The following is a 57671-nucleotide window of genomic DNA, read 5'->3' as shown; positions in this document are numbered from 1 at the left end:
CCAATCATTATTTTTAGCATATTCTAATCACCCTCTCCATATTATCTGCCTATACGGTGATTTATGCTAAGGGATATGGAGAGCGAAGGAACAAACAATAGGAGGAGCCGAACGTTTCGGATCCTCCTTAAAGGAAATACAAAATAGTATACCAATTATAGAATTCATATTGGAATATGTTGTATAATAAAATCACGGTTCATTCAAGCTGAGCTATTAAATTTATAGGGAGTATTTCTATGATAATATATCTAACAGTTTTCTCTATGCTTGTGTTTTCAGCGGCTATGAGTGCTGCAATTGGAGCTTTATTTTACGAAGTAAGTTACAAATTTTTACCTTCTACAATCATTCAACATATATTAGGAGTGGGGTTGTCGGCACTCCTAAGCTATTTAATGATAAAACTGGTCAATTTAGGAGTTTGGTATTTTTACGTGGCTACCATAGGGGTGGCATTAATGTTATACATTTTGTTTATTGTATGGTGGAATAAATATTTCCGAGCACACTTTTAAAAACTAACGGAGGTTAGTTCAATAAGAAGTTACAAGAGCAAATCAAAAAGAAGAAGGAGTAAATCCCTCTTCTTTTTTCAAATTTTTTTTTCTCATTCCCTAGGCATAGGAATGTAGTCCTGCAATTACAAGATTAACGAAGATCTGGTTGAACATAATAAGACCGAAGCCGATGATTGCCATCCAAGCAGTTCTTTCTCCTTCCCAACCCTTTCCAATCCTTAAATGTAGCATTGCAGCATAAAATAAAAAGGTGATCAATGCCCAAACTTCTTTTGGATCCCAACCCCAGAATCGGCTCCAAGCATATTGTGCCCATATCATTGCAAAAATTAGCCCACCTAGTGCGAACAAAGGAAAACCAATGACGACAGCTCGGTAGGATATCTCATCCATTGTTTCAACATTTACTTTATTAGTGAGAGGTTTTAGTAGAGAGATGACTTTTCGTTTCGTAAGGAGACGTAACAATATATAAAGCACGGTCCCTACCAGAAAAGACCAAATTATTGTATTCAATTGGTGTGCATCAATTGAATTAGGAATCTCTATCACTCCATTTTTTTGATCGACGACCTTGTAAGAGTTAGCATCTTTTGCTTGAACAACTTTAGAGTCTTTAGGAACAGTAATAGTCGGTAACTTATAATTGGATACTTCTATCTTTGATTCATGATTTTCAAATTGTAGGTTTTTATTATAACCCATCGCACCGAATGTGCTTGTCGTTGCAATGAAGCCTACTACTACAACTAAAAAATACATGACAAGCTCTAGATAGAAAGTATTCTTGCTCGTTTCGGCAGGATTAACTGTTTTTAATAGATAGATAATACCTGACACGAAGGCAATAGATAACACTGCACTGGAAAAGGCTACTGTAAGTACATGTATTGTTAACCAATTACTTTGTAACGCCGGGATAAGGGGCGTAATTTCTTTCGAAAATGCATTAGCATAGCCCAGAATTATGAGTGCAACCGGAAGGGTGAACAGTCCAATTACAATTTGATGATATAAATAATACATAATCAGGGAACTTCCGACGAGCATAATGGCAAAGAAAGTCATGAATTCATACAGGTTGCTTACTGGGGCGTGTCCAGCAACGGACCATCTTGATATAAAGTAGACAATTTGCAAAACAAAACCAACCGATGTTAATGTTATTCCGAGTTTTGGAAAAAACTTTCTTTTCGTACCTACTGATAAGCCCAAAGGGATAATTGCTATTAAGTAGATAAAAAACGAAATATATAATGCCGTATTACTTAAACTAACTAATGAACTTGTAGACATGATGCCACTCCTTGTAGTACCTATTTTTTCGATGTCTTTAATAGAGTAAACTGCAAATTATTCAAAAACCCCAGTTTAATCCAGTGTAGCATAACATATAAAGTACGGAAAACGAATTCCGACAATTTAATGACTTCTTAAAGTATATAGATTGTTAAATGATAAGACGTCTTCAACGTTTATGTCTCGTAACAACCAAGAACTTGTTTTTCAACTAACGGGTAGCTTTACTTGAAGAGCGTTAAGCTGCTTAGACGGCTCTTTTTTCTTGTTCAACTAAAAGAGCGGGATAGTTCAATAAAGAGGAGTAGTGGTTCTTCTTGTTGAATTAAAGAGGTGGCGTTAGAAGGGAGTTTTTATATTGACAAAATTTTTTCATATACCTTATGGAGATCACCCGTCCCAATTCGGTGTATTGCGTTTGCCAGATCACTCTGGACTCAGTCCAGTAGTTGTTACAATTCACGGTGGTTTTTGGCAATCAAAATACGGTCTTGAAGAAAACACACCACTTGATGAAGATTTGACTCGTCGTGGTTATGCAACTTGGAATATTGAATATCGTCGAGTCGGAGAAGATGGTGGGGGTTGGTCAGGAACATTTATAGATGTTATAGATGCTGTGAATCACCTCACTCAACTTGAGGAACGATTTCAGCTCGACCTCTCACGGGTGGTTATTCTTGGGCATTCAGCAGGGGGACACTTGGCCCTTTGGCTGGCATCGAGGTATAACAAAGTTCTAACGGACGGGATCGGTAATACTCTTCTTATACCTATACGGAGTGTAATAAGTTTGGCAGGGGTTGTGGATTTGAGAAAGATGTGGGAAATCCATGAAGAAAAAGGGATGGCTAGTCCAGTAGCTTCATTTATTGGCGGATCACCCCTTGAAGTATCTGAACGTTATAGGCTAGCTTCACCGATAGAATTGTTGCCTTTGAATGTCGAACAAATATTAATTCATGGTGAATTAGATCGCCATGTTCCAGTTGATTTGAGTGTTGAGTATCATCGTAAGGCTATTGAACAGGGCGATAAAGTTTGTTTGGTGGTACTTCCAGAGGTGGAACATTTTATGGTTATTGATCCGTCATCATCGGCATGGAAGTCAGTGACCGATTCACTAGAAACTTTAAAAGTAAGTTCATGTTCTTGAACTAAGGGGGGCTTACTTGAAGATTGTTGGGCTTCATAGACGGCTCTTTTTTCTTGTTCAACTAACGGAGCAGCATTCCTGTTTGAAGGATTTGCGCCATCTTGAAAGAAAAAGAGCCCTCTTGTATGATGCTGAGTGTCAACGTGGAATTGACCCATCATCAAACAGGAGGACTACTCTATGTATTCTAAGTGGAATGAAAGGCTAAATCAAGTAACTGAAAACACATTAATTGTCGGGATGGATATCGCCAAGAGTACTCATTACGCATGCTTTGTAGATGAACGCGGACGTATACTTGAGAAAGCTTTTGCCGTACATCAATCCAAAGAAGGATTTGAAGCATTATATCAAAATGTACTTCGTGCTATGAAAGTACATGAGAAAACTGATGTTATCGTAGGGATTGAACCTACCGGCCACTATTGGATGAACCTTGCTTATTTCTTGGATTCCTATGGAATCCCGCTTGTAATGGTCAACCAATTACACGTCAAGCGTTCAAAGGAACTGGATGATAACTTACAGACAAAGGATAAGAAAGATGCAGTAGTCATTGCTCGGCTCATGAAGGACGGGCGTTTCAGCTATCCCCGCATTCTAAAGGATATTGAGGCGGAGTTGCGAATTGGCTCTACACTTCGTTCAAAGCTGACAGAGGACTTGGCGAGCCTCAAAAAAACACCGTTGCCACAGGACATCATAGGGAAGACGGCTGAAGAGTTAGTCTTTCTCTATCGTCGGGTAGAGGGGATGAGAGCGCCGCAATTACCAAAGGCAAGACTTCTGGTTGATGTAGCCAACCAATCTATCGGGTTGACGGAAGGATCGCAGATGGCACGATTCGAAATCGCCACTCTCATCCGTCAGTACCGATTGTTAGAGGAAGAATTAGAAGAGGTAAATAGCCAATTAGCCGAGTTGGCTAAGTCTACAGGAGAGTATGTATACCTCTCCACTGTACCCGGCTTAGGGGATGCTACAATCGTTGATCTACTGTCTGAAGTCGGTAGCTTTTCAGATTATGAAGATCCACGCCAACTCATCAAACTCGCGGGATTAACATTGCGTGAAAATTCTTCTGGACAACACAAGGGACGAAAACATATCTCTAAACGAGGGCGGAAGAGGTTAAGGAATGTTCTATTTAAAGTCATCGTTCCACTAATCAGGCACAAAACGGCTACATGAATACTACACGACTCGCCAACAAAATCCCCTACGGGGAAAACAATCGATGGTCGTGCTATGCGGTAAATTACTGAAAGTGCTACATGGAATTTGTAAGAAGAAAGTTCATTTCAATGAGCGGCATATGATGAACGATCTCCACTGTCTCGCAACGGCAACGTAAGACATTTCAAATCAATCTATCTATGACAAAAAGGATGACACGGAGAAGCCAGCACAGTACTAAAACTCAGACCAAGAGTCCCTGGGGCAGCTTAGCAGGCCTCTATCTTATGAATAGACCGAACGAAGGAATGTCAGCGCTCAGACGCCAAGAGACATGGGAGGGTACGTCGTCATAAGCATCGCAGAGATCCATTGTGCATCAAATAATGGTTTAGAAAAGCTAATGTTTTCCATTATTTTTAGCGAAGCGTACTCTCATCTTGGATATTGGAGTGAGTCTCCGAAAGGATTAACCTTAGAGAAAGTCAAATAAGCTAAAAAATAATAGATAACCTTTTTCAAGTAACGGGTGCTTTACTTCAAGAAGGATTAAAGCTTTTTTAACTAACGAAACAGATTAGTTCAACAGGGAGTGTGAATATGAAATCAAATAAACTAAAATTAGTAATGTCAAACCTAATTATAATTTTTTTGTTAATAGCTTGTAATCAAAAGGTGGAAACTGAATACTTAGATGCAAATATAGCCAAGGAGAAATTGGGTGAAGAGTTGGATAATCCGAATAGTGTGTTTAGACAAGATGATTTAATGGTGACGTCAATTGGAATAGATGAAGAAAATAATACACTCGAAGTAGGTCTTTTAGTGTTAAATAGAAAGACAGAAAAAAAATTTAAGGCTACTTTTTTTGAGGATATATTGCATCACAAAGAAGTTAAGTTGAAATTAGTTCAGCAAGAACCAGCTGTGGCACAATAAGTCCGTATTTTTTCGTTCGTTCTTAGTAATGAAGGTTAACGGTTAGACGATTTTTATTTGTCTTATAATATCCTTCCTAATTTCAGTTATGTTAATATACATTTCGATAATATATGAGTTATTTTCTTATTGCACTAAGGGGTGCTTTAGTTCAATAAGGGTAATTAATATCAACGCTCATTTCTGAGCGTTTTTTTCTTTTGTTGAGCGATAGCGAAGGATACCCGAGAAGGTTCGTTTCGTTTAATTTTAGAAGGAATTTGGATATTGTGTGGTAAAATAAATCTAAATATTGTGAAAAACATGTGGTGGATTATTCCGATAAGAGAGGAGGGGTAAAGTGAAGAAACTAGCAACCATAGTGATTTTAACTTTCTTGTTAGCGGGTTGCTCCAGCGAAGAAAAAATAATTGATGAATTAAAGTCCGAAGTTGAAGGTCAGTATAATATCGTTATTTTTGATGACGAGATGACTTCTGGTGAACTTTTTTGTATTTCAGCTTATTGTAGTATTATGAAAATAATGTTAAAATTACATCAACTCCATTGAAAGGCGTGATAAATTATGAAAAACCTTTTTACTTGTGACCGGAAAAATCATTTTGTTGGAGTTCATTACGAGTAATTCATAAAACATTTGAATGCTCGTAAATTTTAATCTCATTGGAGGGGCATTCATGTTAAGCAATCAAGGGTTTGATTTGTGGGCTGATAACTATGATAAAACAGTTCAGATCAGTGAGGAGAATAACCTGTATCCTTTTGCCGGGTATAAGAAAATACTAAACGTTATTTTTAACGAAGCCATGCAAAAGGAGAATTCCGATATCTTAGATATTGGTTTTGGAACAGGTGTATTAACAAGTAAACTATATAAAAATGGACACCAGATTGATGGCGTAGACTTTTCCTCGAAAATGATTTCTATTGCACAATCTATAATGCCAAATGCGAATTTGATTGAATGGGATTTTTCAATGAGCTTACCTCCTGAGTTTCTTGGGAAGAGGTATGATTCCATAATTAGCACCTATGCATTGCACCACTTAACAGATGAAAAGAAAATAACTTTTATAAACAACTTAATACCTTTGCTCAAAAAGGACGGCAAAATTTTCATTGGTGACATTTCTTTTGAAACACGAGAAAAACTTAATAAATGTCGCCTGGATAGTATTGAATATTGGGATGATGATGAGTTTTATTTCGTTTATGATGAAATTAATTCTTCATTAGAGAACGAGTGTGAATTTTATCCGATATCTCATTGTGGTGGCGTGTTCATTATTTCAAAGTAAAACATGCTTCAAGGGAGTGGCAAGCTAACCTTTGCCACTCCCTTTCTTTAATACTGTAATTCAACTAACGTAGCAGTTTAGTTAAAGAAAATGAATTGGTGGTTATGGGATGGACTTAATATTTATTCGACACGGACAGGGAGAGCATACATTGGATTTGCCCAGGAGCCTACAGCATAGAGATCCTTCATTAACTTCTTTAGGTATTGAACAAGCAAGAAAATTAAAAGCTCAATTCCAGTTAATTGAAGAGGATGTCATTTTCATTAGCCCAATTAGAAGAACATTGGAAACAGCGACCATTTTTAGTGAAGATGTAAATTGTCGTAAGATTGTTAGCCCATTAGTATCTCCTCGAATGTTTCCTATTCTCCCTTACAAAAAGACGTTACCTTGTGATAAAATCCTTAGCTTAGAAAGAATAAAAAATGAATTTCCAACCTTTGATTTGGATTTGGAGTCTTCGGCTGAATTGTGGAGCAATGGCATTAATACTATGGCTGAACAAACATTTGAAGATTTAGCACGTAGTTTTATTAGGAGATGTAAAAAACTAAATAATGAAAGAGTCTACATCATTTCCCACGATGGTACGATTACTTCATATCGTCAAATAATTACTGGGAACGTCTTATCCCGAGAGGATTTCCCGGGAGAAACTGGTTGGTTCCAATTTAGCTGTTAGAAGTCTAATTTATTAAACTAACAGTCGGTAATCCTTAAACTTCAGTCCAGTATTTATTAAGCTAACGGGTGCGTTAATCCAAGAAGGAGTACGCACCTTTTTCGTTGAATATATTGAACTAACGGTGCAGGTTAATTTAAATTTTATTTAGTGTCCACTAATTTATTGGGGGAGATATTTTGATTACTCGAAGTTTACTCTTAGCTTTTATAGGATTATTTTTAATAATGGTCTCTGGTTGTTCAAATGAACGAGTGAATAAGGAACAAAAAATAGAAGTTCAAATACGACTTGATGATGAAAAAAATTATAAAGACTTCAAAGAAATTACGGATAATGCTGAAGTCCAAAAAGTGAAAGAGATATTATTTGATATTGAATGGGAAAACACAAAAGTTCATATGGAACATCCTGCGGATTATAGGTTTATATTGGCGAAATTGTAAAGAACGAAAATGAATACGTTAAACTCAATGAGGAAAATTCAATTATTTTAATTGAAACTTTAACGTATGAATTTGTTTCAGAAAATCAGGTTTTTGTGGGTGTAAAAGGTAAGCTAGGTATCCTTAACAACAACTTTAAAGAAAATGAATTTCAAAAGACTGTATGGCATTTTTAGGGAGAATCGGATGAAATCAAAGGAGTATTTCGTGTAGAAGGAACTCATTTAGAAACGGGAGAAAAATTCCCTATATTATTTAGTGGACCAAACATAAAAAATGCAACGTGGGAGTTTAATAATGGATTTACTCAACCTAACTTAGGAGCGACTAAAACGTTGCCGTCATATGCTGGGTTTAGAAAATCGGGGCTGTGGGAACTTTCTGTGTATATTGATAACAATCATTTGGGAAAATTTATGTTAGAGGTAAAATAAGCAGTATACCTAGTATTTAAATTGCATGGTCTCTAAAAAGGGGTGGCAAGGCAATGAATAGAACACAAATTGGCATTGGTATAAGTTTTTTTGGTTTAGGTATATTGACAAGCTCCGTACTTTATCCACTGGGATATCTAGAATCTGTACTTATATTTCGCATAATGATTTCTATCGGAGTTTTCTTCACACTTCTTGGATCATTTATACGCCCCACAATAAAGATGAAAGATAACTAATGCATACAGACGGAATGAGGCATTTAGAGAGGATGTCTAATTGAACTAACGCAGCAGTTTAGTTGAACAAAAGGAGAAGGAATCTTTAGGGGGGGATATAAGTGAAAAATCGGAAGTTTGTAATACCATTGTTAATTGTAATCACATTAATATTTTTTTTAAGTGGGTATAGGTTTACGGCGTTAAGTGCTGCTAAAAGTAATTCTCACCTTCCAAAAGATGCAGAGTTGATGGAACAATATGAAACGGATTCATTCGGTATTTTTTTATTTAATATCGCTGAAGAAGAAAGATATCAAACTGTACTATCTGAAAAGTCAGGTGTGTTTTTTCGTAGTAGTGTATCAACCGATATTCCGTATAGTTCTGATAAAATTCAAACGGTTGGAGGTATGAGCGTTATCACTAGTAATGGTGAAGTCACCTTATTGAGTGTAATCTCATACGATGAAGAAGTCGCATATATAGAGGCGGGTGTCGAGCCTTATGTGGAAAGAAAGGAAGTAAACAAAGGAGAACGTATTTCTTTCTTGTTCCCTTTTAGTAAGCAAATAGATTTTCTTTACCCAGTAGCATTTAATAATGACGATAAAAAGCTTTATTATTACGGCTACCCAAAAGATACAAATGTGCTTTTAAGCGAAGATCTTAAGTGGCATAAAATCGATGAATAATAATAAATATTTTTCACTAACGGGTGCTTTAGTTGAACAAGCGTAAGGATCCATTATAATCTGATTGGCTTTTTAGATGTTAAATCAAATAATGCTTGTTAACCACAGAAAACACGTTCCTTTCTGCCATTGAATGAAACGTGTTATTTTTATTGTCTTTATTTTGGAAGGAGGAAATCGCCAAGTGTTTTTCAAAACTAAATGCTATAGAAATAAGCTGAATATCTACCCGGAAGTTGAAACTCATGTAGCAAAACAAACCCCAGCCGAATTAAACAAGCTGGGTTTTCTTGGTGTGCCCAGCATGGGCGTAGTCTATAGGGTGCAAGTCCCGAACCGCGAAGGCAGAAGTAGCGGTTAGCCTAACGCAAGGGTGTCCATGGCGACGTGGAATCTGAAGGAAGTGGGCGGCAAACCTCCGGTCTGAGGAACACGAACTTCATATAAGGCTATATACGATTGGGTGAGTTTGCCAAACAAGACAAAGCCCATTCTGCCGAAGGTCGTATGTAGTAGATGAAGCAGATAGGTGGAGGGAAAGACTACGTTCTTACCTGGGGAGGTCTGATTGATACGCCAAGTACACTTGGTAACCTATCCAGTGATGGATAGCTGAACAATCAGAAGTCAGCAGAAGCCATAGTACCATTCGAACTCGAGAAGAATGGGAAGGGCTGAACAATTAAGAGAGAACAACATCTTGGCATTCAGCAACCTGTGAAGAACACAGATAACCGATAAGGCATGCCCGAAGGAGGAAGTGGTGAATCCCACTGGGGACTTCGGGATGGTGGAGCAGGACTGGCATAAGAAGAACCGTTGTTCACGGAAAGAGGCGTAACACATGTTGATGTAGCGAATACTATCACGTGAAAACTTGCTTTCTGCCCTAAAACGGGTGGAGCGCAATAAAGGAAGCCACGGTGTGGATGAGATGCCTGTACAAAACCTACGGAAGCATTTCCTGAAACACTGGGATTCCATGAAAATGGAACTCCTTCAGGGAACCTATGAACCGCAACCTGTCCGCAGGGTCGAAATCCCGAAACCTGACGGAGGCATGCGTCTATTAGGCATCCCTACCGTGATAGACCGCTTCATTCAACAGGCGATAGCCCAAGTGGTAACTTCCCTATACGACCCTACGTTTTCAGACCATAGTTACGGATTTCGACCAAATCGAAGTGCCCATGACGGAGTGAGGAAAGCGAAAGGATATATACAGGAAGGAAATCGTTGGGTTGTCGATATAGACCTGGAGAAATTCTTTGACAAGGTAAACCATGACACAGGCTCATGGGGACACTTGCGAAAAGAATCAAAGACAAGCGTCTTCTTAAGTTGATCCGTAAATACTTGAAATCGGGCATCATGATAAATGGTCTCGTGACAAACAGTGAAGAAGGTACTCCGCAAGGAGGATCATTGAGTCCCCTTCTCTCCAACATAGTCCTTGACGAACTGGATAAAGAGTTAGAGAAGAGAGGTCACAAATTTGTCCGATACGCTGACGACTGCAATATCTATGTGAAAACAAAGAAAGCAGGGATTCGGGTCATGAGTTCCATCACCTCTTTTATCGAAGGAAAGCTTAAGTTGAAGGTGAATCTAAATAAATCCGCAGTTGACCGTCCGTGGAAGAGGAAATTCCTTGGATTCAGTTTCACGAGTGGTAAGGAACCGAAGGTTCGAATCGCCAAGGAAAGTGTGAAACGGATGAAGAATAAAATCCGGGAAATCACTTCAAGGAAGAAACCTTACTCCATGGAATATCGGATAAACAAACTTAACCAATACCTTATGGGTTGGTGTGGATATTTCGCTTTGGCAGACACGCCAAGCGTGTTCGTTAAGTTCGATTCCTGGATTAGAAGAAGACTCCGGATGTGTATATGGAAGGATTGGAAGAAACCTAGTACAAAGACGCGGAAACTCATTGGATTAGGCATCCCGATAAGGAAGGCATATGAATGGGGAAATTCACGCAAGAGCTACTGGAGAATTTCTAAAAGTCCTATACTACACAGAACCCTCGGGAACTCCTACTGGAGTTCCCGAGGGCTCAAAAGTCTAATATCTCGTTACGAAGCTTTGCGTCAACAATCTTAATTGAACCGCCGTATACCGAACGGTACGTACGGTGGTGTGAGAGGTCGGGAGTTAATCGCTCCCTCCTACTCGATTTGAAGTTATTGAAGTAACGAAGCAGTTTAGTTTAACAAGAATGCTAATATGAATTAAATGTTAAACGTCTAAATTTGGGAGTGAAACATGAAAATAATTCTTTGGTTGGTAAATGCCGTTATGTTATTTGGTGTTTGGTTGTTTGCTTCTGTCTTTCTGGCAGGGGATGAATGGTGGTCCTTATATACTTATAATATGGAGGAAATATCTCCTTTCAATCTAGAAATATCTTGGCTAAATGTCTTTATATTTGGGTTTATTTCCTTAGCAATTTCTTTTTTTCTTATAAAGATAACTTCAGTGAAAAAATAACAACTTAGCTCTTCTTCAGCTAACGGTTGCTTTAATTGAAGATCATTGAGCTGCTTGGGGCTCATATCTTCTTCAACTAACGTAGCAGTTTAGTATGAAACAAATCGACTAGGATTCCGTCTAATCGTAAAAGGGGGTGGGAACGATGAGAAGATTATTTATCATTGTTTCTATAATTTTAATTTTTGGGCTATTTGGCTGTGTAACAAATAACAACAATGAAGAAAGTGTAAGTGGTAAATCGAAAATTATGAATGAGTCTAAACAGGTGGATGATTTCAGAGTATCAATAAGTGTTGAAAAAGACCTAAATGTTTATGCCACCATTACTTATATAGGAGAAGCAGCTGAAAAAGATATATATCATGGTGGAAGTATTTTTTTCTTTAATGTTTATCAACTTGATGGTGATTTTGAATATTTTGGTGCTATGGATCAACCATTATTAACAACAACACTGATTCGAAATGAGCCTCACAGAGTAAAATTTAAAGGGATAGAAAAAATTAAATTAAAGACGGGTACTTATGAATTTGAAGCTATTGCTGATTTTTCCTTAGGTTCAAATGATGTATTAGGAACAAAAATTGAAATTCCTGTTTCTAAAATTAAGGAAGTTAAATAATTCCTTGTTCAACTAACGGGGCAGTGTTTAATTCAATAAGAATGATAAAATGAATTTAAAGTAAAGTAGCTAAATCTTTTAATGGTTTATGGAGGTGTGAAATTATGAAAAGGTTCTTAACAGCAGCACTATCTGCTATTTTATTTGCAACAATATTTTCCTGGTATTTCTTTGTACCTAATTCTCAACGGGAACCTAATGTTTATTATTCTGGTTTTTTAGAAACGTTTTCCTTAGCCATTATTTATGCTGGACCTGTTTTTTTTCTGGTAGGATTACCTCTTTCGATTTTTATTGATAAGTTAGTTGCGAAGTTTAACAAAAGTTTAAAATGGACACGTTACTTTTTCGGGTTAGGTTTATATTCGTTAGCTGGTATACTTTTTGGTATTGTTTTTCTAAGTATACTTAATCCAAAGATCTATCTAGAAGATATTATTCCATTTTCACTATGCTGTTTTATAGCGTCTAATATTTACTATCACTTGTTATTGTCGGTTTCGAGGATAGATTCAGTATTCAACTAACGGGTGCTTTACTTGAAGATCAGAGCTGCTTAGATGGCCCTTTATTCATGTTCAACAAAAGAAGTTTAGTTGAACAGTGTTGTTTAACTTGTGTTCAACAATCGGGCCAAATTGTTGTAGAAGAATTGGAGTGATAAATAATGACAAGTCAAGTTTTTGGAATGATTGTTATTTGGATTGCAGGGTTATTCATCCTATATCTTGTAATTTTTAAAGCTGTCAAAGACGGTATTAACAGTTCTGTTGTAGGTCAATCTCTCGATAAAACGTCTAATCAAGGGGAAAAGAAGAAATCCTGGCTTGACGATGATTTGGATAATTAACTGTTTGTTTTATAACTGCAAACTGGCGCTTAATCGGCACAAAGAAGCGTCCGTTTTTCATTATCGGACCAGTTTGTGGGGGGCTGGCAATAACTTAATGATAAATTGAAAGGAATTGATTCAAGATGAAGAAGAAGTTTATGTATTCAGCAGTCTTTGCGGTAGTCTTAATTTTGTTATCGTTTTATGTTTACAAAAGTATTATATATTATACGGTTCCTTACAATCCTATTAAAGAGTACGCATCTGAATCCTTGGTTGGTTTTCATTTTACAAAACACCCTGATGGTGGTGAATCAGTCGATGTAAAATGCCAAGACACGAATAGTTGTGACGAAGCTTTGAAATACCTTAGCGAGTTAAATTTAGTACCTTTAAAGCAGAAGGCAGCGCTAAAAAGGTTCTCTAAGCAAGAAGATACAACACATTTTACAGGTGAATTAGAGTTTGACCAACATAAAGTGATCCTTATTTCGGATATACTTGAAGGAAACCCTACTTTCCTCCATTTCAGTTCTAATATACCTGGTTTCAAGGGTGGATATTATAAAATTGAGGAATCCAAGTTTGACTATGATTATATTTATAATTTGATTAATGGTAATGGGAATTAATGGTATATACTTATGTCATTATCGGGCACGATTGTTTAATAAGCGTCGCTGTTCTAATTCAACTAACGGGTGCTTTACTTCAAGAAGGAGTAAAGCATTTATCCTTATTGAACTAACACAGCAGGTTAGTTCAATAAAGAGTTGAATAACTTATTCATGGAGGTGTCCGCTTGAAAAAGATATTGCTAGGCTTAGTTGTTGTAATGGCAATGATGTTTTTATACATATATCAGTCGCCTATTATGAGTACAGTTGAAGAGATAACCAATGCAGAAAGATATTTGCAAAACCCACCAAAAGAGTGGAGTAAGTCAATTTCTTATGTTGACTTAAAGGAAATCCCAATAGAAAACGTTAGTGCTGGCTAAATCAAAAGAGCGGGTTCTGGAATCAATTAACGAATAGAATGCAGTGGGAGGTAACAATAAAATACAATGACATTGAGCCAACGATTGTTATGGATGCCTATACTGGAAGTTTTATTGATATATACGGACCTTTAAATTAAAGTTTATACATTCTAAGTTGTTCAACTAACGGGCTTTATTTGAAGATCTGAGCTGCTTTGACGGTTCTTTTTTCTTGTTCAACTATTGACCGTTAATCAAATAATTGTGATGGTTTTAGCCTATCCCCATAGTTTAAACACTTCGGAAATGGAGACACTGGCTAAGAGGTGAGAAGATGACTCGAAGACGACGCAAAAATTCTACTTCGGAACAAATACTTTTCATTGCATTCGCTCTATTCTTTGCAGTCTCAATCCTTTGGCAACTCTACACGCAAAATCGATCCTTTTTCATTGGTGCATCCGTTGTAATTTTATTGATTGTATTGAGAATTTTCAAATGGCGTCAGAAGCGAATTGAAAAAAGAAGGCAGGAGCTGTTATCTTACAACAGTGAAACGCAAAAGAAATGGGTTCAGAAGATGATTTATTCCATCAATCGGGTCCTCGATTTTGAAAAGTTCGGGATTACTAGCAAGGAGAAAGCAGCGAAGAGGCAGGCAAAACTTACTTTCTATGAGTTGTACAACGAACGAGAGCTAGGTTATGTCTATGTAATTCAAGAAGAGGGGAACGGACTCATCAAGATTGGGAAAGCGAAAGACCCGATGAAACGAATTCCGAATGGTTTAGGCGCGAAGAATCCTTACAGGTTGAAGGTGGTGCACCTGATTCCCACAAATTTCGACCGTCAAGTGGAGGGGTGGCTGCACCGACATTTTGAAAAGAAGCGGATGAACGGTGAATGGTTTCGCTTGTCAGCGGAGGATCTCTCTTGGATTAAAGAAGGAGACTATCCACTCGAGCTCTTAGAACTTATCAATGGTAATTAGTACGAATAGACGATACATAGGAACCCGCTAGGGTTCTTTTTTTCTTCTGTGGATAAAACCGATGTATAATAGGGAGCAGCTAGGGTAGTATACATAAATTTGGATACCTGTTTCATTTACTATCCTCTATAGTGTAGCCCTCGTTGGATTTGCTATCGTTTTTTTAACTGGATATAATGTAGACATATATTATTAGTTTTTACGTCACCAATTTCCAGGTGAAAGTCGTTAAACCTTGCTTTGTTTAAGGAGATGCGGCATAATTTTTTTGTATTCGAGTTTTTATATCAATTGAAAACTCGGGCAGACGTCTTGCGTCAAAAATAGATATACACCATTTGATATTTACGCATTAATTGCGTGATATATATTTAAAAAGCCGATTGATTCCATTTTGGAAGAGATCGGTTTTTTGTTAAAAAAATCAGAAGGGGTGCTGCGTAAAAAACATGAAAACAAAATAGCTTCGTTTTCTATCGAAATGGTTTATTAAAAGTCGATTGATCCCTTACGGGTGATTTCGGCTTTTTTTATTTTCTAAAACTATAAAAGGAGATGGTTGAAATGGAAAAAGTGTTGTCGTTTACAAATGAGCAGAAATCATTGATTTGGAGCAGGTTTGTTCAGCCGACAAATGGGACGCAAGAAGAGGCGAACCACTATATTGAAGTGTGCGAGACCTTTGGATTAAATCCTTTGCTTGGTGATATTGTGTTCCAACGGTATGAAACTAAAAACGGTCCCGTGACTAGCTTCATCACTACGAGAGATGGCCTTCTACGTGTTGCAACCACCCAAGATGGATATGTCGGACCGCCCGTTGCCAATGTCGTTCGGGAAGGAGATAAGTTTGAGTTTATTCCATCTGAAGGCACCGTGCGCCACGAGTTCGGTCAGAAGCGGGGCCAGATCCTTGGCGCTTATGCAGTCATGCATCATAAGCGATTCAGACCGGTAGCCGTGTTTGTCGACTTCCAGGAATATTTTCAAGCCAACTCCGGGGAGTTGAATAACCGATATGGCAATAAAAATGTGTGGGATAGGATGCCTTCCGCGATGATCCAGAAGATTGCCGAGGTCTTCGTGCTACGTCGTCAATTCCCGTTGGGTGGTTTGTACACCCGTGAGGAAATGTCTCTTGAAGAGGGTGATAACGGAAATGGCGGAAACATGGATGTACCTATGAATTCTTCTTCAGCCCCTAAAAAGCAGAGCAATAGTCAAGATGATCAACAGGCTGCCGAGGCAACTGCTCAGCAATCGAAGGACCAAAATGTTGAGGGGATATTCATTCTCCAAAGTTTTGAAAAAGGAGTAAGTCCACAAAATGTTCAATTTGCAAAATTGAATGTCATGGATAAAGAGAGCAAAGAAGTGAGCCTAGTTCTGGTTAAAGGCAATCAGGAAATGATCGAATCACTCAGCCAAGTACCGATGGGCGAAGAGTTATCTATGGTCATCAAAAAAGAGAGTGGTTTCAATTTCCTTGTAGAGTTCACTTCTATCCAGAATAACGAGAACCCTGCACAATCTGAATCTGAAATGCAAACGGGTCAAAAAGATATTGCTCAAGAACCTGTTCATCAGGAAAAAGAAACAGCTTCCGAATCATTAGATACGTTCATCATGGAAAAGTACGAGCAAGGTACGACACCAGCCGGCATTTCCTTCGCGAAGATGTATGTGAAGAATGTCGCCAGTAATGCTCAAACGATGGTTTTCGCTCAAGGAAAAGAGGCTGTTCAACAAACGAAACATCTATCCGTCGGCGAGAAGTTCACCATGAAGACTCGTACAGAAAACGGATTTACGTTCTTCGAGAAGTTGGGGGATGCAGACAAGGGGGTGGCATAATCATGCTACCTGAAATCCTAAAAATTGCAGAGGGATATGGTGTTACCTTCAATCAGCGTACGTATGGAAAAAAGGAAACGCTATGCAAATGCGTATTTTGTGAAGAGGACTCCAAACCGGGCAAAGGACATAAATTCTATTTGTCCTTGAACACACAGGACCAACTATATAAATGTTGGTTCTGTGGTACTTCCGGTGGTGTATTGGACTTTGAAACGAAGCTATCCGGTCTTCCATTTGACGATATACGTAAGAAGTATTTCGGAACAAGGATGAAAAAACTCCATCCGGCTGAAAGGTTGAATGCTCGACAACTCCGTACAATTGGCTGGGCTGAATATAAACGGAAAAATCGGGCTGAGTTCAAAAAGAACAGGGAATCGGTTCTTCGAGATTGGAAGAGATATGAACACGAACAGCTGGTAAAGCACTACGCCATGTTCATTGTTGTCGCACATATCGAAAATCAGGAGGAACGGCAGGATGAATTGCTTCAATTTGTCATGAAGTCATGTAGAGAAACCCAGATTCATCTACTATTCAACAGAATATTGGCTGAATATGCGAAAGAAGATGCTGAAAGAACAAGCTGGGCGATTGAAGGTACTGAAATAGGTAGGGCGGCATGGAGAGTCTCATTGTCCACTTTTGACTTTGAAATGGAGAAAGTCGTAATTAACGTGACGTTTCTCTATTACATGTTGAAAATGAAAAACCTGCATTGTAAAAGAAATTCGGTGACAATCGATAAAGTGTCGCTAGCCAATTAAAAATATCCGTCACCCTTTACGGATGAGAAATAGGGTCATGGCTGAAACGCAGTCATGAGAAAAGGAGAACAATATGAATAACGTGAGTTTGGTAGGTCGTCTGACGAAAGACCCGGAAATCAAATATACGCACAGTGGTGTAGCTGTGTGTAATTTCACGCTTGCAGTGAACCGTCCGTTTAAAAATGCCAATGGAGAAAACGAAGCGGATTTCATCATGGTTCAGGTCTGGAGGAAGGCCGCTGAAAATGCAGCGAACTATCTTAAGAAGGGAAGTCAAGCTGCGGTGAACGGTCGCATTAATACTCGCCATTATGAAAACGACAAAGGAGACAGAGTGTATGTTACGGAGGTTGTCGCTGACTTTGTACAATTCCTTGACCCGAAATCTCAAGGACAGGGAAATCAGCAGGGACAGCAGAACTACCAGCAGCCACAAGGGCAGGGGGGCTTCCAACAGCAACCGAATCCCTATGCTGGTAACACAAACACTCATGGTCAACGTGCCAATCAATATGGATCAGTCGGAGGTTCATTTGAAGTGAAGGATGAGGATCTGCCGTTCTGATTAATAAAGATGAAAGGGGATTGGTCAGCCAGTCCTCTTTTTTTAATATAGAAAGGAGAAAGCAGTATGATATTCTCTTTTTCACGATTGAACTTGTATGAAATTTGTCAGTACCGGTTTTATAAAAAATATATTCAGGGATATGTGGAACCGATGACTTACCCGTTAGCGTTGGGTAAGGGGGTTCATAAAGCAATAGAGGATAAAATCAATGGGATTAGTCATACAGAAGCAGTTTTAAACGGAATGATTGAAGCTGATTTTCATCCGGAAGTTACATTGGAGGAGATGTCCGATTTAGTCAGCCGGTCTCCAATTCAAGAAAACATGGGTGCAACAGAGGTACATTTCAAACTTCCGTTATCTGAAGATGAGTCAGCCCCAATGATTCAGGGATATATTGATGTGGTATCTGAAGATGGCAGTAATATAGTGGATTGGAAAACGAACAGGAGTAGATACGATGTTCAAGATAATCACCAAGTCGGTCTTTATGCTTGGGCTATCAGTCAAATGAAGAATCAATCAATGGTTGAAGGAAACTTGTATTTCCTCCGGTTTAGAAAAGCAAGCACATACGTTTTCAAACAAGCTGATATGGAAAAGTCTCGACAATGGGCTTTGGCAGTGGCCAACGAAATCAATTCTAAATGTGAAATTCTAGATATGTTGCCTAAAGAAGCGGAGAATTTATTTCTTTCCACACCTTCCAGTGATTGCCGTCATTGCCCATTTGTGATTGAGTGTTTTCGTAAGTTTAGCGGAATATAAATAGAACCTAAGCAATAGGAAGTAGCTGCAGTTGATAACGCTATCTTGGAGCACCTAAGCCAAACGCATAACGAGGCATGGAAGGGTGACTGACAAATGTTTCATTAATGGTGAATGGTCACGGGAGAATATTACCCGGCAACAATTAGCTTCTATTTTGAAAGTTGTTTTATGATAAATTGCAGAAATAAGTATATACTAAATTAAATTGATGGCTGTAAAAGCGTCCTATCCGTTGTGATATAGGCGCTTTTTTGTTTCTCCATAAAGAAGGACTTACATAACTTCTTGTCGAACTAGATTGATGGGAGGGGATATTATGTTGAATATGGAAAAGAGCGATGTCTTTTGTCTGGTATGTAACCATCAATTCAGCATATGCGACGCGGGAGTAATAGAAGAATGGGAACTTCCGATTTGCGATCCATGCATTGATGACATGTGCACTTTCAAAGTTAAGTATGACGGAAGCGATGATCTGCTAGAATTCTTAACCCAAGAAATTAGAGGGGGTAAATGTCCAGGTTGCTTAAAATCGGCGATTGAATTACAAGGAATCAGATATGGCAGCACGGTTTGGGGTGATGGGCGGTGTAGTGAGTGTAAGCAAGGTTGGAGCTTGGAAATACATATTGAGTTTGTTTGAAAGTGCAAGAAGCGCCCTGTCCATTGGATGAGGGCGCTTTTTTATTTCTTTTTGATTTTTGTGAAAGCTAGAAATATGTCCTTTTATGTAGGCTTTTGTCATGCTATAATGGAAATGCCTTACAACAAAAAAATGACATCAGGAACAACCCCCAATGCCATTTGCTAAATTATTAGTTACCCAATAGCTATTATAATTGATGCAAATTGTATTGTCTATAGCCTAGCGGGTTTTCCTTTTGCTTAAGGGAGGAAATACAATGTCAGTTCATAAAGTAATCTTCAAGAAAAAGGTTGCAAAGGATAGATTAGTACACCATATCGAAAAAGAAAAAATAACTTGCAGCAAAAATAATATAGAAGAAATGTACGTTGCTTTACTAGAAAAAGATAAGACTCTCGTTCAAGAGCTTTTTGATGAATACCAGTATGCGGGAAAAACCTCAGTTAATATATTTGAAATTGCGGGTTTTCCCCAGAAGCTAAACAATAAAAGGAACTTTTTATCCCATATTCAAAAGAAGCTTGGTGTAACTAATATCTTGAACCGGAAACTGTTACCTTCGATTTCTGAAGTACCTCAAATAAACTTAGTTGAGGAAATCAAAAATGGGATAAGAATCCAATGGGTTCATGGAATTAATGTCGAAAACACAGACGGTTATAAAGTTATTTCTAGAATCGATTTAAGGTTCGTCACTACTATTATTACCTTTGGAAGTCCAGTTTTTGTCGAAGTCAGAGCGGGGTATAAAAACTCTGTGACATATATAAATTTGCTTCGTTTTTTAATTTCTAATGATGAGAGTCCGGTAGATTTAACAAGGATTCCACTTACAAAAGTAACAGAAAGAGAAGCTGAAGAAATTGCTGATATTTTAGAAGCGGGTTTATTAGAAGGGGAACATTTGGGGAGTAATGGTATTGGCAAGTATGCAATATCGGCTGATCCCGATACTAAGGATTTAAGAGATCTAGACGAGTATAAAAAAGGGTATATGGGAAAGAAATACCTAGCTCAAACTTTGAATGTGTTTTATGAAGATGCAGAATCGGGTTACAAGACAAACGTTAAGTTTCGCATTAATATGAATGGTGGATTTGAATTCAAATCTAAGGTGAGCGAAAAAATTATAAAGAGGATTTTCGATGTCTTTGCAGAAGTAAGATATAAGCAAGTTTCAAGCGAAAAAGTAAGCAACGAATAAAATTGAAAGGATGAGACTTGGATGAGTGTTAACACCGTGGAAATTGATAAGGTTTTGGAGAGGTTAGCTTTGTCAAACGAAAAACGATTTAATGCCTTCCAAGTTGCATCTTTAGCTAACGAAAGTGATCCATTAGAAGTAAATGAATATCTCCTTTATAAAAGTGAAGGCAAGTTTGGTGCTTTGACAGCTAAAATAGAGACTCTTTGCGTTAACAATCATCCAGACAAACATTTCGAGTTAGGAACAGTTTTGCCCAACTACGAAGTTGAATGCAGAATTTGCGATAGCGAGTATGTTCCGGATTTGGAGTTTGCCCATCTAGTTTTTTATTTCAGAGAGGTATATAAGCAAGAGATTGAAAAAAAAAACGATGAAATTCAAAATGAATCTGGTAAAGATGTCTTGGTGCCTCCCATGGATGAGTTTATGACTCTTGCTAGATTACTACAATCCCAGCAATTATGCATTGTGAATGGAGGAATACATTTTATGAATGGTGAAAAGTTTTCTTTTAACAATGTTAATAATCCTGTTAACAGTGCTGTTAGTTTTGGGGACGAATCCCCAAACACCGTAATAAATGTGTATAAACAGGATGTTGAAAACGTAACGAACGATCTCCTTGCCTTGATTGAATCAGAAATAAGTGACAGTAAAGTAAAAAACGAGTTACGGGAATTGATTGAAGGAGCGGCATTGGAGAGTGGGTCAAAGGAACCGAAGCCTGCTATTCTGAGGACTTTAATTGATGGTACCAAGGGGATTATGACGACTATTGTTAAATCTCCTGCATTGCTTGATGCGTATGAGAAATGGGTGCAATTTCTGCAAGATCCACCTACACTATAAGATAGCGCCTTTACGAAGGCGCTTTTTTATTTGTCTTTACATACGAACAAACATTCTTTACACTGTATGAAAAGAGGAGATGATCGTGTAATGGAAGTGAAAGGCGATATCAAGGACCGCGGCCGTATCAAGTGGACGGCGATGATGCTACCAGAACACTTGGCCGAACTAAGAGACTGGCACGCCGAAGACAGTCAAACGGATCGGCCGGAACTTACTGAATGGGATTTGACGGCCATCCAGGAAGAAATCGAAATAGCATATAAGAGAAAATGCCAAACTCTCATTAAAACATGGAGAGACGGTTGTATAATCGAGAACCAAGGAATTGTTGAAGTAATTGACCTACATAACAAAGCCATCATATTAGCAGACCCTTTTGGAGATCTTAGAATCTCAATCGAACACATTATATCTGTACAATGCATCGACTGACCACTCTTCGAAGTGGTCTTTTTTTTGTGAAAATAAGAAGGGCTTTAGCATTCAGTGTCGAATGTAGGCACTAGGAGGGTGATAATATGAAGGAAATGAAAATGAAAAGGTTTTTTTCAGTATTAATGGCGTTTGCATTGATTGGTGGCTTTATGCCGACAGCGGACGCTGCAGCTATAAAAGAACTGAAAGTACATTTCATTGATGTTGGCCAGGGGGATGCAATCTTAATTGAATCGCCAGTTGGTAAGACGATGCTGGTAGATGGGGGATCGAAATCATCAGGGAAGCATGTAGTTGATTTCCTTAAAGCAAAAGGCATTAAAAAGTTGGACTATGTGGTAGCCACGCACCCGGATGCGGATCATATTGGCGGGTTGATTGAAGTGTTGAATTCATTTAACGTCACCAATTTTATCGATTCCGGATATGTGCACACATCCCAAACGTACTATGAACTTCTTACTTTGATCGACAAGAAGAACATCAAATTTACCATTGCGGAAGAGTTGGACAAAATTGCATTGGATCCTAAAATGGTTATACGAGTTCTTTACGCGGACGAAAATGCGAAAGATAGCAATGATGCATCTATCGTATTGAAAGCTACTTACAACAAAGTGTCATTCCTGTTGATGGGAGATGCAGATACAGCGATCGAGGACTATATTCGTGACAAATACGATGTTTCGGCTACTGTACTCAAAAACGGACACCACGGATCAAACACGAGCAGTTCAGCTGCATTCATCAGTAATGTGAAGCCAAGTGTAGCTATCCTGTCATACGGTAAGAACAATTCTTACGGTCATCCGAACGCGGCAATTGAAGCACGCTTGAAAAATGTAGGCGCTAAGATATACAAAACGGCTGTCGATTGCGACATTACAGTCACGACAGATGGGGTCAAGCATTCTGTGTCCAATAGTTGTGGTAAAACGGCAGAAAAGCCAGCGCCAGCTGCTAAACCTGCTCCAAAGCCTGTGACCAAACCTACGCCAGCAACACAAACTAATTTTCAAAATTGTACGGAGTTGCGCAAAGTATATCCTAAAGGGGTAGGAAAAGACCACCCAGCATACCAAGCTAAAATGGATAGAGATAAAGACGGATGGGCGTGTGAGCGATGACAAATAAATATACACTTGATCGGATCGATGACGGCTTTTATGTATTTTTAAAGCGCGATGATGAAAGCGAACAATTGATAATTCCGTTAGAGGAAGTCAAGGTAAATCTTAATGAAGGAGATATTGTTGAGATTGAAACGAATGAAACCGGATATCGATTCGAGGTTTTAAAAGAAGAGACATCTGATATGAAGGAAAAGGTAAGTAACCTTTTGGAAAAACTAAAGAACAAGAAATGATAAGGGAGGGGGGTGAATGCCTTCCTCTTTTTCATCTATAATCAGCGTTTTACTTAACTGTCAGCCTTGTTGGGACCGATCAATCAGCCCCATCCCTTCCTCTGTTCAGAAGATTTGCGACCTCAATAATGCTTTGCTAAAATGTGTATAACCATTAAGTTTTTAAGTCATCGTTTAGATGAACGTCGTTATACCTTTTAGATATTTTAAAAAGGAGTGCGACAAGAATTATTACCTATGTATTCTCTGTTGAAGAGAAAAGACGGGCTGATGTAACAAGTACATCACAAAATTGCTTTTAAGCATAATCATATGGGATATTTACGCTTTTTAGCGTGATATATATTAAAAGTCGATTGAATCCTTCGGGAAACGATCGACTTTTTTTGTTTTTAGTAAAATTATTGGAAAAGGAGCGATTAAAATGGTTGGAAAACAATTAGAACGTCTTGTTTCTAACGCTAAACAGGGAGGTGTAGAAAAATCATTCGTCTGCTATGTGGATGAAAAGAAGGAAAAGAAATTCCTAGTCTTTAAATTCGGTGGAATTTACCTACTCGATAGCAAAGGGGAAATTGAAAAGCTGAAATCGCTAACCGATATTGAAGACATTTTTCTGTCCATTGAAAAAGGCGATGTAAAAGTGATTGGCAGCGGAAATATCGGAATCTAAAGGAGGATAATGAAATGGTACTTGCAAAGGCAGAGGTCATTGAAAATATGGAAGAGGCAGTTAAGCTAGGAAGGGAAATTGAGCGTGTTGAATCGGCGCTGAAAGCAATGAAAGCCCAGTTAAAGGCGTTCGTTGATATCAATGGACCAGTAGATACAGGTGACGTTATTTGGGATTACACTGTATCGGCATCTTGGCAGTTCGATGAAAAGGGCTTGAAGGAATTGGCCCAGAACATGGTGCTTGAAGGCGTAAACCCTTGGAAAATGCTGAACATCACAGCTTCCAATCTGAAAAAGATGGGATGGGATGATGCAGTGATTGCAAAAATGGGCGAAAAAAAGGAGACAAGAAGATTCTCGTCTCGAAAAAAGTAATTCATTAAAACCTTGTAAAGAGATTATACCATAAAAAGCCTTCCACCGGGCAAGGAAAGAGTGGCACATGAAAGCTTGTGCCGCTCGGCACTTGCTTTGTGTGAGAAAGGATATAGAAAATGACAACGAAAAAATATATAACTTCTGCTCGCGAGGCAGTATCAACTTACAATGCAGTCGGTTCTGAAAGTATTATTGAATTGCAGGACATCCTGGCTGTTTTGATAGGCCCATCTGTAAAACCGGAGTTTACTGGGCGTCTGGCTGCACGAGGTATTCGCGAGTTGGTTGATATGACGGTATCCGAACTGAAAGAAGAAGGCATGACACACAACCAGGCTTTAAGGGTTCATTCAGGCATGTTGATTGCTCGTAAAATGCGTTCGGCTGGAAAAGCAGATTCACGCTACGTTATCCGTTCACCAGAGGATGCAGCAGCTTATATGATGGCTGAGATGACGAATCTGACACAAGAACATTTTGTAGTCATCTTTTTGAATGTGAAGAATGAAGTGCTTCATAAAAAGACCATTTTTATCGGTTCACTAAATTCATCGATAGTACACCCTAGGGAGGTGTACAAGGAAGCAGTGAAACATAGTGCTGCCTCAATAATTTGCTTCCACAACCATCCCAGTGGGAGGCCGGATCCTTCACCTGAAGACATTGAGGTAACGAAGAGATTGGCTAAGGCAGGGAGCGTTATGGGTGTGGAATTGATTGATCATGTAGTAATTGGTGATCATCAATTTATTAGTCTAAAGGAGAAAGGATATTTTTAAAGAATAAAATATAGACGTTCCATTTAGTTTTTGGAACGTCTTTTTATATTAGTGGGTAATCGGGTATTATTTCAAACGAACCAATTGGCCATCTAAAGAAATTCTTTTTCCGTAAGAATTCAACATAAAATAACCTAATTGATCACTATCTATTATTGATGGCTGAAAATATCCGCCTTCATTGTTATTCGGTTCATCAACCCAGTATTCAACGTAAGTACCTTTTCTTATTTCTACTCCCTGCACCATATAGTGACCATTAATTTTTTGAACCAACGTACCTTCAACTAATATATCTAACTTTGTTTTTTCGATTATATTACCGATGGTTACTGCGTGCTTTAGTGCCTCTCTGTACACTTCAAATTTATTTCGTAATTCAGAAGGTAACTCTTTTTCGTTAATTTTAGCAAACAACTCAGTAAAGTACATTTCGTATTTCTGTGCGGCGATAAATAGATCCTCTGCAGCGCCACTTAGTTCTTGTATTTCTTTCTTGTACATAACTTTTCTCCTTTCTATTCGTAACCCATGCTCATATTTCAAATGTATCATATTCCTGAAACTTTAATCTGCTTTAATTACGACACTATCTTGGGGTTAATAAAGAACACATGAAAACACCTAATACATTATATTTCTAAAGGAGATGCGTCTTACAACCAGTATACTTACCTCAAATAATTGAATTAGGAGCAGGTCTGTATCCATGATCGGAAAACAAAAAACCGGTTCTATTCTACGACAATTCCTTTTCATTGGAAGCTGCCATGTAATATTGCTCTTTTGGAAAATTAATTTACTGGACCGAATAAAAAATAAATGCTATAATAAACATATCAAATTTATTAGGTGTGAATTAAATGAATAGAAAAGCAATTTCTTTATTTGCAGGTGCTGGTGGGCTTGATATAGGAATAAAAAGGGCTGGATTTGAAGTGAAACTAGCAGTAGAAATCGAACCAACATACTGCGAAACACTTCAAACGAATTTTCCTAACCTAACTGTAAAACAGGGCAATGTTATGGATTACTCAGGTAAAAGAATATATGAAGAAGCTGGTCTTTCCGTAAACGAGGAGATTGACTTGTTTATTGGGGGAAGTCCATGCCAATCTTTCTCCACAGCAGGTAAGAGACAAGCATTTGAGGATCCTAGAGGTCAGGCTATGCTTAAATTTGCTGATCTAGTACAAGAGGTTCAACCAAAAGTATTTCTGCTCGAAAATGTAAGAGGACTTCTATCCTCTGCCTTGAAACATGTTCCCATCTCGGAGAGAAATGAAAGACCTCTCGAACCTGATGAACAACCCGGTAGTGCATTTAAACATCTACTGAAACACTTTGGAAATTATGAAGTCTCCGTAAGTTTAATAAATGCTGCAGATTATGGAGTTGCTCAAACACGTGAACGAGTGTTTATTGTTGGCGTTCGTAATGATTTAAATACAAAATTCTCTTTTCCCGATGCTACTTACGACAAGAATGGTTCAAGTGGAAAGAAAAAATGGAGGACAGTTAGTGATGTTTTAAATGAGTTGGATATTAAAAAACACAACCATGTTAATTATTCTGCTGACCGTTTAAAATGGATGAAAATGATTCCCCAAGGCGGAGGTAATTGGAGAGACCTTCGAAATTATGGAGAGCATGTTGTAAGAGAGGCTATGGGTGGCGCTTACGAATCAGGTGGGGGTAAAGTAGGCTTTTTTAGACGAGTTGACATTCATAAACCAGCGCCTACTCTGTTAACGTCACCTATGCAAAAAAGCACAAATTTAGGACACCCTTTTGAAGATAGGCCATTAAGCATTGAAGAATATATGGCTATCCAAGAATTTCCGAAAGGTTATTATGTTGCCGGAACTTTAGCACAACAATATACACAAGTTGGAAATGCGGTTCCGGTTCGATTGGCCCAAGTACTAGGTGAAGCTATTATTGAAATGTTAAATAAAAGTTCACAAGAATTATACAAGATATGGTAGTATAGGATATAGGGATTTATCCCTGTATCCTATTTCTTTTGGGGGTGTAATGAATGTTCGACGAACGTATTAGAAAAATAAACGGTACAGATATCACACTTGAAATACAAGACATCTTGATAAAGTACTTAAAAAATGTATTTAAAAACTTGAGAAATCTGCACCTTGACAGCTTAACTCCAAATCCACTTTTAATGAAATTGGTAGGAACAGCTGCCGAACTAAACACTGCTAGTGCATTAGTGGAATACATGATTAATGCAAGACTTGAACGCTCTACAAGTACTGGTTTCGGTATGACCATTCAAAGAATTGCAACTGCCTTTTGTGAAACAACTGGAGTTGGTGGAGCTGACATTTCAATTGTTAAGGAAAATGAACAAGGTGTTCCAGTCCGTTGGTATATACAGATGAAATCTGGACCAAATACCGTCAACAAAGATATCTGTATTCAAATTAGTAGTGAACTTCAATCTGCAGTAAGGCGTGCTCCAGGTTCCGCTGGAATGTTAGGGATTACATACGGGAAAGCCGATCGTGTCAGTGGAATAACTCAACAGTATTTAAGTTTTGATTTTGAAGCAGGACGTAATTTTTGGGAGTTTATTTCGAATGACCCTGAATGTTATAAAAAGCTTTGGTATCTAACGATTTCAATTGCGGAGAATTTCGAAGACCGAGGTGGCATAACACTAAAAGAGCTAATAGAAATGAAGCGTATGGAACTCACCGCCCAATTTGTGGAAAAATACGGTGAATCTGGTGAGAATATGTGGAATAACTTCTTGGAAGAAAATATGTAAAGAAACTTTAACTGGGGGTGCTTTTTAAATGTCGCCTATTATGTACGATGTTGATGGAAAAGTGGTTACACATGGAGATTTACAAGATAAAGGTTCGTGGTGTTCCCATGGGGAAAGAAAGGAAAACATCTTTATAAAAAAATATGGTCTCCAGTTAGGCCAGATTATTAATCCTCAAAAGAAAATAAATAGATATGCTCCTGATCTTGCTAATTGTATAGGTAATGGTTTAGCTGATTTAAAAACACAAAACACTCCATTTTTTACAGCTGGGAAATACAAATACGACCCTCAGTATACGGTTACATTCAACAAAAATGATGCAGACAGATATAGAGTTAATAACCCGGACATAGACATTTATTTTTGGGTTGATTGGATTGCAGTCAGATACTTTAAAGAGAGTACAAACCCAAAGTATGGTGACACGGACATTTCGATTGATTCTATGCATGGGGTTTGGAAAGTATCATTCAAGGATTTAGACGCAATTATTCAAGATTCTCCTCTCCATCAATATCAGCAAAGAGTTAACGATGTTCGAGGGAATGCAAGGGATAGCTATTTAATAGACTTAAATGACAACCGTCTTCAAAGAGTAATTTAAATTTAAATAGAAATAGAAGTGACATTACCTTTGGGATATGAATTGGAGACAGCAATACTACTATCATGTCTCACCCTACATGTCCAGGCAATATCAGTGTCAAAACAGGCAGAACCTAAATGACAATAATCAAGATTGTTGCCCTGCTGTGACTACCCATTGTTTATTTGTCATGAGCATGTGGCAACTTGTAAATTTATAATCCTACGAAAATGTCCCAATTTTCCTGATTCCATAAGACAAATTGGGACATAATCTCGTTATAGTTTTTTTATCTAAAAAGTAAATGAAGAACAAGCACCTTGGAACAATTAGGTGCTTGATTGCTTTCCGCTTTAAATACTTAGGCTATCTCCATTGTGCACAATCTGGTCATACATCCTTGCTATCATTATATAAGAGGAATAATATCCCTCCCAAAAAGGCAGATTATCAAGCTAGAATCGGGGTAGGCGTTTAGATATTAATAACTGCTTGCCCGCCGAATCATGATACACTAATTGATAAACACTTTGGCAATATTCTGCTAGCGACTAGTTTAGAAAATACAACTAAGGGATTTCTTATTTTGATAAAGCTCTGTGAATTAGTATGAATTAGTATAGGGGAAGGCCAGTGGAATATATGAACTAGCATGATGATAATTATTTAAGTCAATTTGCAAAAGGAAAAGTGAATTGCTTTTCCTTTGTAAAAGACTGCTTTAGGTGTAATAAAAAACATTGAGGTGCCGAGAAAATGTCAATTTCTAAAAATGATATTCCACAACTTGAACCAGTAAGACGGGATAGAGAATATAATCTCTACGAAGAAGCTGTTAGGGATAGAGCTGTTTATGAATACCTATTTAATTCAGAGAGCCATCGATGGATTGATGAAAACGTTATGGGGTTTAATCCAGATGAAAGTCGTGGTTACCAGGCTATGGGAATACTACATTTCATGGGTTTGAAAAATGTTCACAAAGGTATTTTTAGTAGAAAGAGCATCCACGAAGCTATACTTATTCTTGAAAAACAGGATTCCGACTTTAGCTTAGTTATTCAATGTCTTTATAGACTTATGAATCAGTTCAAGAAGAGCCAGATGTTAGGAGATATTATTGTTGATGATATCGATTCAGAAAAAGCTGAAGAAGATAGTTATTACAAGGATGGTGCAGTTAAAAAGTATTATGGGAAACGATATGAAAGAAAACCAGAGAATAGAAAAAAAGCAATTGAAATACATGGCGTAAGTTGTATTGCCTGTGGATTCAACTTTGAAGAGGTATATGGAGAAAGAGGGAAGGACTTCATCGAGGTTCATCACCTTAAACCGCTTAGTAGTTTGGACAAAGAGATGAGTATTGATCCAAAGGAAGACCTTGTTCCTGTTTGCTCGAATTGTCACAGGATGATACATAGAAGAAAAGATGATGTGTTAAGTATTGAGGAGTTAAAAGCTTTGATGAAGTAAAAAAACTTTATGTCTTCCGAACTGTGAAGAAATACTACGTAAAGAATCAGACGAGGTTGCGAGATTACTTCATTTTATAACCACTGCCTAAAAGACAGTAAAAAAACATTACGGATAAAGTGGCTTCTATTGGAGGGAACTGGAGAAATAAATAAATTATAATTCTATAATTGAAGGGAGATATTGAGGAAATGACTGGATATAAATTGCCACATTGTTTAATTAAAGTGACAGACCAAAAAATATTTTCAGATGCGCTCGTAGAAAAAGGAGATTTATTCATATCTGCATTAGAAAAGTTTAGTAAATATGACGATGACGGCAAAACAAGAAATGACATTTTGGAAGGTGCTTCACATTTACTGCAAGTAGAAAAATTAAAAGAAGATAAAATTCCTGTTCTTGCCAAAGGGATAGATGGTCATTATTTCGACATCTCGGAACATATGGTGGGAAACTTCATTAGACGCGACATTGATAACAAGGAATACAAAATTTATTCAACGTATGCTTTTAATCCATCAGAACCCGAAATTGATGATAGGATGTTCGAGTTTGGTGAATATCTAACAATAATTTTCGATGTTCCGAAGTTTTTAAAAAAGATCGATGAGAGAGTATCGGAATTAAACAAAGATCGAAATGACTGGGAAAAAGTAAAGTTTTATTTTAGAGAATCAGTGTACGTTGATCCGAATGAATATCACGGAACTTGGAGTAATTTTCTTAAACCGGCTGATTACAAATATCAAAATGAATTTAGGATAATTTTCCACGATCCACTGTTAGAAATTAAAAGTAATTTTCTTGTAGGGGATATATCCGATTTATCAGCCAGTTATTATTACAAAGACATTATAGAATGAATTATGCGCCTTTTTTTAGGCGTTTTTCTTTACCTCCTAAAATTCCTGAATAATTTGATCATTGGTACATGATGGTATTGCATGGTTAAATTCTTGACGTCTAACATTAAAACGGATGTCAAAAGCGATATAATTGCAAGGCTGTAATCACACAAGTATGTCGGGAGTATTTCTATAACGTTGTTTCTAATGAATCAGAGCCTTGATATTTTGGCCGTTTCATACATCTTAACTAATTTATAAAAGGTTGTTTTCTTCATTTCCGCTTCCTCCATTGCTTTAACCGCTGTGATTTCCCCGACTTTCCATTTTTCATAAGCCTGTATGAATTCTTCGGTTATTTCTACTGATGGGCGTCCGAACTTAACACCTCTTGCAAAAGCTGAATCAATTCCTTCGCGCTGCCGTTTTCGAATACGTTCCCGTTCATCTTCCGCTATCCAAGAGAGAACCTGTAGAATGAGATCGGAAATAAACGTACCGATACTATCCTTATGCTTAGTTGTATCTAATAGAGGCATATCTAAAACTACGATATCAGCACCGATATCCTTAGTCAGTTCTCTCCACTCATTTAAAATATATTCCTTATTCCGGCCAAATCGATCAAGTGAGTGAATATAAAGAGTATCACCTTTCCTCATCATTCTCTTCATCAATTGATAATTGTCACGATCAAAGTTTTTCCCCGATTGTTTATCTATGAAAATATCACGATTCTCAATTCCGATTTCTAACATCGATTCAACTTGTCGATTTTCATTTTGATCTTTTGCGCTAACGCGAACATAACCGAATTTCCTAGATTCCAATTTTGTTCACTTCCTTTAAGAACGTTTGTTTCTTAAAGTGTACAATTCCGTTCGGGAACTCGCAAATAAACGGGCGAACGTTCGAAAAGTGTTTTTATATATTTACGAACTGATTTTCACGATACATTTCATTTTAAACACAGCGTTCGTAAATGTGTACCATTACGAACCCCAGCCCTCGATACATACGAATGGTAAAAGAAGGTTTTTCACCTTTCTTGGCGAATAATGTCATATAGAAAGGGGAGGGTGCAGATGAATAAATTAGACGATTTAGTAAAAGGTTTTATTGAACGAAGCGAAGGGGATGCAACTTTACTTAAAGAGCTTGAGATTAAGCAACATGAATTAGTTACTAAGCAGGAAGAAAAAGCTAGGCAGACCGCAATGAAATTAATTCCAGCAATGGAACTTATAGCTTCGATGGGTTACAGGTTCAAAGGTAAAGATACTAATTATATGAGTTCACGAGGCCCGGTTCTTTACCATGATTCAAGAAATAACATGTTGTATGTTTTTTCTGTGGAAAACAAAGGACCTATCACTGTGAACCTGTACGATAACGAAGTAAAACGCACTACTTATCGAAAACTGTTGGAAATAGTCGACTTTACTCAAGTAATGGACAGTTTGCTAATGGTGTTACATTTAAATGACGATGTGAAAGAGTCGTACAAAAAAAGTAATGCAAAGTTAGAAGATGAATTAAATAAGTATGATGATATCTAAACTATGCATCCTTCGGGGTGCTTTTTCTATGTCTAAAAACTAAAGGTGACGGCGGTAAAGAAATTTACGAAAACGGGTAGAGTTGGTTATTATTACTTAAAGGGTGGATGGTACTACATAATTATATGTTATCCAAAAAGGAAATCCTATTTTGTGCATTGCTTTATAACAAACATTGTAAAGATGTACAAGAAAATAAGCGTGTAATTAAGGTCTAATATTATAAGCAGGATCGGCCTTAAATAAATAATGATAAAAATTAGGTCGGATTTTAAAACTTTTTCTGTGAAAAATACGAATATACTTGTAGGGCAATGATATGGAAAGCATGTGATGTATAAATGGAGAACGATTTGCGCTGGATTAGGCAGATAAAAAGAGATGACAGTGAATCCGCAGCGAATGAACTTGTATCGAAATATTATAAGGAAATGTTTGCTTTTCATTACAAGCAAACACTTGATGAGGAGTTGTCAATGGATTTAACGCAAGAGTTATTCATTGCCGTATTGCAGTCAATATTTTCCTACGACCGAAAAAAAGCATCGTTTCGGACATGGCTGTACAGACTTGCCTCTAACCGCATTGTCGATTATTTTCGTTCCAAGCATTATCGATACGCTCAATTTACGCACCCGATAGAAGAAATCAATCAGGAACTCGAAGATGAATACAATTTGGAAATCGCCCTTGAACACAAGGAGCAATTCGAGCTTGTCAATTCATTGGTCAATCGGCTTGATACACATTCACAGCAAATTGTTCGCCTAAAGCTATTCGGTGAATATACATTGAATGAGATTGCGTCCATTGAAGCAATTCCATTATCGACTGTCAAAACAAGATACTATGCAGCACTGAAAATGATCCGTAAAGAATTGGAGGTGGATAAAAGTGAAGAAAGGTCAAATGAAAATTCCAATGCCCGATGATAGCGCCATCGAGAGAGAAATCAGTCATATTGTCACAAAAGGCTTAGTGAAGAGGGAATCCTTTTCATCCTATTTGCGATCAATGGTGCAACAGGTAGGTTTAAGGCATCTTTTTTCGGATCGATTGGAACTTATCTTCATTTTAAGTATTGCAGTCGGAATATACAGCCTGTTTCTCATCATACCAATTCATATTGAAATGCATGATCTCTATGCTTTCATCTTTCTTTTTTCACCATTGCTGTTTCTAGCTTTCTCGATTTATACGTACATGAATAAAACTCAAAATGCTACCTATGACGTGGAAATGGTTTGTAAATACAATGTCTATCAAGTCATTGCCTTCCGGATGCTTATGTTCAGTGTTTCTACGATGATACTGAACACGGTTACGATTGCATTCCTTGTCATGAAATACGAAGAAATCGAATTTATTCGTGCATTTATAATCTCCGGTACATCTCTATTCCTGTTTTCAATTATTCTTTCAATCGCCCTCATGAACCGGAGGACAAAAGGGATAGTCATAGTGACAATAACTGTATGGCTCTTAGGAAACACTATTGTGAGATCTGTCAATAACGAGTTTTACAACGGCATGCTCCTCCAAATGCCAGTTTTCATCTATGCAATTGTTCTACTTGGTTGCCTGGTCATTTATATGAACTACTTGAAAAAGCTGATCAACTTCAAGCAGACGGAAGGGGTATTTTAATATGTTAGTCGTGAAAGATGTGAGCAAGCGCTACGGCGATTTTACCGCCTTACAACAGATCAATTTGGAATTCAACACGGGCCTATATGGACTACTTGCCCCGAATGGCGCAGGGAAGACGACGCTGATCAAAATGTTGGCGACCTTAATTACGCCGAGCGAAGGGGAAATCCAGTATAACGGGAAAAACATCCTCGAGATGGACGAGCAGTACCGAGAACTATTAGGCTTTTTGCCACAGCAATTCGGTTATTACAAAAACTATTCGCCTAAGCAATATATGTTGTATTTAGCGGCCTTGAAAGGAATCGGGAAAAAAGAAGCGCTTCAAAAAATCAATGAGTTATTGGATAAAGTAGCATTAAGTGATGTTGTGAATAAAAAAATGAAGAAATTCTCCGGTGGGATGATCCAGCGTGTCGGCATTGCTCAAGCATTGCTGAATGACCCGAAAATCCTCATTTTAGACGAGCCGACAGCAGGTCTTGACCCGAAAGAAAGGGCTCGGTTCCGGCATTTGCTCACTGAACTTGCACGCGACAGACTTGTCATCATATCAACCCATATCGTTTCGGATATCGAGTCGATTGCGAATGAAGTCATAATGATTAAAAACAAGCAGCTATTGTATAAGGATTCTGTCGAAGAAATTTGTGCAACACTCAATGGAAATGTGTTTGAAACGACGATTGACTTTGAAAGTTTAGAAGCATTCCGGAAAAAGTTTGTCCTTCTTTCCGAAAAGCAGGAGTATGGCAAGATGATCGTCCGGTTTATCCATAAAGGAGTCCCTGAAGTGGAATGGATTTCCGTTCCACCGCAACTTGAAGATGTATTCCTTTATGAATACCGAGATGAAATCGAAGGGGAAGTATGATGCTAATAATCCTCAATGAATGCAAGAAGGCACTGACTTCGCCTATCTTGATAGGCCTATTCATCGTCTTTTCCGCTTTTAATGTATTCGTCATCATCAGTTCATCCGATCACAAAGAAGAATTGAAAATGCTAAATGAAATTATCGACCAATACGGCAGGGACATTACGGATAATTCATTGAACCGATTCGAAAGTGACATTCAAATCGATTTGGCAAAATTAAATAGGATGACAGCGTCAGAGTTTACGAGTGTCTATGATTTTCTCGATGAATTGCGTTTTGAGGATCAAGTGAAATATAGCGATGAACAATGGCTGTTCATTCACCGGCTGCAACTTAACGAAATGTATTTGAACATGGCAAAGTCAATTGATGAAAGCTATGAAGCAATGGATATAAAGAAGACGGGTGAGGCGGAAATTGAGAAGTATTTTCTAAGTGGCAATGCTGCCGAAACACTTCTGAATGAATACGAGAAACTCTCGGAGCGATTCGAGGAAATGGTAAACAACGGAGAGCATAAGCAATGGTTTTTCGCGGGAAAAGCGTATTTCATGCATAGCTTTTTATTCAAGACGGTCTTCCTGCATATCATTATCGAATCTCTTCTATTAATTGTACTAACGACCGCGTTAATTACGACATATGAATTTGAAAGCAAGACACATCTTGTTGCGTACTCCACAAAGCGCGGAAGAAAGCTGATGAAGGACAAGCTTTTAGCATCTTTGGCTATAGCGGCAACTATAATCGTTTTCCTTTTCGCGATTACACTTGGTACATTTTTCTCTGTCTTTGATTACTCTCACGTATGGAAAACTTCAATTAGCAACGCGTTCAACTGGGAATACAACTTCCCGTATGTCGCTTGGTGGGATCTTTCTGTAGGGACCTTTTTAACAGGGGTTATTGCAATCGTGTTCATCGTGTTATTGCTTTTTGTCGGATTGACATTTGCGATATCTATCGCAGTGAAAAACAGTTACATCAGTTTCTTTCTTATCGCAGCCGTATTTGTTCTATTGTGGCTGTTGCCAAGCTTCATGCCAACGTCATCAACCCTGTTATTCGTTTTTGCATATACATTACCGACATTACTCTTGGCAATCAGATACTCTTTCATGGGAAGCAGCGGATTAATCCTATTCGAAAACTTCGAATGGATGACAATGAGCTGTTGGACGATTATCACGATTGTAGTAGGCTTCATGTCATATAAACGGTTTTTGAAAATTGATATTCACTGAGGGGGTGCAACAATGAGAATGTTATGGAATGAAGTAAAGAAGATTTTCACGTGGAAGATGATGTTGTTGCTGTTATTCATCAATAGCATACTCTATTTTTTATTGATCGAGTTTCATATCGATAGTTTCCCGAATGGCAGTGGGGTTTTCTCGTACAATGTCGGAGTAGAAATGGTTGATAAATATGGCTCCACTATGGATGAGGAGGAGTTTATTGACTTCAAAAAGATGTACGAAGCAAAAGTAGAAGAAACAAATAGGTATTTGCAGTCTAGAGAAGATTTCGTTGCAGAAGGTATAGATACATATGACAAATTCAAAGCATATGATTGGTGGAATCCTTCCCAAGAGGCACGAGCCCTTCGTGATGACGTTTTTTTTGGAAATAAAACCGACTTATTTTGGGAGCTACAAGAGCGTCACGGCCTAATTGAGTTTCATGAAAGAAGGAAAAGAGTTCCTGACGTTTTATCAGATAAAGAAAGGCAACGTTTTGAACAATTGATTGAAGAAGAGAAATTTGGAGTATACACAGATCTAGTTATACAGAACTTTAAATCGTTCATTGCCAATGTCGGAGTTGCAATTCTTTTCAGCGTTGTATTGGTAATTTCGTCAACAATTATAAAAGATCGTTCAAGAGGGCTACTGCTGTTGCAATACACTTCGAAAAAGGGGCGGAATCTTTTCAAAACGAAGCTACTGGCAGGATATATTGCTACATTTATTATCATTACATCATTGTTGGCCGTCTATTTCAGTGTGTATTCATTGAATCGTACATCCATGTTCTTCAAAGTCCGCGTGAACACATTTATTGCTAATGAATCATGGTTTGATCCGACATTCTTTCAATTCATCATGCTTTGTGTCGCTGCGATTTACTTGATCGGATTTATATTCGCAACTCTCTCAATGGGTTTTTCAAGCAGAGTTCCGAATATGGTGTCATTAATCGGCGTACAAATTCCATTCGTAGTCGGCTTCCTTATATTTGGCCTAAATCCATTATTGCCTAATATGATTCTTATCTGGACTCCGAAGTGGCTTGCACCAATGTCATATGGCCTAATGATACTTCTTAGTGTACTTATTGTCGTATACCTATGGAAACGTGAAAAAAGAATGGACATTTTGCAATAAAAGATTGAGAGCCGACGTAGCGGACTAACGAAACGTGCCGATCTATTGTAACAAAGAATGAGCAAGAGAAGATAAAATGGTGAAAGAAAATAGGCAAGGGGGGGTTCTTTTGGGTTTTATATATCTGTTTTTAAGCATATGGTTTTTTAGCTTTATTATAGGGAGAGTCTTTAGCTTATTCGCCAAAACCTATTGGAAAAATGATTTGTTAATATCCTTCGCGCAATCCCTTATCATTACATTAATTATATTTACTTATAGTTTCTTCTTCAATTAATGGGTGGGATTGTTGAATAAGCTTAACTTTGAACTAAACCAGCTAATAGTTTGTCAACAATTTTCAATGAAACATGAAATACTTCTTGCGATACTAAAAAAGGGTATATCAAATAACCTTCCTCTATGGAATTGGAAGTCCTTTGTTTATTTAGTTATTGTTTCTTACGCGATATCTACAAAAGTAGAATTGGTTCTTAACAGGGCATAAATCCAATGTAAAAGCTTATTTGGACAGTCGATGACAGCTACTTTAAAAGGTTATCCTTCTTCACGTTTCTTATCGTAGAACGCCCGCATTTTCTTGTTGCGAGGGATAACATCATCAGTAGTATTCATTTTGCGGCTGTCCCGGATTGCACATTTGACGGCCATGAATAGGGCATGTCTTAGTCTGCTTGATCCTCTTTTGGTTATCCTGTTTACGGTCCCTTTGAATCTGCCGGATTCAAAGATACTCGGATCTATTCCCGCGAACGCTACCAGCTTCTTTGGATGATTAAACCGATCAATCTCACCGATCTCGGAAATAATCGTTGCTCCGAGAAGTTGACCATTAACAGACGTTTATTTGTCCAGAAATATTTAAATAGAGTTTACTATCATTAACTTATAATTATCTACTAATTGTTCAATACTATATCTATCTCGATTAGAAGGGGAATGATGGTATTGGCTAGATGGATAGTTATAGACTGTTACTCCGATAAAGACCTAAGAAACCCTATGCCTCATAAATATTTGTTAGAAAAAGGATTAAATAAAGAGGAAATAGATGCTTTAACATACTTTAATGAAAATAATTGGTGGACTAAGTATATAATCGAAAAACAAGAAGGCATTATGATTTATGTCATGAACGATGATTACATCAGTCCTAAAAATTACTTTTACCAAAAGAATCTTATATTGGCTTGCGATTCGAACCGTCTTAATTCTTTTGTAAACTATACGACTGATCGCTACTTGGTATGGAAAGACTTTAGAACTGAAATAAAATATATTTTAGAAAGGTTTATCAAAGAATTTATGTTTAGCTTTAGAAGCACACATCAAGACAATAACTGGAAAGTTGTCGATGTCACTACGGAGGAGGTATGTGATGAATGTGGCATCATTGTTAAGAAGGGAAGTTTGAGAAGAGAGCATAACAGAGGAAGATGGGCCACATCTTTAGTTTGCGAAGAGTGTATTCTTCAAAAGGCTAAAAAAAGCGAAACAAACGGAGGATATATCTATTTTATTAGGGAGGCCCAAACCGGTTTAGTAAAAATAGGAAGATCCACCGATGTGGAACGACGGGTTCAATCATTACAAATTAGTACACCTTTTGATTTGGAAGTTGTTTTTAAATTTTATTCGGATGATTATTACCTATTAGAAACTAATTGCCATAACTTTTTCAAGAGTAAAAAAGTACGTGGGGAATGGTATCGACTCTCGGAAAAAGACATTGAATGTATTAAATTATATTACCTTCTGCTTGAAAAACTAAAGAATAAAAATGTGTAATTGCCGGCCACCATTTGGTGGTCATTTTAATTTCACTCCTGGTACATAATGAAATATTAAGGGAGTGAAGTACAGTAGAGTACAATGCACACATATGTAGAATGGATTGATGAAGAGCGCCTATTGTGATTGCTGGTTTCGCTCCTGGTACCGTGACCCAAGGTGGTCAACTTTATGACATGAACCTTGAGGATAATACCGTTATTCCAATATTCGAAGACCTAACAGTCAATGAAGAAATTATGTCTATTAAGCCAATGATGACGGTACATTCACGTATGAAAACATGTATATGTTGATGATGTTTTTTCTGGAGGCTACGTAGAAGAGTGTACACTTCCATTTCCACCTGCGAAGTAATGAAATGTATATTAAAGAAGAGTTACTTTATTATATGTTCATCTCTTACTATTGCTGGCTGCTTTAATGAAAAGCCCTCTAGGGGGGTCCTTCATTCTTTATATTTCTGATGAATAACTCCATCGGCCAATCAGACCCAATGTGCAACCTTCAACTATTTGGTAGTTACTGATTTTCAGTCCTTTCATAATTTTTTCGAGTTTGCGACAAGGTAATGATTTTGTTAGTCTGTATGTATAGCGTTCAAATTATTAAGTCATTGTCTTCTTAGAATGAAAGTCGTTATACTTCCTGCATTTGTTGGAAAGAGACTCGACACGAATTTATTAGCCTTTAATTCCCCTTTTTGTGGAGTTTGGCAGACGTTTCGTCAAAACAATGCCGTTAGGCAGATATATTACACGTTTATTGTGTTAGTAGTGTGAACTATATTTAAAAGTCGATTGAATCCATGTTGGATTCTATCGGCTTTTTTATATTAAAGAATTAAACGAGGGAGAGGGGTATATAAGACGCAGGAAAATTACAGGGCAATATTAAAACGCATTTAGTTTAGCCATGAGCTAATTCAAAATGCGTTTTTCTATTTTATAAAAACTGAAAGGATGTTGATTATCATGTCAATCAATCTTGAGAACATGACAGCAGTTCAAAATGAAAACCAAGAGGGAATACTTGGTCATCTCATGTGGTTCAGTGTAGGGAAACAATTGATTAAAACGGCCGACCTAAAAGAACGCCTGATTCAGTCGGGTTTGGAGGAAGAGTGGATGCCAAATGCCATTCGGTCAGCTGACGCTTTTAGACGCGCAACAAAAGAGATAGAGACGCGAAAAGCCACATCACAGACGGGAGTATTTGAAAATTATCTGATCAGGGAGGTATTTTCGGACAAGGATTATGTGCAACGGAATATTGTTGTTGAATCAGTGAATCAGGCGGGAAAGAGGCTTGATTACAACAGCAAGGCAGGTGTGATTACGTTAGACAAGAAGAATGAATCCATCACATTCATATCCGAGAATGAGACAGCTAAAGAGCTATGCTTGGAAGCTGAGCAGAAATTCAATATCTATAAGGATAATTATTCAGCCCAGCAATTGAGGGTTATGGTCAATAAAATTCTGCAGTCTCTTGCACCTACACCTGTTCGTCCAAATGGAGGAATATACTTCGTTCCAGATTCGCACACCGAAGGATTGGCGAAGTTGGTTAAATTCACATCATCCCTCGAAAATAGCGAAGGGTTTAAGATTCCAGTTGTCAATACATTCGACAATCGTAATATGGTCAATGCGAAATTGAATGAGCATTTGGAGTCCATTTTAAACGACTGTAAAACAAGCGGAAGTCTGAGAAAAGGGCAAGTGAAAGAAATTATTGAAAATGCGAACTCTGTCATATCGAACTATAAAAATTATAAAGGAATCGTTCAAGACGAGGCAATGCAACTTGAACAGAAAATCATGAAGATCCGTTCCGAAATTACTCGGATGGTTACGGATTTATCCTGAAAAGGAGGAGCATAAAATGCCTGAATTCTTTCAGACGATGATGGGTAGGAAATTCTATGAAAAGGATGTAACTGACATAGTTGAGCACTTAAAGAAAATCTCCAATGAATTAGAACGTGCGAATGAACTTAAAGAACATGAGTTGCGATTAAAAGAACAGGCGTTACTTGTTTTATCAACAGGTAAACGATGAGCGTGGATGAATAAAAGGAAGCGTGGATTGGAAAATCAATTCTGCTTCCTTCTTCATTATTAAGAAGAAATGAAGGGATGGATAAATAATGACAAACAATTTTTCAAAGCTAGAGGAAATCAAAAATGCGTTGAATGCAAAATTCTTCGAACGAGAAAATGAAGTAGAGGCAATCTTGATCGCCATATTATCACGGCAGCACATGTTGATGATTGGTCCGGCTGGTACTGCTAAGTCGGCTTTATCAGTAGAGCTCGCAAAGATAGTGCAAGGTACAGAATACTTCCAGTGGCTGCTTACAAGGTTCAGTACACCTGAAGAGGTGTTCGGTCCGTTATCACTAAAGGATCTTGAACAGGGCGTATACAAGCGTAATACATCAAGCAAAATGCCCGAGGCGAATCTCGTTTTCCTGGATGAAATCTTCAAAGCAAACAGTGCCATTCTAAACAGTCTTTTGACCCTTATCAATGAAAGGCTCTTCTATAATAATGGATTGCCCGTCAAGGTTCCGTTGATGTCTGTCATCGGCGCCTCGAATGAGTATCCAGAAGAGGGAGAGGGCCTTGAAGCTCTATTCGATAGATTCCTATTGCGATTTGAAATTGACTATATTGCGGATGAAACGAATTTCGTTTCCATGATGAAGGGGGAAGGACAACATCAGCCAATGCCGTCCATGACGATGGAAGAATTGGTACAACTACAGTTCTTTACGGATATGGTAGCCATTCCTGAAGAAGTTTACGAGACCCTGTCCAAAATCCGTATGGAATTAAGGGATGAAGGGATTCGTCCCTCGGATAGACGTTTCAAGCAGTCATTAAGTGTTCTACAAGCGAAGGCATTGATCAATCAGCGGCAATTCGTAAAGGTTGATGATATTGTAATTCTTGAAAATGCCCTTTGGGAAACGGTCGATCAGAAAGACACAATATCACTGATTGTCCGTAGTCATGCTCAAGATGTCGTGACGAGGGCCATTGAAACCATTCGAAACGAAGCGCAGGAAGTGTTTAATTCCATGCTGAAAGATAATTCAACTGATGCTGGAATGGAAGCTACTCAGAAACTTAAAGCCTTGGTAGTTGATTTGAATAAACTATCCAAACATAATCAGAGCCGGAAAACTGATATTGATCCAGTACTGAATCAATTAAAATCCATGCAGCAGGAAATATTGGACAGCATCTTGGAACCAATAGACTTTTAAGCCTCTTATTAATAGAAGAGATAAGATGCCGTATGAAAAAACTGAAGGAAGTAAATTAGATGTCGAGGGTATTCCTTCGGCATCTATTAAATATCTGAAGGGAAGTGTTCGGTATGAACGGAATTAAAACAAATATTGAAAATCGCTCAGTGTTGAATACAGATGCTTATGACAAAAGACGTTTCAATGAGATTTATAGTATGTCCCAAGGAATCCAGAAGGTAAAGGATGAAGGGGAATTGCCAACATTCGAACCTCTATTGGCTGACATATGGGCCTCCTTATATAAGATGAGACCGGAAATCACGAAAGAGGAGGTTGCTGCCGATTTGAGCGTCAATAAATCATTGATGGGGAGAATCATGGAGGACGAGTCATTCCAAAACTATCGTAACTTCACCCGATTGGATGATTTATCGTCAGCCATCGGCACTGTGAAATTCGGGGAGAAGACGAATCAATGGTTGGCTGACCAAAAGATGCAGGATAGCGAACTTCGAAAACAGTTGCAAGAGATTCAAGCGATGCAAAGACAACTTGAGAAACAGGAACAGCAGGAAGGGGTCGGAAATGGTAATGAGCAGCTACAAACCGACCTATCTCAAGCAATGGCTGGATTGGACAGTCAAATTCAGCAAACCCTCCAAAATAATAGTCATAGCTTTTCAGTGCAAATGTCTCAGGCTGCACAAGAAACGAGACAAGTGAAATCGAACCTTAAATCTTTGATGGGTGGAATTGTTTCAGGCAGCGGTGAAGCAGAATTGAAGAAGGTACCCCTTCGTGACCAGATATCATTGGCTGAGAAAATTGCCTTTGATAAACGAATGTTGGAAATCGCTGAATGGGCTGGACGTTTTAAACAGATAGCAATCAAAAAGCAGAAGTCGAAATATACTGAAGGCAACGAGAGAAAAGGTGTGATAACAGGGGATGACATTGAAAGGTTATTACCGATTGAACTGGGCTTGTACAGACACCCTGCAACCAAAATTGATTTCTTGCGGCGGTTTGCTGAAAAACAAACGATGATGTTCGAGCAAAGCGGCAAAGACACACTTGGCAAAGGTCCAATCGTTCTCTGCCTTGATCAATCGGGAAGCATGCGTAAACTTGATTCACAATCTAAAGGATTTGCGCTTGCGCTATTATCCATTGCTAAAAAACAAAAGAGGGATTTTTGTTTGATCTTGTTTTCCACTCGCACCGATGTAAGGGTGTTTGAGAAAGGAAAGATAAAAACCAAAGATCTGATTGAATTAGCACAAACATTTTTAAGTGGAGGAACAGATTTCAACCTACCGTTAACTAAAGCAGTTTCGATTATCGAGGACAGTAAATTTAAGAGATCTGATCTCATTTTTATAACAGACGGAGAGGACAGCTTAAAAGAGTCGTTTATCAAATCATTTATTAGGAAGAAGGAGAATATGGATTTTAATGTGCTTTCTCTTGTGTTAGGGAACAAAGCAGAGAGCGTTCAGTATTTTTCTGATGAAGTTATTCTGATTACAGATTTTAATGACGAAGGTAGCTTCAAAGCCTTCACTATATGTGAATAACCTTGACGGTATGAGAGTTGTTCATTATTGAAGGTTCGTTGATGGGGAAGAAACATTAAATAACAATCTATTTTGGAGACACAATTCACATATGAATTAGTGTCTCTTTTTATGTTGCTACATCAACACTTCAATGGATTTAACACATTAATTAGCACATCAATTTGCAAACAAATTGGAGACGTCGAATAAATTTATGCCGAGTTGTAAGATTTATGGTAATATAAAGTTAAGAGTTGTGAAAGTTTTCACTTAAACTAACGCAGCAGTTTAGTTGAATAAGGAAAGATCTAAAGAACAATATAGAATCAAGAATAGTAGGAGGTAAAACATGGCTAATGAATTAAAGGGACCAGTAGATTTTATTAATATCGAAGGTCAAAAACTTCATGTCAATATTATTGGTGACGGAGAAGCTATCGTCTTCCTTCATGGTGGTCCTGGAAGTGAGCATCGTTTTTTTCTTCCTCACGTTTTACCATTAGCCCAAAAGTTCAAACTTGTTTTATATGATCAAAGGGGTTGCGGTAAATCAGAACACGCTAAAAGTAATACATACTCCATGATGGATGAAGTAAAGACATTAGAATTATTACGCAAAGAATTGAAGTTGGAAAAAATGAACCTTTTCGGAGAGTCTTGGGGTTCTATGCTTGCCTTGCTTTATGCAACTACCTACCCGGAAAGAGTTAATAGAATACTTCTAACAGCTGCTTTAGGGGTTTCGGCAAAAGGATATAAAAGCTTTGAAAAAGAACTTTTGAAAAAAATATCCTTGAAGGATAAAATAAATCTTTTTAAGGCAGATAGAAAAATGAAAAAAGGTTCTGGATCCTATGAAGATATTTTAAATATTTTAGACCCATACTACGTTTATTCAGTCGATACATTAAAAAGGAAAGAGAAGTCCAGTATGAATAGCTTTGTCAATCAATTAATAGGAGAAGATATTGAAAAGCACTATGACTTAAAAAGCGAAATCTATAAATTATCTGAAATACCAATTCTAGTCGCTCAGGGAAGTCATGATATTATTACACCTGCAAAAATTAAAGAATTATTAATAAAGTACGTACCACATGCAAAATTAATTGAAATTGAAAATTGCGGTCATTGGACTGTTGTGGAAAAGCCGGACGAAATGAATACACTTGCAGAAAATTATTTCAGCATCAACTTGTTTAATTAACGGTGTTTTACTTCAATTAGGGGTTAAGCACCCTTTTTCTTCTACTAAAGGGGCAGGTTAGCATAATAGAGATTGAGAAACTTGGAAATGAGGTAGAATCAATCGAGAATGTTAAATGGATAAATGGAAGACATCAAGAGGATAACCGTATTTTTGATTCGGAGTTTGAAGTTAAAGAATGGACAGAAGCATTATATCCAGATTTTGTTGCCTATTTTAGTAATAAAAATAATGTAGGATATGCAACACTTGATGAGAAGGTAATTAAATATTTTGCATCTCTTTTTCCTCAATGGGCTGTTTATAACAATATATAAGTCGATGTCTGTACAGAAAAAACAGAAATAAACGTTCAAATTATCTATAAAATTTGGACAGTGAAATTATAATTTTTTTCACAACGGGTGCTTTACTTCAAGAAGGAGTAAAGCCTTTTTAACTAACGAGGCAGTTTAGTTCAATAAGAAAAACGGATTTTCGAAAAACGATGCAAATAACAACCTAATAACAATTGTTTTAATTGGTTAATTAGTAGTACTAATAGCAAACAAGAACGCTCAGCAATTGAGCGTTTTTTTTTTAATGGTTATTAATTTCGGAAATATAGCACTTTTCTTGTTTCGAATCGTCTAATCTAAAGAAGGGGGTGAAAAAGTGACTAACTCATCTGGGATTGATTTCACTGCAATTTACAATGAATACTCAGATAACGTATTCAGATATATATTTTACATGGTTAATGATCCCCATGTAGCTGAAGACTTGACACAGGATTCATTCATAAAAGTATACAAAAATCTTCATACCTTTAAATTCAAGTCTAATATCAATACGTGGGTTTTCAAGATTTCGCGGAATGTTACGTTAGATTATTTAAAAAGAAAGAAACTGGTTACTTTTTTTAATCATGATGCCTTAATAAATAATGTTAAATCGGAAAATAAAACAGTAATTGAAGCAATAGTGCAATCAGAAGAGATTAAGGCGTTGTATTCTTCTTTGCAAAATTTAAAAAAAGATTACAGAGAAGTACTTGTTCTCAGAAAGATAAATGAATGTTCAATAAGAGAGACTGCAATTATATTAAATTGGTCTGAGAATAAAGTGAAATCCATGACTTCTAGAGCACTGATAAAGCTTAAAGAAGATTTAATAAAGAAGGAGGTAAGATTTAGTGAATCCCAATGAATTTGATAAATACTTTGACCACTTAAAAAAAGTCGGTCGGTCAAATGAAATGAAATCAAAAACATTAAGTAATATTATACTTCAGTCCGAAAATAAAAAATACAATTATCAAAGAAGACAGCGGTTTAAGCTTGCTGTTATATCACTTATGAGTGCCTTAATAGCTACTTTATTATTAGTCACCTACATAGGTGGAGAAGAGGTAAATCAAACTGGAGCAGGTGTGGAGATTGAAGTGAAAGAAATACTGCTTGCAAAATCTAAATCAGATAAAACATTTCAAGCAACTTCTATATCGAATTCTATAAAAATAGATAGTGACTCTACCTTTGAAAATGAGGTAAAACAACTATTTAAGCATTTAAAACTCTTATCAACTCCACCTACTTACAACACCCCTGCATTCGATATGACAGTGAGGCAAGAAAGCGGTAATCCATTTAAGGTGAAAATCTGGGAATATGACGGGGATATTTATATTTACAATATAGAACAAGATCAATATTACACATCGACAAATGGCAGTGCTTCTAGGGTCTATAGAATGTTGCGTAATATCCCGCACCTACAATAAGGAAATACACACCTGAAAATTAACCTTACTCGACTTTTCACAACTCAAATTAACTGGAGGCGAAATTATTGCTAGAAGTTTTAGTAGATATGTTTGAAGTTATAACAGCCCTTTTAAAAAGAAATAAAATAGTTTTCGCTTCAATTCTTACTATTTTATTCCTGTTAATTATAGTTATTTTTAGAGATCATATCTTATAAGGAGTTCCCAGGCTAGATTAACTCAAAGAAAATTGAAGCTTTATTATTCAGCATTCGGCCATTGCTGAACTGCCATAAATTAATCCAATTAATGAAAGTCTTATTTAACTAACGGGGCAGCATTCCTGTTTGAAGGATTTGCACCATCTTGAAAGAAAAAGAGCCCTCTTGTATGATGCTGAGTGTCAACGTGGAATTGACCCATCATCAAACAGGAGGACTACTCTATGTATTCTAAGTGGAATGAAAAGCTAAATCAAGTAACGGAAAACACATTAATTGTCGGCATGGATATCGCTAAGAGTACTCATTACGCATGCTTCGTAGATGACCGCGGACGTGTACTTGAGAAAGCCTTTGCCGTACATCAATCCAGAGAAGGATTTGAAGCATTATATCAAAATGTACTTCGTGCTATGAAAGTACATGAAAAAACTGATGTTATCGTTGGGATTGAGCCTACCGGCCACTATTGGATGAACCTTGCTTATTTCTTGGATTCCTATGGAATCCCGCTTGTAATGGTCAACCCACTACACGTCAAGCGGTCAAAGGAACTTGATGATAACTTACAGACGAAGAACGATAAGAAAGATGCAGTCGTCATTGCTCGGCTCATGAAGGACGGGCGTTTCAGCTATCCTCGCATCCTTAAGGATATTGAGGCAGAGTTGCGAATTGGCTCTACACTTCGTTCAAAGATGACAGAAGACTTGTCGAGCCTCAAGAACCGGATCATTCGCTGGCTTGATCGGTACTTTCCGGAGTTTACACAGGTCTATCCGACCTTCGGGAAGATGGCAATCGCTACACTTGAGAAAACACCTTTGCCACAGGACATCGTAGGAAAGACTGCTGAAGAGTTAGTCTTGCTCTACCGTCAGGTAGAGGGGATGAGAGCACCACAATTACCAAAGGCAAGACTTCTGGTTGATGTAGCCAACCAATCTATCTGGGTGACGGAAGAATCGCAGATGGCACGATTCGAAATCGCCACGCTCATCCGTCAGTACCGATTGTTAGAGGAAGAAATAGAAGAGGTAAATAGCCAATTAGCCGAGTTGGCTAAGTCTACAGGAGAGTATCTATACCTCTCCACTGTTCTCGGCTTAGGGGATGCTACAATCGTTGATCTACTCTCAGAAGTCGGTAGCTTTTCACATTATGAAGATCCACGCCAACTCATCAAACTCGCGGGATTAACATTACGTGAAAATTCTTCTGGACAACACAAGGGACGAAAACAGATCTCTAAACGAGGCCGGAAGAGGTTAAGGAATGTTCTATTTAAAGTCATCGTTCCACTAATCAGGCACAATGAAGCGTTTAAACGGCTACATGAATACTACACGACTCGCCAACAAAATCCCCTACGGGGAAAACAATCGATGGTCGTGCTATGCGGTAAATTACTGAAAGTGTTACATGGAATTTGTAAGAAGAAAGTTCATTTCAATGAGCGGCATATGATGAACGATCTCCACTGTCTCGCAGTGGCAGCGTAATACATTTCAAATCGATCTATCTATGACAAGAAGGATGACACGGAGAAGCCCGCACCGTACTAACACTAAGACCGAGAGTCCCTGGGGCAGCTTAGCAGGCCTCTGCCTTATGAGTAGACCGAACGAAGGAATGTAAGCGCACCGACGCTAAGAGACATGGGAGGGTGCGTCATCATAAGCAACGCAGAGATCCATTGTGCATCAAATAAATGGTGGTAATATAAGCTAATGTTTTCCATTAGTTTTAGCGAAGCGTACTCTCATCTTGGTAATAAAAACAATAATTTCAAATCTATGTTTATAAATTAGCATAAAAATAATTTTCCTCACATCACGAAGTGATGTAACCGTTGATACTTCAATGTTTATAGAGGGAGGTTAGTTCAATAAGGATTTAAAGAACAAATATCGAGTAAAGAGATTATTACTATATTGATGGGAGATGATTTAAATTAAAAAGTTTATCTGGATGGCATTAATCTTAGCTTTATCAGTAGTGTTTTCAGGTTGTTCAGCATCTGAATTGATTCAGGTGGGCACTCCTTCTTTTAATGAGAAAGGAAAGTCAATTAGTTTTGATAAGGAGATCAAGGACTCGGAATCAATCGAAGCTTTGAGGGCACTAATTAAAAAAGTTAGGGAGGTTGAAGAACCGAAAGACTTAGATGATGAACCAGAGACATTTTTCTCGCTTGTAAGACAACAGGAAGGCATTGCCGAAATGTGGTTGTATGTTTACTATCAAGACGACGGTAGTTCAATTTTATATAATGACGGTGTAAATGGTTACTATGCCCTTTCTAAAGAGCAAACTAATGAATTGAGAAGGATATTAGAACAATAGTAATTCTTTATGGGGTGCTTTACTTTAAGAACATTGGGCTACTGAGACGGCTCAATGTTCTTATTGGATTTAAACTAACGGGACAGTTTAGTTCAATAAGAGGATAAAATTAAGAGGTGAAAAATGGATAAAACAAATAGTTATACTTATATTGGAATTGGGAGTAAGGGGGAATTAGACCATAAGCTGATATCTAATCTTTTGAAAGCATTTCTCAATCAGCCTATAGTCAAGTTGCATTTGCCACAGGTGATACGGGTATCCATCTACTTGAAGTAAGGGAGGATGTCCGGCTTGTCAGGTTTATGAATCGGCTGGATCATTTAACTAACAAATAATAGCGGTGTGAATTGTGGTTTCTGAACTTGGGGGGGAAGTATCAGATGGAAATTATAGTGAGTGTAGTATTGTTGTTACTCTTCGGATATGTTCTTTTCAAGTTCTATCGGCTCAAAAGTAAATTGAAACAAGCTGTCGTTTTTCCTGTCACAGAAGAAGACTTGAAAGCGATTCGGGCACAACCGAAAAGAGCATTGGATTTGCCGGTGGCTGCTAGTTTACTAAGAGGCATTTGTGGTTTAGGTCTCTTTTTTCTCATTTTTATTATCACGGTAATTTATGATTTGTATGACAGCGAAGTGATCAAGTGGAATACTTACGCCATGTTTATTGTGCCTTTGCTATTTTTTAATCCAGCTTGGAATCTATTTGCAATCGTGGATGACGGTGTGATCTGCGAGGGACGGTTTGTCCCATGGCATAGCATTCGATCGTATGAAATCGAGGAAGTTCATTCCAACCATCCTGTTTATACACCTGGGGTAAGCATTGCATATGTGCTGAAGATACACGGGAAGAGGAAGTATTTTATAGTTAGTTGTTTTATTACGTCGGATGCGGTGAAAGAGAAGGTAATCGGATTACTAGATGCCCGTTTATCGTGAACATAAAAATATCCATCCTTGCGTGTAACGGGTTTGGTTGATGGGGAGAAAACAATAAAAAACACATTGTTCGGGGACACAATTCGCATATGAATGAGTGTCCCTGTTTTTGTTGTTTAATCAACATATGTATACCTGATATTGATGAATTGGTAACCAAAAATGGCACAGGAGTAAGCAACAGTGCATAAATTTATTGCCTTTGTTAATTCCGCCTTTAAAACAATTACTAATTGGATATTTGAAAGAAAAATATAGAAGTAAGATAAGAAATCTATGCCAAAAATATACTGAATACTGAAAAATTTCGTTATCCAACTAACGAAGCAGTTTAGTTTAATAACAATGTTGTGCAACTTTTCTAAATCAATGAACGTTATGTAGAGGGGTGGGATAGTATGAGTTCTCTGGAAAAACGATATAACTTGTGGTCTATTTATTTAATAATTTTTTGTTTAGGGCTAGCTTTAGATTCTCTATATTCTAAGATGAACAACGCCTGGTTAATTTCACCGCCAAATTACATTCTCTTTATAATTAGTGTATTAGCCTTTATTTTAGGAATTAAAGGTCTTAAAGATAAGAGAAACTGGCGGACAAAAACAAGAAGTTGGTTAACGATAACCTTGTCGTTGTTGTTATCTATCGCACTTTTTTTAGCACTATCGTTTACACTCTTATTTTCATCATTTGGAGCAAATGAACATATGAAGACGGTGAGTTCTCCAGACAATAGCTATACCATAGATTTCTATCGTTGGGATGCAGGGGCAGCGGGAACATTTGGGGTAAGAGGAGAATTGAATGGACCACTTTGGTTTAAGAAGAGAATTTATAATGAAAAAAGAATTGAAAACGTGAATGTTGAATGGAAAAGCAATAATAAAGTCTCGATTAACAATCATATTTTGAACTTAAAAGAAGGCGAAACTTTTGGATATTAGTGTTTCTTAGCAACAATGTTCTTCAACTAACGGGTGCTTTAGTTCAATAAGAGTAATTAATATCAACGCTCATTGCTGAGCGTTTTTTTGTTTTGTGAGCGATAGCGAAAAGTACGGAAGAGGTTTTCTTGAGCGCAGCGAGGATACCGGAGAAGGTTCGTTTTCAATTTTAGTATTTTATGGTAAGGTAAATTTAAATATTTTGAAAGGTATCACTTAAACTAACGTGGCAGGTTAGTTGAATAAGGTTGTTTAGCTTGTGTTCAACAATCGGATCCGATAATAAGGATTTTGAGAACTAAACAAATAACAGTTTGAAGGGAAAAGAAGAAATTGCAAAAGAAAATAATTATCTTGTGTTTCTCAATGGGAATATTGGCACTAGCTTTAATTTATCCCACTTTTAATAAAACTAAAATAAAAAGAATTGTAGAAAATACCCAAAAAGTGTTGGATATGTATGAAGAAAATAAAATTTTAAAAGAGCGCCTAGCAAGTTTTGATTCGATAAAACTAGAGTTAGCAGATATAAAAAAAGAAAATAAAAATCTAGTAGATATTATAGACACCCAGACTTATTTGACCAAAGAACTAAATTATCCAACTGAGGTGGAGACTGTTCTTTCAAGAGAATATGATCAATGGTATGAGGAGTTAATAATATCGTCCGAATTTAATTATAGTCCAGGTATCGTAATGACATCAGAAGGTCTGATCGGCAAGATAGTAAACGGGGAAGATAGTGAAAATGATAAGAGCGTTGTTAAGCTAATAACCGGCAGTTTAAACAATGTAGCTGCAAGTGTACAAACCAATGAAGAACTCCAAGGTATTATCGAGGGATACGATAGGGACAATGGAGTGCTTCAAATGAAAATACTTAATAAATATCAAATTGAGATAGAAAAAATAATAGGCAAAAATGTTACTACAACAGGAAAGGGAGGAGTTTATCCTTCTGGTATAACTATTGGGAAAGTTATAGATACGAAGATTGCTGAATTTGGGTTGAATAAAATTCTACTAATTGAGCCTGCAGCAGATTTTAACGATATTTATGATGTTATTGTAATACCTGGTGAACATAAGTAACCAGAGTTAAGCTAACGGGTGCTTCAAGAAGGAGTAAAGCCTTTTTTCTTATTGAACTAAAGGGGTTAGTTCAATAAATGGTGCTGATGAAAAACGACATAAAACGAAGAGGGGGGGATAAACAATTGAAACGATTTATTTCACTTTTGATTTTACTATCAGTAATGGCAATGTTAAGTGCTTGTTCGTCAAAAACATCTTTAGAACTTATAGATAAAGAAGTGAAAATTTACCGCGACAAGGAAAGAACAGGTTCAATGATTTTAAAAACAGGAGAGGAAGCAGGTCAAGAAGTTATACCTGCGACGTTGTCTTACTCATTTTCAATTAAAAACGTAGGAAGTAAGAAGGTCGGAGAAGCAAACGAAGACGAAGATTTGATGGTAAGAATTGAACCAAACGAAAAATTATTGACTGTATCAAAAGAAGTAATGGGGTTTAATATTTTTAGTCCAGAAGAATATAGTATCGAGCGTGCGGGTTTGCGTTATGAACATTCCTTTAGGAGTGTCCTTGAACCTAATTCAGTGGGTCAATATTTTTTTAAATACACATTAGGTTACGTCGAAGAAACTGAGGAAGTTTTCGCTCCTTCTAAAGAACAATTAGGAAAACTAAAAGAGAACGCTTTCGAGGCAACTTTAGTTGTATTGGTGGGCAACGAAGAAATAGCTCGTTTTCACTTAAGTAAAAAAGAATAAGTGTTTTGCTAATGCTAAAAAGCAAACCGATTAATATTTAGTTTGTGAAAAGCTTCACTTAAACTAACGGGTACTTTACTTGAAGAACATTGGGCTACTAGAACAGATCAATTTTATTATTGAACTAACGAGGCAGGTTAGTTCAATAAGAATGCTAAAATGAATTTAAAGTAAATTGACTAAGTCCTTTATTGGTTTATGGAGGTGCGAAATTATGAAAAGGTTCATAACAGCAGCACTATCTGCTATTTTATTTGCAACAATATTTTCTTGGTTTTTCTTTGTACCCAATTTTCAACGGGAACCTAATGTTTATTATTCCAGTTTTTCAGAAACGTTTACCTTAGCCATTATTTATGCTGGACCTGTTTTTTTCTGGTAGGATTACCTTTTTCGATCTTTATTGATAAGTTGGTTGCAATGTTTAACAAAAGTTTAAAATGGACACGTTACTTTTTCGGATTAGGTTCATATTCGTTAGCCGGTATACTTTTTGGCGTTGTTTTTATAAGTATACTTAACCCAAATTTCTATCTAGAAGATGTTATTTCATTTTCAATCTGCTGTTTTATAGCGTCTAATATTTACTTTCACTTGTTATTGTCAGTTTCGAAAATAGATTTAGCATTCAACTAACGGGTGCTTTAGTCAAGTAGAGTCATGTCTGATAAGATATGGCTCCTCACATTTAAAAGTACTTCTGATAATACTCTTTCCTTAGCCTTCCGCTTAATTGAGCGTATATCCTTGTGGTCTCACTTTTCTCATGACCCAAAAGACTTTGTATGACTTCAATAGGAGCTCCATTATTCAATAAATGAGTTGCATAGCTGTGTCTAAGTTGGTGTGGATGAATCTCTTTATTGATTTCGGCACGATTTGAAATTCGCTTGATGATGTATCGCATTTGGGCGACACTCATTTTATGTGGCTGCCTTGCTGTTACAAAAATGGCAGGATTATTGTCATTCCGTCCTTCAAGATATCGTTTAAGCCATATGTCGCAACGTGTATTGAAATAAACTTCCCTTTCCCTATCCCCTTTTCCTCTAACGATCGCAGATTGGTTGGTCCAATTAATATTGTTCTTTTCTAACGCAACTATTTCTCCAATTCGACAACCGGTAGAAAACATGAATTCAAAAATCGCTTTTTCTATTGGGGTATGACAGGATTCACGAAGGTGTTCAATCTCTCGTTCGGTTAAATGCTTGGGTATCCGCTTACCGACTTTGGGCTCTTTAATCTTGGAAGTTGGATTCTTACTCAGGTAGCCTTCTTCATGAGACCAACGAAAAAAAGATTTCAGAAAGCGGATACGATGTGCAAGACTGGCTGGTTTTAAATGCTTACCCGATACAGCAAGATATTCCTTCAGTTGATTCGTATCCAGCAAGTCCATCTCTACATCCTTAAAATAACCGATTAGTAGCGTAGACTGTAACTGATAGGCCTTCAACGTTTGTGGTGAAAAACCCTCTATCCGTTTATCAGCTTCAAACGAAGACCAAGCTTTTGACAATAACAATCCATTCCCCCTAAGAGAGTAATAATAAAGGGATTATTGCCAACTTAATAGAAGTATAGTCATATGGAGTATTTTCACTAACGTGGCAGTCTAGCGGAAGAAGGAATGTCTTTTAGTAGTGTTGAATTATTATCTCATAGACGATTTTAAGGATGGTGTTAAATAGATGTGGAAGAACTATATAAGTTCAATATCAAAAGATTATTCATTCAAACCACCGGCATCTACTGCTGAAATAATTCAAATTACAAAGGAACTAAATGTGGAATTACCAAAAAAGTTGTATGCATTATATAGTGAAACGAATGGAGTTTTCGATAGTTTCTGTTGTCCTTTAATATGGTCAACTTCACAAATAGTAAAGGATAATTTGTTTTTTAGAATCTTTGGTGACTATAAAGATATTTATATGCCATTTGAACACTTGTTATTTTTTTCAGATAACGGCTGCGGTGACCTTTTTGGCTTTAAAATATTAAATGGTAGCATTCAAACAGAAGATATTTATGGATGGAACCACGAAGATGACAGCAGAACGTGGGTTGCTTCATCATTGGAAATATTTATTGAAGGTTGGATTACTGGTGAAATTACTACTTAGATAAAGGCATTTGCTTATTAATAACGGGTGCCACAGTGAAGGATCATGTGACTGCTTAAGCAGCTCATCTTACTTATTGAACTAACGCAGCAGGTTTGTTCAGTAAGAATTAACATAGTTTTTTTATTTAATGTAAAATATAATCATGATTTTACTTATTTAAGGGGGGATTTGCATGGGGATGTGCTTAATAATTCTGGGTGTTTTAATATTTCTTTTTGGCATCCTTACTCCCGTAAATGATTTTATTACTCTACCGATTTCAATCCTTGTTTTCGTCGTTGGAATAAATCGCTTATTAAAAAGAAAAAAATAAAGTAGTTAACGGGTGCGTAACTTGAAAAACGTTGAGCTACTAAGATGTCAATGTTCTTGAACTAACGCGGCAGGTTAGTTCAATAAATATTTTTGAACTTAATTCCAATTGGTTCGTATAAAGAAGTAAGAACTTAAAAAAGGTGGGTGGGATTATGAAGTACTTCCTAATTGTTATATTGAGTTTATTGTTAGTTGCCTGTACAGATGAAGAGGTTTTGTATTCAAATACTCCTGATAAGGCAATAGAGTTATTAGAATCAGAAGTTGGTTTTGTTAAAAATATGAACGTTATACTTATGCATGAAACAGATGTAAATGTTAATAGAAAAATATATGTTTTTGAAGGAGAAGGAGCAATTAGTGATAATAGTGAAAATAAAACTCAATATTTTGTAGCACTTGTTGAAAAACAAAAAAAAGGTTGGGTTGTCTTAGAATCGCTTGGAATTGGAAAACCTTCAGACCGTAGTATTGCAACTGGAGGAAATTATATTGAAGCTGGCTTTATTGACATATCCGAAAATCTAGAACTGAAGATAACTCAATATGTTCTAAATATACCTGAAAAAGATTATTCAATATGGGTAGAAATATTAGAATAATAATTGTAGCTTTTAAACGGTGTTACTCTCCTACAAGGACATTCTCTCAAAAATTAATGAAGAAATGTTTGTGAAAAGTTACACTTAAACTAACGGGTGCTTTAGTTGAAGAAGATTTTGCTACTCTAGGTGTACTACTATAAAATAGAAGGAATATAAAAGCTGTGATGGGGTGTATACATTGGCTGAGATAATTCCTTTTAAGACAAAGCGACAGATTGAAACGGAGAAAGCGAAAAAAACTATCCGTGAATGGGAAGATTATTTAGAGTGGGAAGATGCTAACTGGCATAATGTCATAAATAGAGCTGAAGATGTCACGGAATTATCAAAAGAAGAGATGGATTGGCTGAATGAATGGTTGGAGAAGAACGATCATTAGTTGAAAGTTTTTTATAGATATTAAACATACAGATAAGTTCAGAATAGGATCGGATAAGTTTAAACGCAACACAAATACAACACAAGATAGTTGTAAACACCGTAACAGCAACGTTTAAGAGCATATATATACGTCCTCCTGGGACGTTCTTAGTTCAAACGGTTAGAAATAAGAAGATGGCCGCAAACGTTGATTTAACAGCGTTTGCGGCCGTTCTTTAATTTATAGGATTGTTGTATTCACTTACTTGACCAGAGTATACGCAGTGAAATATAAACCAAAGAAATGAGACGATCCTTTTGATATTTTTTAGTATAGGCATTGTGGTTATAGGGGTTATTATTGCAATAAGATACAGAAGCATATATCCATTCATTGAAATACTTATCTTTGCAAGTGTTGCATTACTATTTGATCTAACTCAATTAATTCTCGGATCTTTGGGGAATAATTGGGTATATCAGATAGCTATTCCCTTATTATTAACATTGATAGCAGTCTATATTGCATACAGACTAATTAAGAAAATAGATTGGCAGTATTAATAAATCCATGTTAATTAACGCTGAATCATGAATCATCTTTTTCAAGATTTTAGATGGATCCTAAATCGAAACCTGCATTTTAAAAAATGAAGGTGAAATTGTCGCAAAGTCTCAATGCGATGACCATGGCAGAAGCGTATATTCAAATACATCTAATGGCGAAATGTATTACCGCTACAATGTAACATCCATCAAGTAACACTTTTTGAAATAAAAGTTGCAATCGATCGAATTAAAGGGTATATTATTAAACGTCGCATTTTTCGAGAGAGCGAAGACGACAAAGAAATTATAATTGGTTGTTGACTAACATCTATATAAAATGTTAAGTTATATACCTTGCGCTTCTGAGATGCACAGGCAAGAAAGAATATCGAAAAAAGTTATTGACAATGAAGTTACCAAGATGGTATTATATAAGAGTTGCTTCTGAGCGAGGCGATGAACAACGAATCAAATGAACCTTGAAAACTGAACAGCAAAACGTCAACAAATAAAGTTCTGGAGCCGACCCCGTCGGTGAAAAGAACAAACGAATCTTCGGATTCAAAATTGACATCTTAAATGATGCCAGCAAGAAACTCGAGCTACTCGAATTTCTCTATTA

Annotated in this window: 60 protein-coding genes and 3 pseudogenes; 58 read left to right on the top strand and 5 right to left on the bottom strand. The window is 37.2% G+C overall.

The window, feature by feature from the left end:
* Positions 1-617 precede the first annotated feature (617 nt).
* On the bottom strand, positions 618-1817 hold the full coding sequence (ccsB, locus tag AB1K89_RS07155) for a c-type cytochrome biogenesis protein CcsB (protein WP_413054087.1): 1200 nt from the start codon (positions 1815-1817) through the stop codon (positions 618-620).
* Positions 1818-2178: 361 nt separating this feature from the next.
* Between ccsB and AB1K89_RS07150 the strand changes: the two genes are divergently transcribed.
* The 29 genes and pseudogenes from AB1K89_RS07150 to radC all read left to right on the top strand — a co-directional run bounded on the left by AB1K89_RS07150 (position 2179) and on the right by radC (position 25097).
* Positions 2179-2976: an alpha/beta hydrolase family protein gene (locus AB1K89_RS07150; RefSeq protein ID WP_413054086.1), complete on the top strand. Its 798-nt coding sequence runs from the start codon at positions 2179-2181 to the stop codon at positions 2974-2976.
* Positions 2977-3156: 180 nt separating this feature from the next.
* Positions 3157-4330: pseudogene (locus AB1K89_RS07145) on the top strand (IS110 family RNA-guided transposase).
* A 422-nt stretch (positions 4331-4752) separates the two neighbouring features.
* Positions 4753-5091: a hypothetical protein gene (locus AB1K89_RS07140; RefSeq protein ID WP_413054085.1), complete on the top strand. Its 339-nt coding sequence runs from the start codon at positions 4753-4755 to the stop codon at positions 5089-5091.
* A 340-nt stretch (positions 5092-5431) separates the two neighbouring features.
* On the top strand, positions 5432-5641 hold the full coding sequence (locus tag AB1K89_RS07135; RefSeq protein ID WP_413054084.1) for a hypothetical protein: 210 nt from the start codon (positions 5432-5434) through the stop codon (positions 5639-5641).
* Between the two features lie 127 nt (positions 5642-5768).
* A complete protein-coding gene (locus tag AB1K89_RS07130) occupies positions 5769-6389 on the top strand; it encodes a class I SAM-dependent methyltransferase (protein WP_413054083.1) in 621 nt (206 codons plus the stop codon).
* Between the two features lie 109 nt (positions 6390-6498).
* Positions 6499-7074, top strand: coding sequence for a histidine phosphatase family protein (locus AB1K89_RS07125; RefSeq protein ID WP_413054082.1), 576 nt, complete (start codon positions 6499-6501; stop codon positions 7072-7074).
* Positions 7075-7253: 179 nt separating this feature from the next.
* Positions 7254-7520: a hypothetical protein gene (locus AB1K89_RS07120; protein ID WP_413054081.1), complete on the top strand. Its 267-nt coding sequence runs from the start codon at positions 7254-7256 to the stop codon at positions 7518-7520.
* A 774-nt stretch (positions 7521-8294) separates the two neighbouring features.
* Positions 8295-8867: a hypothetical protein gene (locus tag AB1K89_RS07115; protein ID WP_413054080.1), complete on the top strand. Its 573-nt coding sequence runs from the start codon at positions 8295-8297 to the stop codon at positions 8865-8867.
* 859 nt (positions 8868-9726) lie between these two features.
* Positions 9727-10976 (top strand): annotated as a pseudogene (gene ltrA, locus AB1K89_RS07110) (group II intron reverse transcriptase/maturase).
* Positions 10977-11138: 162 nt separating this feature from the next.
* A complete protein-coding gene (locus tag AB1K89_RS07105) occupies positions 11139-11363 on the top strand; it encodes a hypothetical protein (protein ID WP_413054079.1) in 225 nt (74 codons plus the stop codon).
* A 145-nt stretch (positions 11364-11508) separates the two neighbouring features.
* Positions 11509-11988 (top strand): hypothetical protein, encoded by a 480-nt coding sequence (locus AB1K89_RS07100; RefSeq protein ID WP_413054078.1) that lies wholly within the window; start codon positions 11509-11511, stop codon positions 11986-11988.
* Between the two features lie 104 nt (positions 11989-12092).
* Positions 12093-12515 carry a hypothetical protein gene (locus tag AB1K89_RS07095; RefSeq protein ID WP_413054077.1) on the top strand — a complete coding sequence of 141 codons (423 nt, stop codon included), beginning with the start codon at positions 12093-12095 and terminating at the stop codon, positions 12513-12515.
* Between the two features lie 140 nt (positions 12516-12655).
* Entirely contained in the window at positions 12656-12838 is a 183-nt protein-coding gene (locus tag AB1K89_RS07090; RefSeq protein ID WP_413054076.1) for a hypothetical protein, read from the top strand.
* A 125-nt stretch (positions 12839-12963) separates the two neighbouring features.
* Positions 12964-13452, top strand: a complete 489-nt coding sequence (locus tag AB1K89_RS07085; RefSeq protein WP_413054075.1) for a hypothetical protein — start codon at positions 12964-12966, stop codon at positions 13450-13452.
* Between the two features lie 170 nt (positions 13453-13622).
* Positions 13623-13820, top strand: a complete 198-nt coding sequence (locus AB1K89_RS07080; RefSeq protein ID WP_413054074.1) for a hypothetical protein — start codon at positions 13623-13625, stop codon at positions 13818-13820.
* A 316-nt stretch (positions 13821-14136) separates the two neighbouring features.
* The gene (locus AB1K89_RS07075) at positions 14137-14793 is read left to right on the top strand and encodes a GIY-YIG nuclease family protein (protein ID WP_413054073.1); all 657 of its coding nucleotides are present in this window, start codon (positions 14137-14139) and stop codon (positions 14791-14793) included.
* A 564-nt stretch (positions 14794-15357) separates the two neighbouring features.
* Complete coding sequence (locus AB1K89_RS07070; RefSeq protein WP_413054072.1) at positions 15358-16647, top strand: RecT family recombinase; 1290 nt, start codon at positions 15358-15360, stop codon at positions 16645-16647.
* A gap of 2 nt (positions 16648-16649) precedes the next feature.
* Complete coding sequence (locus AB1K89_RS07065) at positions 16650-17417, top strand: hypothetical protein (RefSeq protein ID WP_413054071.1); 768 nt, start codon at positions 16650-16652, stop codon at positions 17415-17417.
* A 73-nt stretch (positions 17418-17490) separates the two neighbouring features.
* On the top strand, positions 17491-17985 hold the full coding sequence (locus AB1K89_RS07060; RefSeq protein WP_413054070.1) for a single-stranded DNA-binding protein: 495 nt from the start codon (positions 17491-17493) through the stop codon (positions 17983-17985).
* Positions 17986-18051: 66 nt separating this feature from the next.
* Positions 18052-18756 (top strand): RecB family exonuclease, encoded by a 705-nt coding sequence (locus AB1K89_RS07055; RefSeq protein WP_413054069.1) that lies wholly within the window; start codon positions 18052-18054, stop codon positions 18754-18756.
* Between the two features lie 319 nt (positions 18757-19075).
* Positions 19076-19402, top strand: a complete 327-nt coding sequence (locus tag AB1K89_RS07050; protein ID WP_413054068.1) for a hypothetical protein — start codon at positions 19076-19078, stop codon at positions 19400-19402.
* A gap of 259 nt (positions 19403-19661) precedes the next feature.
* A complete protein-coding gene (locus AB1K89_RS07045) occupies positions 19662-20609 on the top strand; it encodes a hypothetical protein (RefSeq protein WP_413054067.1) in 948 nt (315 codons plus the stop codon).
* Between the two features lie 21 nt (positions 20610-20630).
* Complete coding sequence (locus tag AB1K89_RS07040; protein ID WP_413054066.1) at positions 20631-21461, top strand: BOD1/SHG1 domain-containing protein; 831 nt, start codon at positions 20631-20633, stop codon at positions 21459-21461.
* A gap of 30 nt (positions 21462-21491) precedes the next feature.
* Positions 21492-21896, top strand: coding sequence for a YolD-like family protein (locus AB1K89_RS07035; RefSeq protein ID WP_413054065.1), 405 nt, complete (start codon positions 21492-21494; stop codon positions 21894-21896).
* A gap of 86 nt (positions 21897-21982) precedes the next feature.
* Positions 21983-23026: an MBL fold metallo-hydrolase gene (locus AB1K89_RS07030; protein ID WP_413054064.1), complete on the top strand. Its 1044-nt coding sequence runs from the start codon at positions 21983-21985 to the stop codon at positions 23024-23026.
* The gene (locus tag AB1K89_RS07025; RefSeq protein ID WP_413054063.1) at positions 23023-23265 is read left to right on the top strand and encodes a DUF3006 domain-containing protein; all 243 of its coding nucleotides are present in this window, start codon (positions 23023-23025) and stop codon (positions 23263-23265) included. The genes AB1K89_RS07030 and AB1K89_RS07025 overlap by 4 nt, the downstream gene beginning before the upstream one ends.
* A 424-nt stretch (positions 23266-23689) precedes the next feature.
* Positions 23690-23938, top strand: coding sequence for a glycosyltransferase family 32 protein (locus AB1K89_RS07020; protein WP_413054062.1), 249 nt, complete (start codon positions 23690-23692; stop codon positions 23936-23938).
* Positions 23939-23952: 14 nt separating this feature from the next.
* Complete coding sequence (locus tag AB1K89_RS07015) at positions 23953-24315, top strand: hypothetical protein (RefSeq protein WP_413054061.1); 363 nt, start codon at positions 23953-23955, stop codon at positions 24313-24315.
* Positions 24316-24434: 119 nt separating this feature from the next.
* Positions 24435-25097, top strand: a complete 663-nt coding sequence (radC, locus tag AB1K89_RS07010; RefSeq protein WP_413054060.1) for a RadC family protein — start codon at positions 24435-24437, stop codon at positions 25095-25097.
* A gap of 66 nt (positions 25098-25163) precedes the next feature.
* Here radC and AB1K89_RS07005 read toward each other — a convergent pair whose 3' ends face one another.
* Entirely contained in the window at positions 25164-25601 is a 438-nt protein-coding gene (locus AB1K89_RS07005; RefSeq protein WP_413054059.1) for a hypothetical protein, read from the bottom strand.
* 359 nt (positions 25602-25960) lie between these two features.
* On the opposite strand from AB1K89_RS07005, the gene AB1K89_RS07000 reads away from it, so the two are divergent.
* The 5 genes from AB1K89_RS07000 (at position 25961) to AB1K89_RS06980 (ending at position 30819) form a co-directional block, all read left to right on the top strand.
* Positions 25961-27085, top strand: a complete 1125-nt coding sequence (locus AB1K89_RS07000; RefSeq protein ID WP_413054058.1) for a DNA cytosine methyltransferase — start codon at positions 25961-25963, stop codon at positions 27083-27085.
* Between the two features lie 53 nt (positions 27086-27138).
* Positions 27139-27888, top strand: a complete 750-nt coding sequence (locus AB1K89_RS06995) for a PmeII family type II restriction endonuclease (protein WP_413054057.1) — start codon at positions 27139-27141, stop codon at positions 27886-27888.
* 28 nt (positions 27889-27916) lie between these two features.
* Complete coding sequence (locus AB1K89_RS06990; RefSeq protein WP_413054056.1) at positions 27917-28495, top strand: hypothetical protein; 579 nt, start codon at positions 27917-27919, stop codon at positions 28493-28495.
* A gap of 738 nt (positions 28496-29233) precedes the next feature.
* Positions 29234-29953: an HNH endonuclease gene (locus tag AB1K89_RS06985; protein WP_413054055.1), complete on the top strand. Its 720-nt coding sequence runs from the start codon at positions 29234-29236 to the stop codon at positions 29951-29953.
* 191 nt (positions 29954-30144) lie between these two features.
* Positions 30145-30819: a hypothetical protein gene (locus AB1K89_RS06980; protein WP_413054054.1), complete on the top strand. Its 675-nt coding sequence runs from the start codon at positions 30145-30147 to the stop codon at positions 30817-30819.
* A 194-nt stretch (positions 30820-31013) separates the two neighbouring features.
* On the opposite strand, the gene AB1K89_RS06975 is transcribed toward AB1K89_RS06980, so the two are convergent.
* The gene (locus AB1K89_RS06975) at positions 31014-31631 is read right to left on the bottom strand and encodes a recombinase family protein (RefSeq protein WP_413054053.1); all 618 of its coding nucleotides are present in this window, start codon (positions 31629-31631) and stop codon (positions 31014-31016) included.
* Positions 31632-31886: 255 nt separating this feature from the next.
* Here AB1K89_RS06975 and AB1K89_RS06970 point away from each other — a divergent pair, with 255 nt between their 5' ends.
* The 6 genes from AB1K89_RS06970 (at position 31887) to AB1K89_RS06945 (ending at position 37277) form a co-directional block, all read left to right on the top strand.
* Positions 31887-32360: a hypothetical protein gene (locus AB1K89_RS06970; protein WP_413054052.1), complete on the top strand. Its 474-nt coding sequence runs from the start codon at positions 31887-31889 to the stop codon at positions 32358-32360.
* Between the two features lie 341 nt (positions 32361-32701).
* A complete protein-coding gene (locus AB1K89_RS06965) occupies positions 32702-33292 on the top strand; it encodes an RNA polymerase sigma factor (RefSeq protein ID WP_413054051.1) in 591 nt (196 codons plus the stop codon).
* Complete coding sequence (locus AB1K89_RS06960; protein ID WP_413054050.1) at positions 33255-34007, top strand: hypothetical protein; 753 nt, start codon at positions 33255-33257, stop codon at positions 34005-34007. Before AB1K89_RS06965 ends, AB1K89_RS06960 begins: the two co-directional genes overlap by 38 nt.
* 1 nt (position 34008) lies before the next feature.
* Positions 34009-34884 (top strand): ABC transporter ATP-binding protein, encoded by an 876-nt coding sequence (locus tag AB1K89_RS06955; protein WP_413054049.1) that lies wholly within the window; start codon positions 34009-34011, stop codon positions 34882-34884.
* A complete protein-coding gene (locus AB1K89_RS06950; protein WP_413054048.1) occupies positions 34884-36134 on the top strand; it encodes an ABC transporter permease family protein in 1251 nt (416 codons plus the stop codon). Before AB1K89_RS06955 ends, AB1K89_RS06950 begins: the two co-directional genes overlap by 1 nt.
* Positions 36135-36146: 12 nt before the next feature.
* Entirely contained in the window at positions 36147-37277 is a 1131-nt protein-coding gene (locus AB1K89_RS06945) for a hypothetical protein (RefSeq protein ID WP_413054047.1), read from the top strand.
* A 441-nt stretch (positions 37278-37718) separates the two neighbouring features.
* On the opposite strand, the pseudogene AB1K89_RS06940 reads toward AB1K89_RS06945, so the two are convergent.
* Positions 37719-38108, bottom strand: a pseudogene (locus AB1K89_RS06940) (transposase); the annotation flags it as partial.
* 117 nt (positions 38109-38225) lie between these two features.
* Here AB1K89_RS06940 and AB1K89_RS06935 point away from each other — a divergent pair.
* From AB1K89_RS06935 to AB1K89_RS06865, 15 genes are all read left to right on the top strand, one after another.
* Positions 38226-39065: a GIY-YIG nuclease family protein gene (locus AB1K89_RS06935; RefSeq protein WP_413054046.1), complete on the top strand. Its 840-nt coding sequence runs from the start codon at positions 38226-38228 to the stop codon at positions 39063-39065.
* 125 nt (positions 39066-39190) lie between these two features.
* Entirely contained in the window at positions 39191-39364 is a 174-nt protein-coding gene (locus tag AB1K89_RS06930) for a DUF4652 domain-containing protein (RefSeq protein WP_413054045.1), read from the top strand.
* 678 nt (positions 39365-40042) lie between these two features.
* The gene (locus AB1K89_RS06925) at positions 40043-40939 is read left to right on the top strand and encodes a DUF6744 family protein (RefSeq protein WP_413054044.1); all 897 of its coding nucleotides are present in this window, start codon (positions 40043-40045) and stop codon (positions 40937-40939) included.
* A 16-nt stretch (positions 40940-40955) separates the two neighbouring features.
* A complete protein-coding gene (locus AB1K89_RS06920) occupies positions 40956-41132 on the top strand; it encodes a hypothetical protein (RefSeq protein WP_413054043.1) in 177 nt (58 codons plus the stop codon).
* A gap of 88 nt (positions 41133-41220) precedes the next feature.
* Positions 41221-42345 (top strand): AAA family ATPase, encoded by a 1125-nt coding sequence (locus tag AB1K89_RS06915; RefSeq protein ID WP_413054042.1) that lies wholly within the window; start codon positions 41221-41223, stop codon positions 42343-42345.
* 329 nt (positions 42346-42674) lie between these two features.
* A complete protein-coding gene (locus AB1K89_RS06910) occupies positions 42675-43907 on the top strand; it encodes a vWA domain-containing protein (RefSeq protein WP_413054041.1) in 1233 nt (410 codons plus the stop codon).
* Between the two features lie 331 nt (positions 43908-44238).
* A complete protein-coding gene (locus AB1K89_RS06905; RefSeq protein ID WP_413054040.1) occupies positions 44239-45096 on the top strand; it encodes an alpha/beta fold hydrolase in 858 nt (285 codons plus the stop codon).
* 654 nt (positions 45097-45750) lie between these two features.
* Positions 45751-46284 carry an RNA polymerase sigma factor gene (locus AB1K89_RS06900; RefSeq protein ID WP_413054039.1) on the top strand — a complete coding sequence of 178 codons (534 nt, stop codon included), beginning with the start codon at positions 45751-45753 and terminating at the stop codon, positions 46282-46284.
* A complete protein-coding gene (locus AB1K89_RS06895) occupies positions 46271-46858 on the top strand; it encodes a hypothetical protein (RefSeq protein WP_413054038.1) in 588 nt (195 codons plus the stop codon). The genes AB1K89_RS06900 and AB1K89_RS06895 overlap by 14 nt, the downstream gene beginning before the upstream one ends.
* A 427-nt stretch (positions 46859-47285) precedes the next feature.
* Positions 47286-48563: an IS110 family RNA-guided transposase gene (locus AB1K89_RS06890; protein WP_413054037.1), complete on the top strand. Its 1278-nt coding sequence runs from the start codon at positions 47286-47288 to the stop codon at positions 48561-48563.
* Positions 48564-49032: 469 nt separating this feature from the next.
* Entirely contained in the window at positions 49033-49407 is a 375-nt protein-coding gene (locus AB1K89_RS06885; protein ID WP_413054036.1) for a hypothetical protein, read from the top strand.
* A gap of 383 nt (positions 49408-49790) precedes the next feature.
* The gene (locus AB1K89_RS06880; protein ID WP_413054035.1) at positions 49791-50351 is read left to right on the top strand and encodes a hypothetical protein; all 561 of its coding nucleotides are present in this window, start codon (positions 49791-49793) and stop codon (positions 50349-50351) included.
* Positions 50352-50749: 398 nt separating this feature from the next.
* Complete coding sequence (locus AB1K89_RS06875; protein WP_413054034.1) at positions 50750-51295, top strand: DUF5412 family protein; 546 nt, start codon at positions 50750-50752, stop codon at positions 51293-51295.
* A 333-nt stretch (positions 51296-51628) separates the two neighbouring features.
* A complete protein-coding gene (gene mreC / locus AB1K89_RS06870) occupies positions 51629-52387 on the top strand; it encodes a rod shape-determining protein MreC (protein WP_413054033.1) in 759 nt (252 codons plus the stop codon).
* Positions 52388-52512: 125 nt separating this feature from the next.
* On the top strand, positions 52513-53088 hold the full coding sequence (locus tag AB1K89_RS06865; protein ID WP_413054032.1) for an LptM family lipoprotein: 576 nt from the start codon (positions 52513-52515) through the stop codon (positions 53086-53088).
* A 688-nt stretch (positions 53089-53776) separates the two neighbouring features.
* Here AB1K89_RS06865 and xerA read toward each other — a convergent pair.
* Entirely contained in the window at positions 53777-54616 is an 840-nt protein-coding gene (gene xerA / locus AB1K89_RS06860) for a site-specific tyrosine recombinase/integron integrase (protein WP_413054031.1), read from the bottom strand.
* A 166-nt stretch (positions 54617-54782) separates the two neighbouring features.
* Between xerA and AB1K89_RS06855 the strand changes: the two genes are divergently transcribed.
* The 3 genes from AB1K89_RS06855 (at position 54783) to AB1K89_RS06845 (ending at position 56519) form a co-directional block, all read left to right on the top strand.
* Positions 54783-55217, top strand: a complete 435-nt coding sequence (locus tag AB1K89_RS06855) for an SMI1/KNR4 family protein (RefSeq protein ID WP_413054030.1) — start codon at positions 54783-54785, stop codon at positions 55215-55217.
* Positions 55218-55687: 470 nt separating this feature from the next.
* Positions 55688-56137 carry a hypothetical protein gene (locus tag AB1K89_RS06850; RefSeq protein ID WP_413054029.1) on the top strand — a complete coding sequence of 150 codons (450 nt, stop codon included), beginning with the start codon at positions 55688-55690 and terminating at the stop codon, positions 56135-56137.
* A 181-nt stretch (positions 56138-56318) separates the two neighbouring features.
* Entirely contained in the window at positions 56319-56519 is a 201-nt protein-coding gene (locus tag AB1K89_RS06845) for a hypothetical protein (protein ID WP_413054028.1), read from the top strand.
* Positions 56520-57671 lie beyond the last annotated feature (1152 nt).

It is taken from the genome of Sporosarcina pasadenensis (assembly GCF_047228845.1).
GTDB lineage: Bacteria > Bacillota > Bacilli > Bacillales_A > Planococcaceae > Sporosarcina.
Note: the sequence above shows the minus strand (reverse complement) of the source record. Positions and strands in the feature narration are given on the sequence as shown.

What these genes read in the sequence shown, in the direction of transcription:
- ccsB (WP_413054087.1), bottom strand. Translation starts at nt 1,817, where the DNA reads ATGTCTACAAGTTCATTAGTTAGTTTAAGTAATACGGCATTATATATT.
- AB1K89_RS07140 (WP_413054085.1), top strand. Translation starts at nt 4,753, where the DNA reads ATGAAATCAAATAAACTAAAATTAGTAATGTCAAACCTAATTATAATT.
- AB1K89_RS07130 (WP_413054083.1), top strand. Translation starts at nt 5,769, where the DNA reads ATGTTAAGCAATCAAGGGTTTGATTTGTGGGCTGATAACTATGATAAA.
- AB1K89_RS07125 (WP_413054082.1), top strand. Translation starts at nt 6,499, where the DNA reads ATGGACTTAATATTTATTCGACACGGACAGGGAGAGCATACATTGGAT.
- AB1K89_RS07105 (WP_413054079.1), top strand. Translation starts at nt 11,139, where the DNA reads ATGAAAATAATTCTTTGGTTGGTAAATGCCGTTATGTTATTTGGTGTT.
- AB1K89_RS07100 (WP_413054078.1), top strand. Translation starts at nt 11,509, where the DNA reads ATGAGAAGATTATTTATCATTGTTTCTATAATTTTAATTTTTGGGCTA.
- AB1K89_RS07095 (WP_413054077.1), top strand. Translation starts at nt 12,093, where the DNA reads ATGAAAAGGTTCTTAACAGCAGCACTATCTGCTATTTTATTTGCAACA.
- AB1K89_RS07090 (WP_413054076.1), top strand. Translation starts at nt 12,656, where the DNA reads ATGACAAGTCAAGTTTTTGGAATGATTGTTATTTGGATTGCAGGGTTA.
- AB1K89_RS07085 (WP_413054075.1), top strand. Translation starts at nt 12,964, where the DNA reads ATGAAGAAGAAGTTTATGTATTCAGCAGTCTTTGCGGTAGTCTTAATT.
- AB1K89_RS07075 (WP_413054073.1), top strand. Translation starts at nt 14,137, where the DNA reads ATGACTCGAAGACGACGCAAAAATTCTACTTCGGAACAAATACTTTTC.
- AB1K89_RS07070 (WP_413054072.1), top strand. Translation starts at nt 15,358, where the DNA reads ATGGAAAAAGTGTTGTCGTTTACAAATGAGCAGAAATCATTGATTTGG.
- AB1K89_RS07065 (WP_413054071.1), top strand. Translation starts at nt 16,650, where the DNA reads ATGCTACCTGAAATCCTAAAAATTGCAGAGGGATATGGTGTTACCTTC.
- AB1K89_RS07060 (WP_413054070.1), top strand. Translation starts at nt 17,491, where the DNA reads ATGAATAACGTGAGTTTGGTAGGTCGTCTGACGAAAGACCCGGAAATC.
- AB1K89_RS07055 (WP_413054069.1), top strand. Translation starts at nt 18,052, where the DNA reads ATGATATTCTCTTTTTCACGATTGAACTTGTATGAAATTTGTCAGTAC.
- AB1K89_RS07050 (WP_413054068.1), top strand. Translation starts at nt 19,076, where the DNA reads ATGTTGAATATGGAAAAGAGCGATGTCTTTTGTCTGGTATGTAACCAT.
- AB1K89_RS07045 (WP_413054067.1), top strand. Translation starts at nt 19,662, where the DNA reads ATGTCAGTTCATAAAGTAATCTTCAAGAAAAAGGTTGCAAAGGATAGA.
- AB1K89_RS07040 (WP_413054066.1), top strand. Translation starts at nt 20,631, where the DNA reads ATGAGTGTTAACACCGTGGAAATTGATAAGGTTTTGGAGAGGTTAGCT.
- AB1K89_RS07030 (WP_413054064.1), top strand. Translation starts at nt 21,983, where the DNA reads ATGAAGGAAATGAAAATGAAAAGGTTTTTTTCAGTATTAATGGCGTTT.
- AB1K89_RS07025 (WP_413054063.1), top strand. Translation starts at nt 23,023, where the DNA reads ATGACAAATAAATATACACTTGATCGGATCGATGACGGCTTTTATGTA.
- AB1K89_RS07020 (WP_413054062.1), top strand. Translation starts at nt 23,690, where the DNA reads ATGGTTGGAAAACAATTAGAACGTCTTGTTTCTAACGCTAAACAGGGA.
- AB1K89_RS07015 (WP_413054061.1), top strand. Translation starts at nt 23,953, where the DNA reads ATGGTACTTGCAAAGGCAGAGGTCATTGAAAATATGGAAGAGGCAGTT.
- radC (WP_413054060.1), top strand. Translation starts at nt 24,435, where the DNA reads ATGACAACGAAAAAATATATAACTTCTGCTCGCGAGGCAGTATCAACT.
- AB1K89_RS07005 (WP_413054059.1), bottom strand. Translation starts at nt 25,601, where the DNA reads ATGTACAAGAAAGAAATACAAGAACTAAGTGGCGCTGCAGAGGATCTA.
- AB1K89_RS07000 (WP_413054058.1), top strand. Translation starts at nt 25,961, where the DNA reads ATGAATAGAAAAGCAATTTCTTTATTTGCAGGTGCTGGTGGGCTTGAT.
- AB1K89_RS06995 (WP_413054057.1), top strand. Translation starts at nt 27,139, where the DNA reads ATGTTCGACGAACGTATTAGAAAAATAAACGGTACAGATATCACACTT.
- AB1K89_RS06990 (WP_413054056.1), top strand. Translation starts at nt 27,917, where the DNA reads ATGTCGCCTATTATGTACGATGTTGATGGAAAAGTGGTTACACATGGA.
- AB1K89_RS06985 (WP_413054055.1), top strand. Translation starts at nt 29,234, where the DNA reads ATGTCAATTTCTAAAAATGATATTCCACAACTTGAACCAGTAAGACGG.
- AB1K89_RS06980 (WP_413054054.1), top strand. Translation starts at nt 30,145, where the DNA reads ATGACTGGATATAAATTGCCACATTGTTTAATTAAAGTGACAGACCAA.
- AB1K89_RS06970 (WP_413054052.1), top strand. Translation starts at nt 31,887, where the DNA reads ATGAATAAATTAGACGATTTAGTAAAAGGTTTTATTGAACGAAGCGAA.
- AB1K89_RS06965 (WP_413054051.1), top strand. Translation starts at nt 32,702, where the DNA reads ATGGAGAACGATTTGCGCTGGATTAGGCAGATAAAAAGAGATGACAGT.
- AB1K89_RS06955 (WP_413054049.1), top strand. Translation starts at nt 34,009, where the DNA reads ATGTTAGTCGTGAAAGATGTGAGCAAGCGCTACGGCGATTTTACCGCC.
- AB1K89_RS06950 (WP_413054048.1), top strand. Translation starts at nt 34,884, where the DNA reads ATGCTAATAATCCTCAATGAATGCAAGAAGGCACTGACTTCGCCTATC.
- AB1K89_RS06945 (WP_413054047.1), top strand. Translation starts at nt 36,147, where the DNA reads ATGAGAATGTTATGGAATGAAGTAAAGAAGATTTTCACGTGGAAGATG.
- AB1K89_RS06925 (WP_413054044.1), top strand. Translation starts at nt 40,043, where the DNA reads ATGTCAATCAATCTTGAGAACATGACAGCAGTTCAAAATGAAAACCAA.
- AB1K89_RS06920 (WP_413054043.1), top strand. Translation starts at nt 40,956, where the DNA reads ATGCCTGAATTCTTTCAGACGATGATGGGTAGGAAATTCTATGAAAAG.
- AB1K89_RS06915 (WP_413054042.1), top strand. Translation starts at nt 41,221, where the DNA reads ATGACAAACAATTTTTCAAAGCTAGAGGAAATCAAAAATGCGTTGAAT.
- AB1K89_RS06905 (WP_413054040.1), top strand. Translation starts at nt 44,239, where the DNA reads ATGGCTAATGAATTAAAGGGACCAGTAGATTTTATTAATATCGAAGGT.
- AB1K89_RS06890 (WP_413054037.1), top strand. Translation starts at nt 47,286, where the DNA reads ATGTATTCTAAGTGGAATGAAAAGCTAAATCAAGTAACGGAAAACACA.
- AB1K89_RS06885 (WP_413054036.1), top strand. Translation starts at nt 49,033, where the DNA reads ATGGCATTAATCTTAGCTTTATCAGTAGTGTTTTCAGGTTGTTCAGCA.
- AB1K89_RS06880 (WP_413054035.1), top strand. Translation starts at nt 49,791, where the DNA reads ATGGAAATTATAGTGAGTGTAGTATTGTTGTTACTCTTCGGATATGTT.
- AB1K89_RS06875 (WP_413054034.1), top strand. Translation starts at nt 50,750, where the DNA reads ATGAGTTCTCTGGAAAAACGATATAACTTGTGGTCTATTTATTTAATA.
- AB1K89_RS06855 (WP_413054030.1), top strand. Translation starts at nt 54,783, where the DNA reads ATGTGGAAGAACTATATAAGTTCAATATCAAAAGATTATTCATTCAAA.
- AB1K89_RS06850 (WP_413054029.1), top strand. Translation starts at nt 55,688, where the DNA reads ATGAAGTACTTCCTAATTGTTATATTGAGTTTATTGTTAGTTGCCTGT.